The organism is Streptomyces uncialis (genome assembly GCF_036250755.1).
Lineage (GTDB): Bacteria > Actinomycetota > Actinomycetes > Streptomycetales > Streptomycetaceae > Streptomyces > Streptomyces uncialis.
In genome coordinates, this window is sequence record NZ_CP109583.1 from 6672077 (window position 1) to 6729001 (window position 56925).

Annotated in this window: 52 protein-coding genes, 1 other RNA gene and 4 pseudogenes (1 of these 57 running past the window's edge); 31 read left to right on the forward strand and 26 right to left on the reverse strand. The window is 73.0% G+C overall.

Features of this window, described 5'->3' with window-relative positions:
• Together OG711_RS27825 and OG711_RS27830 are read left to right on the forward strand one after the other, a co-directional pair.
• On the forward strand, positions 1 to 1300 hold the 3' portion of the coding sequence (locus OG711_RS27825; RefSeq protein WP_073794178.1) for a hypothetical protein. It extends 263 nt beyond the left edge of the window; the window shows 1300 of its 1563 coding nt (coding positions 264–1563); its start codon lies off the left edge, out of view; it ends in the stop codon at positions 1298 to 1300.
• Between the two features lie 1208 nt (positions 1301 to 2508).
• Entirely contained in the window at positions 2509 to 2904 is a 396-nt protein-coding gene (locus OG711_RS27830) for an FHA domain-containing protein (protein ID WP_073793506.1), read from the forward strand.
• A gap of 56 nt (positions 2905 to 2960) precedes the next feature.
• Here the strand turns inward: OG711_RS27830 and OG711_RS27835 are convergent, their stop codons facing one another.
• A complete protein-coding gene (locus OG711_RS27835) occupies positions 2961 to 3641 on the reverse strand; it encodes an O-methyltransferase (protein ID WP_073794176.1) in 681 nt (226 codons plus the stop codon).
• A gap of 422 nt (positions 3642 to 4063) precedes the next feature.
• Here OG711_RS27835 and OG711_RS27840 point away from each other — a divergent pair, with 422 nt between their 5' ends.
• Positions 4064 to 6106, forward strand: coding sequence for a bifunctional glycosyltransferase 87/phosphatase PAP2 family protein (locus OG711_RS27840; RefSeq protein ID WP_405674128.1), 2043 nt, complete (start codon positions 4064 to 4066; stop codon positions 6104 to 6106).
• A 774-nt stretch (positions 6107 to 6880) separates the two neighbouring features.
• Here the strand turns inward: OG711_RS27840 and OG711_RS27845 are convergent.
• Complete coding sequence (locus OG711_RS27845) at positions 6881 to 7564, reverse strand: TetR family transcriptional regulator (RefSeq protein ID WP_329561154.1); 684 nt, start codon at positions 7562 to 7564, stop codon at positions 6881 to 6883.
• A 284-nt stretch (positions 7565 to 7848) separates the two neighbouring features.
• Between OG711_RS27845 and OG711_RS27850 the strand changes: the two genes are divergently transcribed.
• Genes OG711_RS27850 through OG711_RS27860 form a run of 3 tightly spaced genes read left to right on the forward strand, consistent with a single transcriptional unit; the run spans position 7849 to position 11098 of the window.
• Positions 7849 to 9297 (forward strand): glycosyltransferase family 4 protein, encoded by a 1449-nt coding sequence (locus tag OG711_RS27850; protein ID WP_245876986.1) that lies wholly within the window; start codon positions 7849 to 7851, stop codon positions 9295 to 9297.
• Positions 9297 to 10031 (forward strand): class I SAM-dependent methyltransferase, encoded by a 735-nt coding sequence (locus OG711_RS27855; RefSeq protein WP_073793503.1) that lies wholly within the window; start codon positions 9297 to 9299, stop codon positions 10029 to 10031. Before OG711_RS27850 ends, OG711_RS27855 begins: the two co-directional genes overlap by 1 nt.
• Positions 10028 to 11098, forward strand: a complete 1071-nt coding sequence (locus OG711_RS27860) for a glucosidase family protein (protein WP_329561160.1) — start codon at positions 10028 to 10030, stop codon at positions 11096 to 11098. Before OG711_RS27855 ends, OG711_RS27860 begins: the two co-directional genes overlap by 4 nt.
• A 108-nt stretch (positions 11099 to 11206) precedes the next feature.
• Here OG711_RS27860 and OG711_RS27865 read toward each other — a convergent pair whose 3' ends face one another.
• The 7 genes and pseudogenes from OG711_RS27865 to OG711_RS27895 all read right to left on the reverse strand — a co-directional run bounded on the left by OG711_RS27865 (position 11207) and on the right by OG711_RS27895 (position 18456).
• Positions 11207 to 11491 carry a hypothetical protein gene (locus tag OG711_RS27865; RefSeq protein WP_073793501.1) on the reverse strand — a complete coding sequence of 95 codons (285 nt, stop codon included), beginning with the start codon at positions 11489 to 11491 and terminating at the stop codon, positions 11207 to 11209.
• A 124-nt stretch (positions 11492 to 11615) separates the two neighbouring features.
• A complete protein-coding gene (locus tag OG711_RS27870) occupies positions 11616 to 12470 on the reverse strand; it encodes a DUF5336 domain-containing protein (RefSeq protein WP_266514951.1) in 855 nt (284 codons plus the stop codon).
• 153 nt (positions 12471 to 12623) lie between these two features.
• Positions 12624 to 13694, reverse strand: a complete 1071-nt coding sequence (locus tag OG711_RS27875; protein ID WP_329561163.1) for an N-acetylmuramoyl-L-alanine amidase — start codon at positions 13692 to 13694, stop codon at positions 12624 to 12626.
• A gap of 199 nt (positions 13695 to 13893) precedes the next feature.
• Positions 13894 to 14604 (reverse strand): class I SAM-dependent methyltransferase, encoded by a 711-nt coding sequence (locus OG711_RS27880; protein WP_329561166.1) that lies wholly within the window; start codon positions 14602 to 14604, stop codon positions 13894 to 13896.
• A gap of 155 nt (positions 14605 to 14759) precedes the next feature.
• Positions 14760 to 16205: pseudogene (locus OG711_RS27885) on the reverse strand (MFS transporter); the annotation flags it as partial.
• Positions 16206 to 16540: 335 nt separating this feature from the next.
• Positions 16541 to 17797: a sensor histidine kinase gene (locus tag OG711_RS27890; protein WP_329561168.1), complete on the reverse strand. Its 1257-nt coding sequence runs from the start codon at positions 17795 to 17797 to the stop codon at positions 16541 to 16543.
• A complete protein-coding gene (locus tag OG711_RS27895) occupies positions 17794 to 18456 on the reverse strand; it encodes a response regulator transcription factor (RefSeq protein WP_073793496.1) in 663 nt (220 codons plus the stop codon). Before OG711_RS27895 ends, OG711_RS27890 begins: the two co-directional genes overlap by 4 nt.
• 179 nt (positions 18457 to 18635) lie before the next feature.
• On the opposite strand from OG711_RS27895, the gene OG711_RS27900 reads away from it, so the two are divergent.
• The 4 genes from OG711_RS27900 (at position 18636) to OG711_RS27915 (ending at position 23779) form a co-directional block, all read left to right on the forward strand.
• Complete coding sequence (locus OG711_RS27900) at positions 18636 to 20075, forward strand: ABC transporter permease (protein WP_329561170.1); 1440 nt, start codon at positions 18636 to 18638, stop codon at positions 20073 to 20075.
• Position 20076: 1 nt separating this feature from the next.
• Positions 20077 to 20751: an ABC transporter ATP-binding protein gene (locus OG711_RS27905; RefSeq protein ID WP_329561172.1), complete on the forward strand. Its 675-nt coding sequence runs from the start codon at positions 20077 to 20079 to the stop codon at positions 20749 to 20751.
• Between the two features lie 236 nt (positions 20752 to 20987).
• Positions 20988 to 21875, forward strand: coding sequence for an alpha/beta fold hydrolase (locus OG711_RS27910; RefSeq protein ID WP_329561173.1), 888 nt, complete (start codon positions 20988 to 20990; stop codon positions 21873 to 21875).
• Positions 21876 to 22279: 404 nt separating this feature from the next.
• Complete coding sequence (locus OG711_RS27915) at positions 22280 to 23779, forward strand: MFS transporter (RefSeq protein WP_073793492.1); 1500 nt, start codon at positions 22280 to 22282, stop codon at positions 23777 to 23779.
• Positions 23780 to 23858: 79 nt separating this feature from the next.
• Here OG711_RS27915 and OG711_RS27920 read toward each other — a convergent pair.
• Positions 23859 to 24281, reverse strand: a pseudogene (locus OG711_RS27920) (response regulator); the annotation flags it as partial.
• A 107-nt stretch (positions 24282 to 24388) separates the two neighbouring features.
• A complete protein-coding gene (locus tag OG711_RS27925) occupies positions 24389 to 26701 on the reverse strand; it encodes a protein kinase domain-containing protein (protein WP_329561176.1) in 2313 nt (770 codons plus the stop codon).
• Between the two features lie 333 nt (positions 26702 to 27034).
• Here OG711_RS27925 and OG711_RS27930 point away from each other — a divergent pair, with 333 nt between their 5' ends.
• From OG711_RS27930 to OG711_RS27945, 4 genes are all read left to right on the forward strand, one after another.
• Positions 27035 to 27664, forward strand: a complete 630-nt coding sequence (locus OG711_RS27930) for a hypothetical protein (RefSeq protein WP_079185040.1) — start codon at positions 27035 to 27037, stop codon at positions 27662 to 27664.
• Positions 27661 to 29019: a peptidoglycan-binding domain-containing protein gene (locus tag OG711_RS27935; RefSeq protein WP_266514936.1), complete on the forward strand. Its 1359-nt coding sequence runs from the start codon at positions 27661 to 27663 to the stop codon at positions 29017 to 29019. The genes OG711_RS27930 and OG711_RS27935 overlap by 4 nt, the downstream gene beginning before the upstream one ends.
• Positions 29016 to 29753 carry an ABC transporter ATP-binding protein gene (locus OG711_RS27940; RefSeq protein WP_329561180.1) on the forward strand — a complete coding sequence of 246 codons (738 nt, stop codon included), beginning with the start codon at positions 29016 to 29018 and terminating at the stop codon, positions 29751 to 29753. Before OG711_RS27935 ends, OG711_RS27940 begins: the two co-directional genes overlap by 4 nt.
• Before the next feature lie 89 nt (positions 29754 to 29842).
• On the forward strand, positions 29843 to 31027 hold the full coding sequence (locus tag OG711_RS27945; protein ID WP_329564091.1) for an ABC transporter permease: 1185 nt from the start codon (positions 29843 to 29845) through the stop codon (positions 31025 to 31027).
• Between the two features lie 114 nt (positions 31028 to 31141).
• On the opposite strand, the gene OG711_RS27950 is transcribed toward OG711_RS27945, so the two are convergent.
• From OG711_RS27950 to OG711_RS27965, 4 genes are all read right to left on the reverse strand, one after another.
• A complete protein-coding gene (locus OG711_RS27950; protein ID WP_329561182.1) occupies positions 31142 to 32821 on the reverse strand; it encodes a sensor histidine kinase in 1680 nt (559 codons plus the stop codon).
• Positions 32818 to 33504 carry a response regulator transcription factor gene (locus tag OG711_RS27955; RefSeq protein WP_099282204.1) on the reverse strand — a complete coding sequence of 229 codons (687 nt, stop codon included), beginning with the start codon at positions 33502 to 33504 and terminating at the stop codon, positions 32818 to 32820. Before OG711_RS27955 ends, OG711_RS27950 begins: the two co-directional genes overlap by 4 nt.
• A gap of 194 nt (positions 33505 to 33698) precedes the next feature.
• Positions 33699 to 33971: a helix-turn-helix transcriptional regulator gene (locus OG711_RS27960; RefSeq protein WP_073793486.1), complete on the reverse strand. Its 273-nt coding sequence runs from the start codon at positions 33969 to 33971 to the stop codon at positions 33699 to 33701.
• Between the two features lie 244 nt (positions 33972 to 34215).
• Positions 34216 to 34863, reverse strand: coding sequence for a nitroreductase family protein (locus OG711_RS27965; RefSeq protein ID WP_073793485.1), 648 nt, complete (start codon positions 34861 to 34863; stop codon positions 34216 to 34218).
• A gap of 202 nt (positions 34864 to 35065) precedes the next feature.
• Between OG711_RS27965 and OG711_RS27970 the strand changes: the two genes are divergently transcribed.
• Entirely contained in the window at positions 35066 to 35605 is a 540-nt protein-coding gene (locus OG711_RS27970; protein ID WP_329561185.1) for a MarR family winged helix-turn-helix transcriptional regulator, read from the forward strand.
• Positions 35606 to 35705: 100 nt separating this feature from the next.
• On the opposite strand, the gene OG711_RS27975 is transcribed toward OG711_RS27970, so the two are convergent.
• Both OG711_RS27975 and OG711_RS27980 read right to left on the reverse strand, forming a co-directional pair.
• Positions 35706 to 35864, reverse strand: a complete 159-nt coding sequence (locus tag OG711_RS27975) for a hypothetical protein (protein ID WP_178391160.1) — start codon at positions 35862 to 35864, stop codon at positions 35706 to 35708.
• A 64-nt stretch (positions 35865 to 35928) separates the two neighbouring features.
• A complete protein-coding gene (locus tag OG711_RS27980) occupies positions 35929 to 37245 on the reverse strand; it encodes a hypothetical protein (protein ID WP_329561187.1) in 1317 nt (438 codons plus the stop codon).
• 258 nt (positions 37246 to 37503) lie between these two features.
• Here OG711_RS27980 and OG711_RS27985 point away from each other — a divergent pair, with 258 nt between their 5' ends.
• Genes OG711_RS27985 through OG711_RS27995 form a run of 3 tightly spaced genes read left to right on the forward strand, consistent with a single transcriptional unit; the run spans position 37504 to position 40552 of the window.
• On the forward strand, positions 37504 to 38370 hold the full coding sequence (locus tag OG711_RS27985; RefSeq protein WP_329561189.1) for a Nif3-like dinuclear metal center hexameric protein: 867 nt from the start codon (positions 37504 to 37506) through the stop codon (positions 38368 to 38370).
• Entirely contained in the window at positions 38367 to 39110 is a 744-nt protein-coding gene (locus OG711_RS27990; RefSeq protein ID WP_178391180.1) for a zinc ribbon domain-containing protein, read from the forward strand. Before OG711_RS27985 ends, OG711_RS27990 begins: the two co-directional genes overlap by 4 nt.
• Positions 39111 to 39121: 11 nt before the next feature.
• Positions 39122 to 40552, forward strand: a complete 1431-nt coding sequence (locus tag OG711_RS27995; RefSeq protein ID WP_329561191.1) for a bifunctional RNase H/acid phosphatase — start codon at positions 39122 to 39124, stop codon at positions 40550 to 40552.
• Between the two features lie 129 nt (positions 40553 to 40681).
• On the opposite strand, the gene OG711_RS28000 is transcribed toward OG711_RS27995, so the two are convergent.
• On the reverse strand, positions 40682 to 41380 hold the full coding sequence (locus OG711_RS28000; protein WP_266514917.1) for a 2-oxoglutarate/malate transporter: 699 nt from the start codon (positions 41378 to 41380) through the stop codon (positions 40682 to 40684).
• A gap of 37 nt (positions 41381 to 41417) precedes the next feature.
• On the opposite strand from OG711_RS28000, the gene OG711_RS28005 reads away from it, so the two are divergent.
• Positions 41418 to 42092 (forward strand): TetR/AcrR family transcriptional regulator, encoded by a 675-nt coding sequence (locus tag OG711_RS28005; RefSeq protein WP_329561193.1) that lies wholly within the window; start codon positions 41418 to 41420, stop codon positions 42090 to 42092.
• A gap of 57 nt (positions 42093 to 42149) precedes the next feature.
• Here OG711_RS28005 and OG711_RS28010 read toward each other — a convergent pair whose 3' ends face one another.
• The 5 genes and pseudogenes from OG711_RS28010 to OG711_RS28030 all read right to left on the reverse strand — a co-directional run.
• The gene (locus OG711_RS28010; RefSeq protein ID WP_329561195.1) at positions 42150 to 42635 is read right to left on the reverse strand and encodes a GNAT family N-acetyltransferase; all 486 of its coding nucleotides are present in this window, start codon (positions 42633 to 42635) and stop codon (positions 42150 to 42152) included.
• 77 nt (positions 42636 to 42712) lie between these two features.
• A complete protein-coding gene (gene eda / locus OG711_RS28015; protein WP_329561196.1) occupies positions 42713 to 43360 on the reverse strand; it encodes a bifunctional 4-hydroxy-2-oxoglutarate aldolase/2-dehydro-3-deoxy-phosphogluconate aldolase in 648 nt (215 codons plus the stop codon).
• A gap of 71 nt (positions 43361 to 43431) precedes the next feature.
• Positions 43432 to 44232 carry a peroxide stress protein YaaA gene (gene yaaA, locus OG711_RS28020; protein ID WP_329564093.1) on the reverse strand — a complete coding sequence of 267 codons (801 nt, stop codon included), beginning with the start codon at positions 44230 to 44232 and terminating at the stop codon, positions 43432 to 43434.
• Between the two features lie 107 nt (positions 44233 to 44339).
• Positions 44340 to 44969 (reverse strand): hypothetical protein, encoded by a 630-nt coding sequence (locus tag OG711_RS28025; protein WP_329561198.1) that lies wholly within the window; start codon positions 44967 to 44969, stop codon positions 44340 to 44342.
• 197 nt (positions 44970 to 45166) lie between these two features.
• Positions 45167 to 45949: pseudogene (locus OG711_RS28030) on the reverse strand (MerR family transcriptional regulator); the annotation flags it as partial.
• A 115-nt stretch (positions 45950 to 46064) separates the two neighbouring features.
• On the opposite strand from OG711_RS28030, the gene OG711_RS28035 reads away from it, so the two are divergent.
• The 6 genes and pseudogenes from OG711_RS28035 to OG711_RS28060 all read left to right on the forward strand — a co-directional run bounded on the left by OG711_RS28035 (position 46065) and on the right by OG711_RS28060 (position 49279).
• Positions 46065 to 46673, forward strand: coding sequence for a DUF4260 family protein (locus OG711_RS28035; RefSeq protein ID WP_329561200.1), 609 nt, complete (start codon positions 46065 to 46067; stop codon positions 46671 to 46673).
• Between the two features lie 16 nt (positions 46674 to 46689).
• Entirely contained in the window at positions 46690 to 47286 is a 597-nt protein-coding gene (locus OG711_RS28040) for a TetR/AcrR family transcriptional regulator (RefSeq protein WP_399502627.1), read from the forward strand.
• Positions 47287 to 47339: 53 nt separating this feature from the next.
• An RNA gene (rnpB, locus tag OG711_RS28045) (RNase P RNA component class A) lies at positions 47340 to 47748 on the forward strand.
• A 584-nt stretch (positions 47749 to 48332) separates the two neighbouring features.
• Positions 48333 to 48429 (forward strand): annotated as a pseudogene (locus OG711_RS28050) (hypothetical protein); the annotation flags it as partial.
• Positions 48430 to 48746: 317 nt separating this feature from the next.
• Positions 48747 to 49031, forward strand: a complete 285-nt coding sequence (locus OG711_RS28055; RefSeq protein WP_245876985.1) for a hypothetical protein — start codon at positions 48747 to 48749, stop codon at positions 49029 to 49031.
• Positions 49028 to 49279 carry a type II toxin-antitoxin system RelE family toxin gene (locus OG711_RS28060; protein WP_266514894.1) on the forward strand — a complete coding sequence of 84 codons (252 nt, stop codon included), beginning with the start codon at positions 49028 to 49030 and terminating at the stop codon, positions 49277 to 49279. The genes OG711_RS28055 and OG711_RS28060 overlap by 4 nt, the downstream gene beginning before the upstream one ends.
• Before the next feature lie 337 nt (positions 49280 to 49616).
• On the opposite strand, the gene OG711_RS28065 is transcribed toward OG711_RS28060, so the two are convergent.
• A complete protein-coding gene (locus OG711_RS28065) occupies positions 49617 to 50165 on the reverse strand; it encodes a phosphatase PAP2 family protein (RefSeq protein ID WP_073794148.1) in 549 nt (182 codons plus the stop codon).
• Positions 50166 to 51133: 968 nt separating this feature from the next.
• Between OG711_RS28065 and OG711_RS28070 the strand changes: the two genes are divergently transcribed.
• Complete coding sequence (locus OG711_RS28070) at positions 51134 to 51550, forward strand: hypothetical protein (RefSeq protein WP_266514888.1); 417 nt, start codon at positions 51134 to 51136, stop codon at positions 51548 to 51550.
• Between the two features lie 227 nt (positions 51551 to 51777).
• Here the strand turns inward: OG711_RS28070 and OG711_RS28075 are convergent, their stop codons facing one another.
• The gene (locus OG711_RS28075) at positions 51778 to 52254 is read right to left on the reverse strand and encodes an ATP-binding protein (RefSeq protein WP_178391158.1); all 477 of its coding nucleotides are present in this window, start codon (positions 52252 to 52254) and stop codon (positions 51778 to 51780) included.
• A gap of 106 nt (positions 52255 to 52360) precedes the next feature.
• Here OG711_RS28075 and OG711_RS28080 point away from each other — a divergent pair, with 106 nt between their 5' ends.
• The 3 genes from OG711_RS28080 to OG711_RS28090 all read left to right on the forward strand — a co-directional run bounded on the left by OG711_RS28080 (position 52361) and on the right by OG711_RS28090 (position 53729).
• Positions 52361 to 53188: a helix-turn-helix domain-containing protein gene (locus OG711_RS28080; protein WP_329564098.1), complete on the forward strand. Its 828-nt coding sequence runs from the start codon at positions 52361 to 52363 to the stop codon at positions 53186 to 53188.
• Between the two features lie 2 nt (positions 53189 to 53190).
• Positions 53191 to 53397, forward strand: a complete 207-nt coding sequence (locus OG711_RS28085; protein ID WP_405675010.1) for a DUF397 domain-containing protein — start codon at positions 53191 to 53193, stop codon at positions 53395 to 53397.
• Between the two features lie 122 nt (positions 53398 to 53519).
• Entirely contained in the window at positions 53520 to 53729 is a 210-nt protein-coding gene (locus tag OG711_RS28090) for a DUF397 domain-containing protein (RefSeq protein ID WP_266514879.1), read from the forward strand.
• A gap of 133 nt (positions 53730 to 53862) precedes the next feature.
• Here OG711_RS28090 and OG711_RS28095 read toward each other — a convergent pair whose 3' ends face one another.
• On the reverse strand, positions 53863 to 54297 hold the full coding sequence (locus tag OG711_RS28095) for a hypothetical protein (protein ID WP_329561206.1): 435 nt from the start codon (positions 54295 to 54297) through the stop codon (positions 53863 to 53865).
• A 533-nt stretch (positions 54298 to 54830) separates the two neighbouring features.
• Between OG711_RS28095 and OG711_RS28100 the strand changes: the two genes are divergently transcribed.
• Positions 54831 to 56015 carry a helix-turn-helix domain-containing protein gene (locus OG711_RS28100; protein ID WP_329561208.1) on the forward strand — a complete coding sequence of 395 codons (1185 nt, stop codon included), beginning with the start codon at positions 54831 to 54833 and terminating at the stop codon, positions 56013 to 56015.
• A 291-nt stretch (positions 56016 to 56306) separates the two neighbouring features.
• On the forward strand, positions 56307 to 56888 hold the full coding sequence (locus tag OG711_RS28105) for a toll/interleukin-1 receptor domain-containing protein (protein WP_329561210.1): 582 nt from the start codon (positions 56307 to 56309) through the stop codon (positions 56886 to 56888).
• The last annotated feature ends 37 nt before the right edge of the window (positions 56889 to 56925 follow it).

Sequence of the window (56925 nt, forward strand, 5' to 3'; positions counted from 1 at the left end):
GCTGGTCTCCGCCTGGCTCGCCGCGCTCGTCATCCAGCGCACCGGCATCCGCCGCCCGCTCGGACCCGCCGTCCTCTTCTCGATCGCCCTGTGGTGCAACGTCGCCTCCGGCCGCACCACGTTCGCCCTCGGCCTCGCCTTCGCCCTCGCGGGCATGCTCGCCCTCACGGGACGCCGCCGGGACCTCGGCCGGGCCGGACTGTGGGCGCTGCTGGCGACCATGGCCAGCCCCGTCGCCGGACTGTTCCTCGCCGTCGCGGGCGCCGGCTGGCTGCTGGTCCGCGACTGGGGCCGCGCCGCCGTCCTGCTGATCCCGCCGGCCCTCGTCGTCGCCGCTACCAGCCTGCTCTTCCCGTTCAAGGGCGAACAGCCCATGGCGGCCGACCGGATACTGCCCCCGGTCCTGTTCTCCCTCGTACTGGTCGCCGCCGCGCCCCGCAACTGGCGGGTGCTGCGCTGGGGCGCCCTCGTCTACGCGGTCGGCGTGGTCCTCACGTACTTCGTCTCCTCGCCGATCGGCACCAACGTGGAACGGCTCCTCGGGCTCGCGGTGCCGTCCGCGCTGCTCGCGGCGCTGATGGTGCCGGGACTGGACAAGGTCCGGCGGGTCGCGCTCGCCCTGTCGCTGGTCCTGTCGTCCACCTGGCTGGTCCAGAAGACCGTGGACGACCTGATCGTCTCCACGAAGGTCCCCGCGTGGGCCCAGCACACCGAGGACGTCGTCGCCGAACTGGAGCGGCTGGGCGCCGACCGGACCCGGGTCGAGGTCGTGCCCGCGCGCAACCACCGGGAGGCCACGGCGTTCGCCCGGCACATGAACCTCGCGCGCGGCTGGAACCGTCAGCTCGACGTCGAGCGCGGTCGGCTGTTCTACGACGGCTCGTTCTCCCCGAGCGCGTACCGGGCGTGGCTGGACCGCTGGGCCGTCGGGTACGTGGTGCTGCTGAACGGCAAGCCGGACGGGCCCGCCCAGAAGGAGGCCGCACTGGTCCGGTCCGAGCCGCAGTGGCTGGAGCGGGTGTGGCGCGACGCGAACTGGACCGTGTACCAGGTGCGGGACGCGGTGCCGCTGGCTTCGGCGCCGGCGACCGTCGTCGACTCCACGAGCACGGACATGGAGATCCGGATGAGCGAGAAGGGGTCCGCGACGATACGGATCGCGTACTCGCCGTGGCTCCGGGCGGAGGGGGCGTGTCTGCGGCCCCACGGGGAGTACACGCGGCTCGATGTGCCGGCGGCCGGGGTGTACCGGATCGGCTCCTCCTGGAGCCGTACGGCGGAGCCGGAGTCCTGCGGGTAAGCCTTCGCTTGCGCCTCTGGGTTTCCTGTGCGGGACGCACTCCGTTCCTGTGCCGTCGCTCGGTGGTTTCGCGGTTCCCCGCGGGTCGCCTTCGCTTGCGCTTGTGAGGTCTGTCCGGGTGGACGTGCTTCGTCCCTGTGCGGGTCGGACGGGGGTGCGCAGTTCCCCGCGCCCCTGGGTTTCTTGTGCTGGGCGTACTTCGTTCCTGTGCCGTCGTTCGGTGGGTTTGCGCAGTTCCCCGCGCCCCTTTGGGGCGCGTTCTGCTTGTTCTTCGGGTCGGTGCCGGTCGGGATTCTCCGTCCTCGATCCGACACGCTCGGTACGACGCTTCCTTGCCCGACTGAAGAGCATCGGAGTCTGCGGGCAGAGATTCCCGCCCACCCCCTTACGTGAGTCCGGCGACTGCGCGAGGAGGGTGGTTCCGCAAGCGAAGACCCCGCAGACTGACGACAGCCCCAGGTGGGCGCCCTTTCAGGGGCGCGGGGAACTGCGCGAAGACGAGGGCGGGCCCGCACCCGAGGAACGACGGCAAGGGGGCAGCGCCTCAGGGGCGCGGGGAACTGCGCGAAACCACCGAGCGACGGCGCAGGGACAAGTGCGCCCGGCCGGACAGACCCAGGGGCGCGGGGAACTGCGCGAAGATGAGAGCTGGCCCGCACTCGAAGAGCGACCGTAATGGGGCAGCGCCTCAGGGGCGCGGGGAACTGCGCGAAACCACCGAGCGACGGCGCAGGGACAAGTGGGTCCAGCCGGACAGACCCAGGGGCGCGGGGAACTGCGCGAAGATGAGAGCTGGCCCGCACTCGAAGAGCGACCGTAATGGGGCAGCACCTCAGGGGCGCGGGGAACTGCGCGAAACCACCGAGCGACGGCGCAGGGACAAGTGGGTCCAGCCGGACAGACCCAGGGGCGCGGGGAACTGCGCGAAGACGAGGGCGGACCCGCACTCGAAGAGCGACCGTAATGGGGCAGCACCTCAGGGGCGCGGGGAACTGCGCACCCCACGAACGACGGCACCGGGACAAGTGGGTCCAGCCGGACAGACCCAGGGGCGCGGGGAACTGCGCACCCGCGGACGGCCTGTACGGGGACAAGTGCGCTCGGGCCGGGGAGACCTGAGAAGCGCTAGCGAAGGCGGCCCTCTGCCGTGTGGGCGGGGGCTGTGCGACGCTCGCCGTGGACCACTGCGGACGACAAAGGAGCACAGGGTGCTGGAGCTGACCATGGCGACGCTGTCGGAGGCCGACACGGGGGCCACGGCGGGGATGCTGATGGCCGAGACGGCGAGCACGGCGGGCGCGGTGCTGAGAGTGGGGCGGGACCGGAGCGTGTGCCGGCTCGCGACCCCCGACGACTGGCTCTTCGTGTCACGGACCCATCTGGAGTTCCGCTGCGGCGCGGACGCCGGGTGGACGGTCACCTGGCTGCGCGGCTCGCAGGTGGACCCGTCGTCCGAGGTGCGTCTCACCGTCGGCCGCGGCCCGTCGCAACCGCTCGCGTACGGCGGGACCGTACCGCTGCCCCCGGGCTCGTCCGGGGAGATCGTGGTCCTCGACCGGACGGGACCGCGTTCGGTGAACGTCGGTTTCTACCACGAGACATGACCGGGGCCCGGCCGCACCGGACCACTCCGGGACGGCCGGGCGCGTACGTCACCGGGTCAGGCGGTGACCCGGGCGAGCAGGAAGCCGTCGTACCCCTTGGTGCCGACGGTCTGGACGGCGGTCCCGGACAGCCGGGGATGCTCCGCCACCCGGTCGACCAGGGTGCGGGTGCCGGTGATCGCGGGATCGGAGCTGTCCCCGTCCACCACACCGCCGCCCCGCACGACGTTGTCGACCACGACGACCGAGCCGGGGCGGGTGAGCCGCACCGCCCAGTCCAGGTAGTGGGGGTTGTTGGCCTTGTCCGCGTCGATGAAGACGAAGTCGAACGGTTCGGCCCCCTCCGCCTCCAGCACGGGCAGCGAGTCGAGCGCGGGCCCGACGCGCACCTCGACGAGCCCGTCCAGCCCGGCACGGGCGATATTGCGCCGTGCCACGTCCGCGTGGGCCGCCGCGTACTCCAGGGTGACGAGACGGCCGTCGGCGGGCAGCGCGCGGGCGAGCCAGATGGTGCTGTAGCCGCCGAGCGTGCCGATCTCCAGGATGCGGCGCGCGCCCTGGATCTCCGCGAGGAGCTGGAGCAGCTTGCCCTGGTTCGCGGCGACCGCGATGCTCGGCAGCCCGGCCGCGTCGCTGTCCCGCAGGGCCGCGTCCAGCGCCTCGTCGGCGGGCGCGAGAGCAGCGGTGAAGTAGTCGTCGACTGCGTCCCACCGGTCCTGCGAGGTCGGGTCGGTCATGAACGGCACCCACTTTCGTTAGGGCGGCTAAAGAGTCCGTCGGTCCGAAGATAACCCGGGCCCGCGCGGTTCCTCCGCCGGAGTGGTTCCGGCGCGCGGGGCGGCGCCGGGAGCGCCCGGCGGAGGCCCGCTCACGCGGGGGGCGCGATCCCCGGGACAAAGTGCCATCAATGAGGTCGGAGGAGTTGAATTCGCCTCCTTCGACGGGCAGTCCGAGTGTGATCAATATCGCCCCTGGCGGTCAGGAGTGAGCCGTTTCCCGACTATCGTCATCCGATCAAAAGTGAAGAGGCTGTCAGGTGAAGAGGGGGTTGCCTGCGTCTCCTCGCAAGGACAGTGCGAGCCTTTAGGGTCGGCCCATCGAGACAGGCCGTACATCGATGAGCGAAGTATGCGAAACGGGGCGGGAGGGCCGACGCGGCGTGGCGAAAGCGGAGCACGGGGGACCAGGAGATGTCTTGCTGGCGAGACCGGGAGACACGGTGAACCCTCGGATAGGGGCGATGCGCGTCGGCCTGTGGCTGATGGCGGCACTCCTGGCCGTCCGGCAGATCACGGTGGTGCTGCGGCAGCCGCCGGGCGAACGGCTCACCGATCTGGGGACCTGGACCGGCCCCGGCGGAGTGCTGCACGTCCCCGGGTCGCTCTACGACGCCGCCCAGTTCACGGGTACCCCGTTCAACGGACTCGTACTCAAACCTTTCGCGAGCTCCGCCGAGCAGGCGCTCGGCTGGGGCTGGACCTTCGGCACCCTGCTGCTCGTGGCCGTCCTCGGGCTGATCGTCGCGCGGGCCGTACCCCAGCCCGTGTCCCGGCGCACCGCGCTGCTGGCCGCGCCCGTCGCGATCTGCCTGCTGATGCTGTCCCTGCCGGTCCGCAACACCCTGCACCTCGGCCAGACCAGCATCATCCCCGTCCTGCTCGTCCTCGTCGGCTGCTTCGCCGCCCGTGACGAGCGGGTGAGCGGTGTGCTCATCGGCATCGGCGCCGCTTTCCAGCCGACCGTGCTGCTCTTCGCCCCCCTGCTGTGGTTCACCGGCCGCCGCAAGGCCGCCGTCTCGGCGGGCGCCACCTTCGCCGCGAGCACGGCCCTCGCCTGGGCCGCGATGCCCGACGACTCCTGGACGTACTGGATCGACGAGGCCGCGGGCGCGGGACTCGCCGTGAACCCCGACGGGCTCGCCAACCAGTCGCTGCACGGCGCGCTGCTGCGCTTCGGGCTGAGCGGTCCGCTGGAGTGGGCGCTGTTCCTGGCGCTCGCCGCGGCCGTCGTGTACATCGGACTGCGCCGCGCGGTGCGCTACGCCCGGGACGGTCAGCTGCTGCTCGCCGTCGCCATCACCGGCTGTGTCGCCGTCGCCGTGTCCCCGACCGCCTGGCAGCACCAGCTGCTGTGGGTGCTGCTCGCGGTCGTGGGACGGGTCGGCAAGCGGGCCTCGGACCGGCCCGTGTGGCCCGTCGCCGTGGTCCTGGCGATGACGCTGCCCGCGAAGATGATGCTGCCGAACATGGCGGTGCTGCATCCCATCCGGGACAACGTCATCCTCGTCGCGGCGCTCGCCGCCGCGTGTTTCGTGCCGTTCCTGTCCCGGACGGCGCCCACCTTCGACCGGCCGGTCCCGACGGACTACGCGGCGCCCGTGGCCGCGCGCTGGAAGTGGGTGCCGCTGGTTCCGTTCTGGCGACGGGTGCTGACCCGGCCGAACCTGCTGCTCGAAATGCTGCTGATCCGGGTCGGGTACTCCGCGTACTCGCAGGTGCGGCTCGCGGCGACCGCGGGGCGTTCCACCGCCGAGGAGCACGGGCGCCAGATCCACTCCATCGAGCAGGCGCTGTTCATCGACATCGAGCACTGGGTGAACCATGCCGTCGTCGGAGTGCCCTGGCTGAAGGACTTCTTCAACTTCTACTACACGTCGTTCCACTTCGTGGTGCCGCTGACCGTGCTCGGGGTGCTGTACGTCCGGCGGCCGGTCGACTTCCGCTGGGCGCGGACCGCGCTCGGGTTCGCCACGGTGCTCGCGCTGATCGGGTTCTGGCTGTACCCGCTGGCGCCGCCGCGGCTGATGCCCGGGCTCGGGTTCATCGACACGGTGCACGGTGCGCAGGACTTCTCCAAGCCGGACTACGGGACGCTGACCGCGCTCACCAACCAGTACGCGGCGATGCCGTCGCTGCACTTCGGGTGGTCCCTGTGGTGCGGGGTGGTGATCGTGATCCTCGCGCCCAAGGTGTGGATGAAGGTGCTGGGCGCGCTGCATCCGACGATCACCGTGATGACGATCGTCGGGACGGCGAACCACTGGGTGCTGGACGCGGTGGGGGGTGCGATGGTGGTCGGTGCGGGGTTCGGTATCGGGTACCTGTTGGCCGGTCCCCGGGCCCGGTCCGTGCCCGTGCCGCCCGCGGCGCCCGACGAACCGGAGAAGGCCGCGGTGCGAGAACCGGACCGCTCCCTGACCTGACCGCCCGCCCCCCGAGCGACCTGTGCAGGACGCACTCGTCCCCGCACGGGTCGCTCGTGGGGTGCGCAGTTCCCCCCGCCCCTGGGTTTCCTGTGCTTGGCCCACTTGTTCCAGCTGGGGTGCTCGGTGGTTTTGCGCAGTTCCCCGCGCCCCTGAGATCGCGCCCCTTGCGGTTCCCGTTCGGGTGCGGGTGGTCCTTGGTTGCTCGCGCAGTTCCCCGCAGGTCGCCTTTGCTTGCGCTTCCTAGGTCTGTCCGGCTGGGCGCACTTGTCCCCGTGCGGGTACTCCGGGGGTGCGCAGTTCCCCGCGCCCCTGGGTGGTGCCCCGTTGCCGTCGCTCTTCGGGTGCGGGGCCGTCCTCGTTTTTGCGCAGTTCCCCGCGCCCCTTTGGGGGCGCCCCATCATGTTGTCCGTCGTCTGCGGAACCCCCCTCCTCGTGCAGTCGCGCTGCTGCGGGAGGGGGTGGGCGGGAATCTCTGCCCGCAGACTCCGATGCTCTTCAGTAGCTCCGCTGGGCGTCGTGCCGAGCGTGTCGGATCGAGGACGGAGAATCCCGACCGGCACCGACCCGAAGAACAAGCAGATGGCGCCCCAAAGGGGCGCGGGGAACTGCGCGAAAACGACGAGCGACGGCACAGCAACGAAGTACGCCCAGCCGGACAGACCTCACAAGCGCAAGCGAAGGCGACCCGCGGGGAACTGCGCACCCCACGAGCGACCCGCACAGGAACGAAGTACGCCCAGCCGGACAGACCTCGGAAACGCAAGCGCAAGCTCACGTGTCAATGAGCCGGGACACCGTCACGATGTCCGCCTCGACCTCCGCCACCGAAGCCCGCCCCGACACCCAAGCCACCAGCACGGCATGCCACGCATGCCCGATCACCCGCACCGCGGACCCGCACCCGGCGCCGGGGCCGAGGCCGGACCCGGAGGCGGGGCCGGACCCGGGCACCCGTGCCACCGCGGGTGGCCCCTCGGCCCCGGGGCCCCCTGGCCCCACCGCGTCGAGAACGATCGCCGCGGTCCGCGAGGACACCCGCTCCACCTCCGCGCTCACCGACCGGTCGGCGAACGTCAGCGCCCGCACCACCGCGTCGGCGAGCCGCGGCTCCCCCCGGAACGCGTGGAACGCGCGGATCAGCGTCTCCGCGACCCGCTCCGCGGCCGTCTCCCCCCGGAGCGGCCGCCCCCGCAGGGACTCGTGCACCCGCTCCAGCCGGTCCCGCATGGTCGCCACCAGCAGATGGACCTTGGAGGGGAAGTAGCGGTACAGCGTGCCGAGGGCGACCCCGGACAGCTCGGCGACCTCCCGCATCTGCACCCCGTCGAACCCGCCCCGCGCGGCGAGTTCCGCGCCGGCGCGCAGGATGCGCCGCCGCCGCTCCTCCTGACGTTCCGTGAGGGGTGCCGGGCACGCCCCCGACCCGCCGTCGTCCGGCATGGCTCGTGCTGTCATGTGCCGCGTTCGTCCCGTTCCCTCGCAGTCGTCCGTCACCGGGCAGGATGCCGGACGGCGCGGGGGAGTGCGACCCCGGACGGGCCCCGGCCACCGTGACCGGATTGCCGGTCCGTACACGATCGCGGGCGCCGGGCCGTGGTGCGAATCACCTGGTCCGCCCGGCCGGGCGCGGCTACCGACCGGTAGATTCGGTCTCCTTGGACGCCCGGGTCTGAAACTTGTTCTAGATTGCCGCCCGCACGTAGGGTCGGGCGACGACACCGCCGAGAAGGGGGCCATGAGTGACCGCAGAGGCCATGGAGGCCCGCCCTCAGCCGGGGGACGGAATCCGGCAGCCCGCCGCCCTGACCGGTACCCCGGCGGCGGCGCCACCCGACGGTCACCCCTTGCGGATCGCGCTCCTCACCTACAAGGGGAACCCTTTCTGCGGAGGCCAGGGCGTCTACGTCCGCCATCTCTCCCGTGAGCTCGTCCGCCTCGGCCACCGTGTCGAGGTCATCGGCTCCCAGCCGTACCCTGTCCTCGACGAGGGCGAGGACCTCGCCGGACTGCGCCTGACCGAGCTGCCCAGCCTCGATCTGTACCGCCAGCCGGACCCGTTCCGCACCCCGGGCCGCGGCGAGTACCGCGACTGGATCGACGCGCTGGAGGTCGCGACCATGTGGACCGGCGGCTTCCCGGAGCCGCTGACGTTCTCGCTGCGCGCCCGGCGCCATCTGCGGGCCCGGCGCGGCGAGTTCGACGTCGTCCACGACAACCAGACCCTCGGCTACGGCCAGTTGGGCGGGCTCGGCGCACCGCTGGTGACCACGATCCATCATCCCGTCACCGTCGACCGGCGGCTGGAGCTGGACGCCGCCCCCCACTGGCGGCGCCGGGCGTCGCTGCGCCGCTGGTACGCCTTCACCCGGATGCAGAAGCGCGTCGCCCGTCGGCTGCCGTCGGTCCTCACCGTCTCGGGCACGTCCCGCGGCGAGATCGTCGACCAGCTCGGGGTGCGCCCGGACCGGGTCCATGTGGTCCATATCGGCGCCGACACCGAGCTGTTCGCCCCCGATCCGTCGGTGGCCGAGGTCCCGGGCCGGATCGTCACCACCTCCAGCGCGGACGTGCCCCTCAAGGGCCTGGTCCATCTGGTCGAGGCACTGGCGAAGCTCCGTACCGAGCACCCGTCCGCCCATCTGGTGGTCGTCGGCCGCCGCGCCGAGGACGGCCCCGTCGCCCGCGCCATCGAACGGTACGGGCTCGAAGGCGCCGTCGAGTTCGTGAAGGGCATCAGCGACACCGAGCTGGTGGACCTGGTGCGGTCGGCGCGGATCGCGTGCGTCCCGTCGCTGTACGAGGGCTTCTCGCTGCCCGCCGCCGAGGCGATGGCCACGGGCACCCCGCTGGTCGCCACGACCGGCGGCGCGATCCCGGAGGTCGCGGGCACCGACGGCGAGACCTGTCTCGCGGTGCCGCCCGGTGACGCCGGAGCCCTCGCCGCCGCGCTGGGCAGGCTGCTCGGCGACCCGGAGCTGCGGGCCCGGCTCGGGGCGGCGGGCCGCGCCCGGGTCCTGGCCCGGTTCACCTGGGCCCAGGCCGCCAAGGGCACCGTGGAGCACTACCGGGAGGCCGTCGCCCGCGCGTCGGCCGCCCGGCCGACCGGTACCGGCCGGGGCCCCGCCCCGGCCGCGGACACAGGCAGCGGCCGTACCGCGGCCACACATGTGGTGGGGAGCAACCACTGATGCTGACCGTCGACTTCACCCGGTTCCCGCTGGCGCCGGGCGACCGCGTCCTGGACCTCGGGTGCGGCGGAGGCCGCCATGCCTTCGAGGCGTACCGGCGCGGTGCGCGGGTGGTGGCCCTGGACCGCAACGCCGAGGAGATCCGCGAGGTCGCCTCGTGGTTCGCCGCGATGAAGGAGGCGGGGGAGGCCCCGGCGGGCGCCACCGCCACCGCCATGGAGGGCGACGCGCTCAACCTGCCCTTCCCCGACGGCTCGTTCGACGTCGTGATCATCTCCGAGGTGATGGAGCACATCCCCGACGACAAGGGCGTGCTCGCGGAGATGGTCCGGGTGCTCAGGCCCGGCGGCCGGATCGCCGTCACGGTCCCGCGCTACGGCCCCGAGAAGGTGTGCTGGGCGCTCAGCGACGCCTACCACGAGGTCGAGGGCGGCCATATCCGTATCTACCGCGCCGACGAACTCCTCGACCGGATACGCGAGGCGGGACTGCGGCCCTACGGCTCCCATCACGCGCACGCCCTGCACGCGCCGTACTGGTGGCTCAAGTGCGCGTTCGGCGTCGACAACGACCGCGCCCTGCCCGTGCGCGCCTATCACAAGCTGCTGGTGTGGGACATCATGAAGAAACCTCTCGCCACCCGGGTCACCGAACGGGCGCTCAACCCGCTGATCGGCAAGAGCTTCGTCGCGTACGCGACCAAGCCCCAGCTGCCCGCGGTGGACGCTTCGTGACGACCCCCCGGACGGAACACCTCGTCCTGCCGGGGGTCCTCACCGCCGAGGAGGCCACCGCGACCGTGCGGGGGCTCCTCGCCGTGCAGCGGCCCGACGGCGCCATCCCGTGGTTCCGCGGCCACCATCTGGACCCCTGGGACCACACCGAGTCCGCGATGGCCCTCGACGCGGCCGGGGAGCACGAGGCCGCCGCCCGCGCCTACGCCTGGCTCGCCCGGCACCAGAACCCGGACGGCTCCTGGTACGCGGCCTACGCCGACGGCGACCCCGACGACGTCACCGACCACGCCCGCGAGACCAACTTCTCCGCGTACGTCGCCGTCGGCGTGTGGCACCACTACCTCGCCACCGGCGACGAGGGCTTCCTGGACCGGATGTGGCCCACCGTCTTCGCCGCCGTCGAGTTCGTGCTCGCCCTCCAGCAGCCCGGCGGACAGATCGGCTGGAAGCGCGAGCCGGACGGCACACCCGTCCCCGACGCCCTGCTGACCGGCAGCTCCTCCATCCACCAGGCCCTGCGCTGCGCGCTCGCCCTCGCCGACCAGCGCGACGAGCCCCAGCCCGACTGGGAGCTGGCCGTCGGCGCGCTGCGCCACGCGATACGCCGCCACCCCGAACGGTTCCTCGACAAGAACCGCTACTCCATGGACTGGTACTACCCGGTGCTCGCCGGGGCGGTGTCCGGCGCGGAGGCCGCCCAGCGGATCGCCGGCGGCTGGGACCGGTTCGTCGTCCCCGGGTACGGGGTGCGCTGCGTGGTGCCCAACCCCTGGGTCACCGGCGGGGAGTCCGCCGAACTCGCCCTCGCGCTGTGGACGGTCGGGGAGTCGGACCGGGCCCTGGAGATACTCCAGTCCATCCAGCATCTGCGCGACCCGGACAGCGGTCTGTACTGGACCGGCTACGTCTACGCGGACCGCGCGGTATGGCCCGAGGAACTGACCAGCTGGACGGCCGGCGCGCTGCTGCTCGCCGTCGCCGCCCTCGGCGGGCACGAGGCGACCTGCGCGGTGTTCGCCGGTGACCGGCTGCCCTGGGGCCTGGACGCCCCCTGCTGCGCCTGAGCACCCGTACGACGGGGCGGCCTTGAGCACCCGTACAGCGGGCCCTGAGCACACGTACGGCGGGGCGGGGCCGTCTCCGGCCCCGCCCCGCCCGGACCGCGTGGCCGGTCAGCGGCGTACGCGGTTCGCCACGGTGTGCCCGACGAGGAGATAGACCACGGCGGCGAGGCCGTAGCCCGCGACCACCCGTGCCCAGTCCTGGTCGAACGTGAAGAGGTCGTGCGACCAGCCCGCGAGCCAGTGCGCACTGTCCTGCACGAACTGGACGAGCGCGTTGCCGCGATTCGCGTCCAGCAGGTACATCAGGATCCACAGGACCAGGATGAAGGCCATGACGTCCGCCACGGCCGCGATGATCCTGCCCGCCTGGCCGGTTCTCCGATGTGTGGTCATACCTCCCGCTTGACCCGTCGTGGACACTTCAAACCCGGATACCGGCGGCCCGGTCGGGCGCGGGGAACGCCGATGGCCCCACCCCGGGAGGGGTGGGGCCATCGGTCCGGATCCGTGCGAAGGGTCAGCCCCGCTGGATGCCCGAGGTGTCCTGGAGGACGCCGCGACGGCCGTCCTGCGTCTGGGCGATCAGCCCGGGGCCGCGCTGCTCCACCGCCAGATACCAGGTACCGGGGGCGAGTTCGGCGATCGGGGTCGGCGAGCCGTCCTCCGCGTACAGCGGACGCGGCACCGGCACGGCGAACCAGAACGGCGAGAAGTCCCCGCCGGACGACGGCTGCCCGGGAGCCTGCGGACCGGGCGCCGGGGCGCCGGGCTGCTGGCCCTGCGGGGCGCCGCCCGGGGCACCGAACGGGCCCGGCTGCGGCTGCCCGCCGAAGGAGGGCTGGCCGCCCGGTCCGCCCGGGTAGCCGTACCCGCCCTGCGGCGGCTGCTGCCCGTACGGCTGCGGGGTCTGCGGACGCGGGGCGCCCAGCAGCGGTGCCTTCAGCGCGGGCACCAGCGGGGTCGCCACGGCCGCGCCCGCGAGGAGCACCGCCGCGATCAGCCCGAGGATCAGGCCCGCGCCCGCGTCCGGGGAGAGCGAGCCGCTGCTGTCGAACGCGCCCGCCGGGTCGAAGATGTACCCCAGCGCGCTCCAGGCCGCGAAGATCGCGAAGGCCACACCGAACTGGCCGAGGTCCAGCCCCACGATCTTGCGCGGCTGCGGCTGGGCGTGCGAGACGACGATCAGCGCGGCCGCGATGATGCCCGCGAGGAACACGCTCATCAGGGTCGGCGCGCTGTCCCAGGCGTTCGGGAAGTCGGCTCCGTCACCGGCTCCGTCGATCGAGTACATGTCGAGGAACGAGGCGACGAAGAGCAACACCGCTGCTCCGATCACCACGCCGTCGCCTCTAGTGAGGGAGCGGATATTCACTTCAGGTCCTTCGTCCGTCGTCTGTTCGGTCGCTGGTGAGGGGCGTCGCTGTCGCCGTCGAGGGTGTGCGAAGCGCGGGGGCGGCCCTACATCGTAGGGGTGACCCTATCGTCGGCGCGCCGAAGGTGTCTGCCAGGTCAGGGGCTGTGCGTACTACCCGCGCAGAAAACTCATGATTCCCTCGGAGATCCCCCGCGCCGCCCGTTCCCGCCACGCGCCGCTCGTCAGCAGAGCCGCGTCCTCGGGGTCACGCATGTTGCCGCATTCGATGAACACCTTCGGGACCTGCGAGAGGTTGAGGCCCCCGAGGTCGTCACGGACATCGAGCGCCGTACCGTCGCCGACGTAGTTGGACGGCGCGCTCCCGGTGGCCCGTACGAAGTGCCCCGCGATACGTTCACCCAGGTCACGGGAGCGGCCGACGATCGGCGCCGTGTTCGCCCCGGGGCCCTCCAGCAGCGCGGGAAGGATCATGTGGAAGCCGCGGTTGCCCCGCGCCGAGCCGTCCGCGTGGACCGATACCACGGCGTCCGCGAGCGCCTCGTTGCCGATCCGGGCCCGCTCGTCGACGCAGGGGCCCCAGGGGCGGTCCCCGTCATGGGTGAGGACGACGGTCGCGCCCTGCGCGCGCAGCTGGGAGCGCAGCACCCGTGACACATCGAGGGTGAACTCCGCCTCGGTGTACGCCTTCCCGCCCGCGACGGCGTTGGTCGAGGTGCCGGTGGCGTCGCACGCCTTGCGGCCGGTGCCCATCTCGACCTGCCGCCCGATCTCCTCGGTGTGCCGGAAGTTGCCCGGGTTGTGTCCCGGGTCGATCACGACGACCTTGCCGCTCAGGGGCAGTCGCGCGGGGCTCTCCCCGTCCCGGGGCGTGCCGCCGCCCGGTCCGGCCGTACCGGGGCGGGTGCCGTCGGGGGTGGCCCCCGGGGCGGCGGGGGCGCTCGCGGCGCCGCTCCTCGTGGCACCGTCCCTCGTGGTGCCGTCCGTCGCCGGGCGGGTGGCGGGGGAGCCCGGGCCGTTCGCGGTGGGTGCCTGGCCGCGGGCGTCCTCGGTGCCGGAGCCCGCGGGGGTCCCGCCGGCGGTTGGTGTGCCGTCGTCCGTGAGCTGGACGGCGAGGGCCGCGATCACCACGGCGGACACCACGACGGCCGCCGCGGTGAGCGCCGGACGGCGGGTGCGGCGCGGCGGGCGCGGGGGGTCGAACTCGGGGCCGGCGTAGGACACGCCGCCACCCTACCCGCTGCCCCGGGCGAACCCCCGCAGAACAGAAACCCCAGTTCAAGGCGGTCATACCGGGTAACGCCGGTTCCCGTTACGGTCCGTGGGCTCCGGTGCGTTCCGGTGGGTCCCTGTGCTGACCGGCTGTGGCCCCGCCGTCGGACCTGGGCCGGTCCGGTGTCTGGTCAGGGCAGTTGGCGGCCGGTCAGGGGCGTCCGGCGGGCTGCGAGAGGCTGGTGGGGGCCGGGGTGAGCGGGTCTCCGCCGGTGCGGCGCAGGACGCGCAGCGAACCCGTCGCCCCCGTCTCCTCGAAGGCGCCGGAGGCCAGCGCGCGCAGATGGACGCGGTACGGGGCCTGGCCCGTCATGATGTCCACCGGGTCCGGGAAGACGTCATGGATGACGAGCAGACCGCCCGGGACGAGATGCGGCGCCCAGCCCTCGTAGTCGGCGGTGGCGTGCTCGTCGCTGTGGCCGCCGTCGATGAACACCAGCCCCAGCGGGGTGTTCCACAGCGCGGCGATCTGCGGGGAGCGCCCGACCAGGGCCACCACATGCTCCTCCAGCCCGGCGCGGTACAGGGTCCGGCGGAACACCGGGAGCGTGTCCATCAGGCCCACCTCCGGGTCCACGGTGTCCGGGTCGTGGTACTCCCAGCCGGGCTGCTGCTCCTCGCTGCCCCGGTGGTGGTCGACGGTGAGCGCGGTGAGGCCCGCCGAACGGGCCGCGTCCGCGAGGAGGATCGTGGAACGCCCGCAGTAGGTGCCCACCTCCAGCAGCGGGCGGCCGAGGCGGGCGGCCGTCACGGCCGCCGCGTGCAGGGCGAGCCCCTCGTCCCGGGGCATGAAGCCGGGCGCCGCCCCGAAGGCGGACAACACCTCGGGCGCGGGCGGCGGAACGGGCTGTGACCTGGTCATCTCGGCTCCTGGCGGTACGGCGGACAGGGCGCGGCCGGGCCGCGCCGTCATGCTGGCACAGCCGCCGGACCGGCGGCGGCGGGGGTGCCCGTCCGGCGGGGCGCGCACGGCCGGGCGGGACGCGGGGGAGGCGGGGGCGCGGGTCACCGTCAGGGCGCGCGGCGGGGGTTCGGCAGACAGAGGGCGAGGACGAGGCCCACGGCCACCGCGCCCGTCGCGATCAGGAACGAGAGCCGGAAACCGGTCATGCTGGGGATCTCCGTACCGTCCAGCGGGATCGCCGTACGGGCGATGACCATCCCGATCACCGCGCTGGACACCGAGGTCCCGATGGACCGCATCAGGGTGTTGAGGCCGTTCGCCGCGCCCGTCTGGGACGGGTCCACCGCGTGGGTGATCAGGGTCGGCAGCGACGCGTACGCGAGGCCTATGCCCGCGCCCATCACCACCGAGATCACCACCGTCTGCCAGGCGGCGCTCATCATCCCGAGACCCGCCGCGTACGCGGCTCCGATGACCAGCATCCCGAGGACGAGCGTGAACCGGGCCCCGTACCGCGCGGACAGCCGCGCGTACACCGGGGCGGTGAACATCATGGTGAGGCCGAGCGGGGCCACGCACAGTCCGGCGACCACCATCGACTGTCCGAGGCCGTGGCCGGTGGAGGCCGGGAGCTGGAGCAGCTGCGGCAGGGTCAGGGAGATCACGTAGAAGCTGACACCGAGCATGATCGACGCGAGGTTGGTGAGCAGCACCTCGCGGCGGGCGGAGGTCCGCAGGTCCACCAGCGGCGCCGCGCGCCGCAGTTCCATGTACCCCCAGGCCAGCAGGGTGACGAGGGCCCCGCCGAACATGCCGAGGGTGAGCGGGGAGGCCCAGCCCCAGGCGTCGCCCTTGGTGATCGGCAGCAGGAACAGCACGAGCCCGGCGGTGAGTCCGAGCGCGCCCGGTATGTCGAAGCCGCCGGTGGCGCGTACCCCGGACTCCGGGACGAACAGCAGGGTCAGCACGATCCCGAGGGTGCCGAGCGCGGCCGAGCCGAAGAACAGGGTGTGCCAGTCGAGGTGCTGGGCGGTCAGCGCGGCGGCGGGCAGCGCGAGGCCGCCGCCGACCCCGATCGACGAACTCATCAGCCCCATCGCCCCGCCGAGCCGGTCCGGCGGCAGCACGTCCCGGATCAGCCCGATGCCCAGCGGGATCGCGCCCATCCCGAAGCCCTGGAGCGCCCGCGCCGCGATCATCACCGTCAGATCGCTGGTGAACCCCGCGGCCAGGGACCCCACGACCATCAGGGACAGACTGACGACCAGCATCCGCCGCTTGCCGTGCAGATCGCCGAGGCGGCCCATCACCGGGGTGGCCACCGCGCCCGCGAGCAGGGTGGAGGTCAGGACCCAGGTCGCGTCGGCCACCGAGGTGTTCAGCAGTACGGGCAGGTCCTTGATGACCGGCACCAGCAGGGTCTGCATCACCGCGACGGTGATGCCCGCGAACGCGAGCACCGGGACGACGCCTCGCCCGTCACGCGGGGAGCGGCCGGTGGCGGCGAGCCCGGTCCGGACGGACCGTACGGACGGGTCCCGCTGCGTCGGCTGCGGCATGGGGTGGGGCCTCCGGGGTGTGGGCGGTGCGCGACGGGGTGGCGTGCGGGGGTGGTGCCGTGGTGGTGCGTGGTGGTCCGGGTGCGGTGCGGGGTGGTGCGTACGGGGTCGCCGTGGTGCGTCCGGGCGGGGACCGTTGCGGACTCAACCATCGGACGGTTCCCACGGTAGGTCCCGGCGCGGCCGTCCGACATGGTGCCCCCGGTACGGGGCCGGGGGCGCGCGGAAGTGCTCGGGCGCCGGGGTCGTACCCCGGGCGTGAGGGCCGGGACCGGGAGGCGGCCCCTCGGCGGGGCCTGCCCTCGGCCACGGCGGGCCCTGCCGGCCGCGGAGAGCTACCGGCCGCCACCCGGGGCGGGGCCCTCCTCATGGGCGGGCGACACCGGGAGGCCGACCCGGAGGGTGAGTCCGCCGGTGGGGTTCGCGGTCGCGGTGGCCGTACCGCGGTGGGAGGCGGCGATGGAGCGGACGATCGCCAGGCCCAGACCATGGCCCGAGCGGTCGCTGCCGACCCGTGAACGCACTCGGTAGAACGGCTCGAAGAGCCGGTCCACCACGGCCCCGTCGACATACGGACCGGTGTTGTCCACCTCCAGCACCACCGTCGTCCCGTCCTGGACGACGGAGAGATGGACCGAGCCCGCCTCGGTGACGTTGTGGGTGAGCGCGTTGTCGAGGAGGTTGAGGACCAGCTGCCGCAGGAGGGCGGCGTTGCCCATGACCTCGCAGTCGGCCTCGGCGTCCACGGTGAGGCGGACCCCGCGCTCCGCCGCTCGCCCGGCCCGGTCGGCGGCGGCCCCTTCCGCGAGGTCGGCCAGGTCCACGGGGTCGGGGTCGAAGGGGGCGTGGTCCGCGGCGGCCAGGTCGAGCAGGGCCCGTACGACGCTGATGTTGCGTTCGTTGGTCTCCTGGAGCAGCCGGGTGAGCTCGGTGAGCTCCTCGCCGGCCGGGGCGCCGGCGGCGACCTGGAGGGCGGCCCGGGTGGTGGCCAGGGGGGTGAGCAGTTCATGGGAGGCGTTGGCGGCGAACCGCTGGTGCGCGGCGAAGGACCGCTCCAGACGGGCCAGCATGGTGTCGAAGGTGTCGGCCAGCCGCTTCAGCTCGTCCTCGGGACCCCGGGCGTGGATGCGTCCGGTCAGATTGCCGTCCGCCGCCCTGGCCGCGGCCTCACCGATGGTGTGCAGGGGGGCGAGCAGCCGCCGGGAGAGCAGCCAGCCGGCGCCGAGGCCGAGCGCCATCACCAGCAGCACCCCGCCGGCGGACACCAGCAGGACCGTGTTCCAGACGTCCTCCTCACTGGAGATGCTGTCCGCCCGCTCCATCGTCCGGCTCCGCGGCGAGGCGGGGTCGAGCGGGAAATGGGACGCCACGGCCGGGCCGGGCGACGCGTGGGGGAAGGGGCCGTCCGGGACGATGACGGTCGTGCTGAAGTCGTACGTGGGCAGGAAGCGCATCCCGACGTAGATGATCGCGACCATCAGCGTGGCGCACACCCCGAGGGCGCCGCCGAAGCCGAGGAAGAGGCGGCCGTGGATGCTCAGGGCCCGCCGCCGCTGCGCCCGCCCGCGCCGCCGCGGTCCCGGCCGTGTCACCCGGTGCCCAGGTAGTAGCCCGCGCCGATCGCGGTGTGCACCAGCCGGGGTTCGCCGAGTTTTCTGCGCAGGGTGTGCACCACCAGGCGGACCGCGTTGGTGAAGGGGTCGGTGTGCACGTCCCACGCCTTGTCGAGGAGGTACTCGGCGCTCAGCACCCCGCCGTCGGCGCGCATCAGCAGCTCCAGCACGGCGAGTTCCTTCGGGGCGAGGCGGATGCCGGTGCCCGCGCGGCTGACCTGGCGGCGATGGGTGTCCAGCCGTACATCGGCGAAGGTCAGGACCGGGGAGTGGGCCATGGGGCTGCGGCGGTACAGCGCCCGCAGCCGGGCGACCAGTTCGGGGAAGTCGAAGGGCTTCGCGAGATAGTCGTCGGCGCCCAGCCCGAGGCCCTCGACCTTGTCGCCGAGCCGGGAGGCGGCGGTCAGCATCAGCACGCGGCAGTCCAGACGCAGCGCGACGATCCGGCGGCACACCTCGTCGCCGTGGATCTCCGGCAGGTCCCGGTCGAGGACGACCGCGTCGTAGTCGTGGACGGTGAGCTGCTCCAGGGCCCGCGCCCCGTCGTGCACCACATCGACCGCCATCGCCTCCCTGCGCAGCCCGATCGCCAGGACCCGCGCCATGAACTGCTCGTCCTCGACCACCAGCACCCGCACGCGCGACACCCTCTGCTCTTCATCGGTCCGACGGTTCGTTCCCGGTGGGCGGCCGGCCCCGCCGGACGCCCACCGGGTCCGTCCTACCAAACGGCGCCTTTGATCCGTGTATGAGATCCCCGCCGCGACGGCCCGCGGGCAAACCTCCGCCGAAACACCGTCCTCCTAGCGTGAGCGCCATGAATCTGTTCAAGCGGGCCTGGTGGCGCCTCTGGTGCCATCCGGGCAAGACGGTGATGCTCGTCGGGCTGTTCTTCGTCATCTGCACCCTGGTCCTGTCCGGGTTCCTGATCCGGTCCGCCGCGGCCCGTGCCGCGGTGGACGCCAAGAGCAGCGTGGGCGCGGTGGCCACCATGCAACTGGACCTGAACGCCTATCTGGAAGCGGGCAAGGGCAGCAAGAGCGGCGGACCCGGCGCGGCCGGGCACCTCGGGGCCGACGCCGATATGCGGCGCGTCCTCGTGGACAAGCTCTGCGGGTCGCCGGTCGTCGCCGGGTGCAACTACACCAAGGACGGTGTGGCGGGCCCCACGGACCAGGTCAAGGTCCATCAGCCGGTGCCGCCGCCGCCCGGCCAGAGCGATGAACTCGACTTCTTCAAGGCGGACGGGGTCCGTGATCTGCGAGCGGCCAAGGACTTCCGCAACGGCGACTCGAAGATGGTCTCCGGCTCCGGGATCACCCCGGCCAGCCGGAGCGACATGGTCGTCATCGAGGAACGGGTGGCCAAGGCCAACCGCCTCAAGGTCGGTGACCGGGTCCAGCTCAACGCCAACATCCAGAAGCCCGACGGCAGACTCACCACCAGGAAGACCGGCTTCGTCGTCGCCGGCGTCTACCGGAACAGCACGGCCGACCCCCGGACCTATGTGTCCCCGATGCAGGCGCCGTCGAACCAGATCTATGTCAGCGCCGACGGGGCGACCCGTCTCGACGGCAGGAAGGTGGGCGCCGACGGCGGATACGTCCGGTCGGCCACCTTCACCCTGCGCGACCCCGGTGATCTGGACCGGCTCAGGGACGACGCCGAGGCGGCCGGACTCGACCCGAAGATCTACCCGCTGAGCGTCAACGACAAGCAGTACAAGACCCTGGTCGGCCCGATCGGCAGGACGGCGGACTTCGCCTCCCTCACGGTGTGGCTGGTCGCCGTCGCGGGCACCGTCATCCTCGCCCTGATCATCGCCTCGAACCTGCGTGAACGCCGTAAGGAGATGGGCATTCTGCTCTCCCTCGGCGAGAAGAAGCCCAAGCTGCTCGGCCAGCATCTGGCGGAGGTGGGCGCCTGCGCGGTCCTGGCGATCGGCTTCGCCGCCGCCGGAAGCCAGTTCATCGCCCAGGGTGTCGGTGACCGGCTGCTCTCCGGTGAGGTCTCCTCCGCCAGGAACTCCGCCGCCGACGAGGCCCCCGGGCAGCTCCTCACCGACCCCACCGGCGGTGGCCTCAAGGAGGGCACCGAGGAGGTCGAGCCGATCGACGCCATCGAGATCGAGCTCGGCGCGGGGGACATCGGCGCTGTCGGCGCCACCGGCCTCGGTATCGCGGCCCTGGCCACCATCGTCCCCGGCATCCGGGTCCTGCGGCTCCACCCGCGCGACATCCTCACGAAGGGCGACTGACATGACGACCCCGATCCTGGAGCTCAGCGGTCTGAGCCGGACCTACCAGTCCGGCAACAGCCGCCGCACCGTCCTCAAGGACGTCGACTACTCCTTCGAGCAGGGCCGGATGTACTCCGTCATCGGCCCCTCCGGCAGCGGCAAGACCACGCTCCTCTCCCTCGCCAGCGGACTCGACTCACCCACCCGGGGCACCGTCCGGTTCAAGGGCGAGGACGTCGCCGGGATCGGACTGGGCCGCTACCGCAACCGCCATGTGGCCACGGTCTTCCAGTCGCTGAACCTGCTCACCTATCTGACGGCCGTCCAGAACATCACCTCCGCCATGGAGATCACCGGCGTGAAGGGCGTCAACAGGAAGAAGCGCGCCACCGAACTCCTCGGTCTGCTCGGGGTGGAGGAGTCCGACCGGCACCGCCGCACACCGGAGCTCTCCGGCGGTCAGCAGCAGCGCGTCGCCATCGCCCGCGCCCTCGCCTGCGAAGTGGACATCCTCTTCGCCGACGAACCCACCGGCAGCCTCGACCAGGACACCGCCGACGGGATCATCGAGGTGTTCCGGAAGCTGGCGCACGACGAGGGCAAGAGCGTGATCCTGGTGACCCATTCGCGGGAGGTGGCCGACGCCTCCGACGAGGTGATCCGCCTCAAACGCGGCAAGCTCATCAGTGGGTGAGTGGGTGAGTGGGTGAGTGGGTGAGTGGGTGAGTGGGTGAGTGGTGCGCGGTGCGGGTGCGTGCGTGGGGCGGCGGGTGCGCGGGTCGGCGGGTGAGCGGGCCGGTGCGCGTTCCACCGCAGGGGTGACAGGGTGCCCGGACGGCCCAGAACGTGACAGGACGGCCTCCGGCGGCGAAGTAGGGTCATCGCGCCTCAAACGCCCCGACCGGCCCGCCCCCGCCCAGGAGTCCCGTCATGCTCGCAGCCGCCGCCCGTACCGCGCCCGTCCGGACCGTCCGGGCGGGCGCGGTCGATCTCGCCACCCGGGCCTGCGGTGACCCGGCCGGTCCGCCGGTCCTGCTCGTCAACGGCGCGGGGGACACCATGGACTGGTGGCACGACGATCTCGTCGACGCGCTGGCCGCCGCCGGGCGCCATGTGATCCGCTACGACACCCGGGACACCGGCGGCTCCACCACCTTCCCGGTCGGCCCGCCCCCCTACGACGGTGACGACCTCCTCGCGGACGCCCTCGGGGTGCTCGACGCGTACGGGGTCCGTGCCGCGCACGTCGTCGGGGTGTCGATGGGCGGCGGACTGGCCCAGCGGATGGCCGTGCTGTGCCCCGGGCGGACGCTCGGCATCACCCTGCTGTCCACCAGTCCCGGTGGGCCGGGTGCGCCGGGGAACACCGACCTGCCGCCGATGAGCGCCCCGCTCGCCCGCTGGTTCGCCGCGCCGGGGGACGGCCCCGACTGGGGCGACCGGGAGTCCGTGACCGGTCATCTGCTTGCCCTGGAACGGGCCTTCGCCGGGACCATCCCGCTGGACGAGCCACTGCTGCGGGCCACCGCCGGGCGGGCCTGGGACCGCAGTCCCGTACCGGCGGCGGCCACGAACCACTGGCGGTTGCGGGGCGGGGTTCCGGTGCGGGGGCGGCTCGGTGAGGTCGCCGTACCGGCGCTGGTGCTGCACGGCACCGCCGATCCGCTCGTCCCGTACGGGCACGGGGAGGCGCTCGCCGCGGAGATTCCCGGCGCGCGGCTCGTTCCGTTGCGGGGGATGGGGCATCAGATGCCGCCCGTCGAGGTCTGGGGGGTTCTGGTGCCCGCGTTGATCCGGCATACGTCCGGCGGTCGCTGATCGCCTTCGCTTGCGCTTGTGGGGTTTCCCGCGCTTGTTCCGGTGCGGTCGTTCGTGGGGTGCGGGTTCCTCGCGGCCCTGGGGTTTGTCCGGGTGGGCGTGCTTGTTCCTGTGCGGGTCGCTCGGTGGGTGCGCAGTTCCTCGCGCCCCTGGGTTTCGTGTGCTGGGCGTACCTGGTCCTGTGCGGGTTGTCCGTGGGTGCGCAGTTCCCCGCGCCCCTTGGGTCTGTCCGGGTGGACGCACTTGTCCCCGCACAGGTCGCTCGGTGGGTGCGCGGTTCCTCGCGCCCCTGGGTTTCGTGTGCTCGGCGTACCTGGTCCTGTGCGGGTGTGGTTCCTCGTGGCCCTGGGGGTCTCGTACCGGGTGGTGATGTACATCGGGTGGGGGCGCTGTCAGCATGGGGCATGCTCAGGAACGCCATCGGGGACGGACGCGCCCATGCCGACGACCGGGTCCCGTCGGCCGGACGGGGGCGCGGGAGCGGGGGGCGTGCGCCGCTGTGGCTGCTGGTGGCCACCGCCTGTGCCGGGCAGTTCCTCGTGGTACTCGACGTGTCCGTCGTGAACGTCGCGCTGCCGTCGATGCGGACCGCGCTCGACATGAGCCCCGCCGCGCTCGGCTGGGTGGTCAGCGCGTACTCCATCGCCTTCGCCGGGTTCATGCTCCTCGGCGGACGCGCCGGTGATCTGTGGGGACGGCGGCGGATGTTCCTCGTCGGACTCGCGCTGTTCACCGTCGCCTCGCTCGCCGGGGGCCTCGCCCAGGAGGGCTGGCATCTGCTCGCCGCGCGCGCCGCGCAGGGCCTCGGCGCGGCCGTTCTCGCCCCCGCCACCCTCACCATCGTCACCGCCGCAGTCCCCGAAGGGCCCGCCCGCGCCCGCGCGCTCGCCACCTGGACCGCCGTCGGCGCGGGCGGTGGCGCGGCGGGCGGCTTCGTCGGCGGGGCGCTCACCGACGGGCTGTCCTGGCGCTGGGTCCTGCTCGTCAACGTCCCCGTCGGTGTGCTCGTCCTCGCCGCGGCCGTCCGCTGGATACCCGGCGGCCGCACCGCCACCGGCCCCCGGCGGCTCGACCTGCCCGGGGCGCTCCTCGTCACCGCCGGGGCCACCGCCCTCGCCTACGGGATCGCGCGGACCGAGACCGCCGGCTGGTCCGCGCCCTCGACCCTGCTGCCGTTCACCGCCGGACTCGCGCTGCTCGGGGTGTTCCTCCTGGTGGAGGCGCGGACCAGGGAGCCCCTGATGCCGCTCGGACTCTTCCGGTCCCGCGCGGTCGCCTCCGCCAACGCGGCGATCCTGCTGTGCGGTTCCGGGATGTTCGGCATGTGGTTCTTCATGACCCAGTACGCGCAGAACGTCCTCGGCTACTCCCCGCTGGACGCCGGGCTGGCCCTGATACCCAGTTCCCTGAGCGTCGTCGTCGGCGCGCAGACCGCGCCGTTTCTGATGCGCAGGTTCGGGGCCCGCGCCGTCGCCGTCGGCGGCACCCTCCTCGGGGCGGCGGGCTTCGGCTGGCAGTCCACCATGGGCACCGACGGCACCTATACGACGGCGATCCTGCTGCCCGGGATACTGATGTCGCTGGGCGGCGGACTGTGGACCACCCCGCTGGCGTCCCTCGCCACCTCCGGCGCCGCGCCGGGCGACGCGGGTGTCGTCTCCGGGCTGATGAACACCTCCCGCACCCTCGGCGGCGCCCTCGGCCTCTCGGTGCTCACCGCCGTCGCGACCGCCACCACCGCGGGCCGCGCCGGTCCCGAGGCGCTCACCGACGGCTACGCCGCCGCGCTGCGGCTCTCCGGGGGCCTCCTGCTGGCGGGCGCCGCCCTGATGATCGTGTGGCTGCCGCGCGGCGGCGGGACGAAGCCGGTGGCCGTACCCCCCGCCGACTCCCCGGCCCCCTGAGGAAGTCAGGGTCCGTCCGCGTGACCGGGCCCGGACACCTCCGCCCGGCCCGTACCTCCTACAGAGCGGGGCCGGGCTCCGCGGCGGCCAGCGCCGGGTCCACCACGGTCTCCCCGGTGAGGACGCCGCGGATCGCGCGGGCCAGCTCCTCGACGGGGGAGTCCTTCACCAGGAAGCCCACCGCACCCGTCGCCAGCACCCGGCGCAGATGCCCGGGACGGCCGGACGTCGTGAGCACCAGGACGCGGCACTCCGGGACCTCGTCGCGCAGCGCGGCGGCGGCGTCCAGCCCGCCGAGCCCCGGCATCCCGAGGTCCAGCAGCGCCACATCGGGACGGCACTCCAGCGCCCGCGCCACGACCGTGTCCCCCGTGCCGACCTGCGCGACGACGTCGAAGTCCGGCTCCAGCCCGAGCAGCAGCGCCAGCCCGCCGTGCGTCACGTCCTCGTCCTCGGCGAGCAGCAGCCGCACGGAGCGGGCCGGACGGTGGTCACGCGGCATCTCGTCCACGGCGTCAGGATAGGGCGGACCGCCGTCCGCCGCCCCTCGCCGTACTCCGCGCCGACCGGTCGGACCCGCCGGCGGCGTGGCCAGGGAACTCGTCGCTGTCAGACGTCCGGCAGCCGCCGGGCGACGGCCGTCGCGAGGGCCCTGGCCCGGGTGCACAGCTCCTCGGCGGGCCAGGGGGCCGCGACCGTCAGTTCCACCAGCTCGATGGTCTCCTCGCCCCGGACCCCGGGATAGACGCGGTGCTGGGCGCGCGCCACGCAGGAGTCCTCGCCCGCCCCGCCCGCCGTCACCGCGCCCGGCCGTCCGCCGAACCGGGCCGGGGTGCCGTCGTCGGTGAGGGAGTTGTCCCGGCTGAAGACGAGGTCGACCCGGACGTCCTGGGTGCCGCCGGTCCAGTCGCATCCCCAGTTCGCGAAGTCGGGTTCCCCGTCCGCCGGGTCGATCCCAGGGACCACCGCGAGCGCCGCCTCGTCCATCAGCGCGCACGCGTCGACCCCGGCCAGCGATTCGGCGGGGAAGCCGGGCCGCTCCGGGACGGGACCCTGGTTGAGGACCTTCACCGCGTGGTCGGTGGCGATCCGTACGAGGGCGCACGGATCGGGTGCGTCGGTGTGCTCGCTCCCGGCCGCGAGCCAGACCTGGTTGCCGTCCGGGAGCATCACATTGCGCTCGCACCCGTCGGACGACCGGGGGAGTTCGGCCACCGTCACCGCGCCGCGCGTCGTCCTCGGGACGGAGCCCAGCTCGGCGGGGTCACTGGCGAAGTCGACCTGGACACCCGCGAGGAAGTCCCCCTTCCGCGCCCCCTTCGGACCGTCGCCGTCCTCCCGGGCGTACAGGAGGACGTCACAGCGGTCGAACGCCCCGTACGCCGTGTGCAGGGACGCCCTGCCGTACGAGGTGAACCCCGTCGGGTCCAGCAGCGCGCACGGGTCGGCCGCCCGGACGTCCCCGAGGACTGCCCGCGTACCCGCCCGGGTGTCAGGGGAGTCGCTGCTCCCGCCGTCCCCCGGCCACAGCCACCAGCCCGCCCCGGCCGTGCCCGCGAGCAGTACGCCGGTGAGCGCGACGAGGACGGCGGTACGTCGCGGGAAGCCGGGCCCCGGACCATCGGGGCCATCCGGATCGTCGGGGGCGCCGGGGCTCTCGGGATCGTCGGGGGTGCCGGGAACCTCGGGCCGCTCGGGCCTTTCGGACGCCGGGGGCGGGGCCGGGGCGGCTTCCGTGGGCGGTCGCGGGGCCGGGGCGGCTTCCGCGAGCGGTGGGTGTGCCGGGGTTTCCTCGCCGGGGGCGGCGTCCGGCGGGGCGGACGGGACGGTCCGGCCGTCGTGTCGCGGGGCCTTGACGGTGGTCACGTCGGCCGTCGCCCGTTCCCCCGCACCGGACCCCCGCTCGCCGTCCGGCGTCCGCAGCTCCGCCGCCCGCTGGGCCACCCCGGCGCCCGGGACGGGCCCGGTGGTCGGGGCGGGCCACGAACGCGCCCCGGCGACCGCCGCCGCACCGGGCTCCGGCGGGTTCCCGGGTGCCGCGCCGTCCCGCCGCCGTTCACGCGGGGACGGCACCCCGGGCGAACCCCCGGCTCCGGCATGAGCCCCACCCCCGGCCCCGGTCCCGATCGCGCCGAGCATCCCGTACGCCTCCCGGGCGTCGGGGCGGTCGTCGGGGTCCCGGGCCAGCAGCGCGGCCAGCACCCGGGCGAACGGACGGGTGGCCCGCCGCGCCGGTTCCGTCTCCCCGCCGCACGCGCGGGCCAGATACACCGCCGGGTGGTTCGCCTCGCCCCACGGGGAACGCCCCTCGACGGCCGCGTACAGACTGGCGCCCAGCCCGAACACGTCCGCCGCAGGTCCGGCGGCCCCGCCCCGGGCGACCTCCGGCGGCAGATACGGCGGCTTGCCCCGGACCGACAGGGTCAGGGCCCGCGCCGGGTCCTGCCACAGCGCGCTGGAGATGCCGAAGTCGGTGAGGGTGGCCAGGCCCGTCGCGGTCACCAGCATGTTCTCCGGGGTGACATCGCGGTGCACCACGCCCTCGGTGTGCGCGGCGGCCAGCGCGTCGGCCGTCTGGCGCCCGATCGCGGCGACCGCCGCCGAGTCCAGCGGGCCCTCGTCGCGCAGCACCTTGGCCAGGGTGCGGGACGGGACGTACTGCATCACGATCCAGCAGGCGGGCTCCTCCACGAAGAAGTCGAAGACGGAGACGATGTGCGGATGGTCCTGGCAGCGGGCGATGTTGCGGGCCTCGTCCATCAGCCGCGCGCGGGCCCGTTCGTCGTCCACGAGGGTGCTCTTGAGCGCCACCGAACGGTCCAGCACCTCGTCGTGCGCCAGCCAGACCTCGCCCATCCCGCCTCTGCCGAGAAGCCTGAGCAGGTGGTACCGGCCCCCGACCGGCTCCCCGGTCCCTGTCATACGGCACTCCCCTCGTCCCTTACGCTCCCGTGGCGCGCGCCACGGGAGCGTAAGGGAGGCGGACGGCGGCCGGTGGCGGGTTCCCGGGACCGCCACGGCACAGGGGAAGTGTTCGGGGGGCGTGCGTTCCCGGGCGCGCGCCGGTGCGGCGGAGGAGCGGGCGCCGGGACAGCGCATGATCACGGGACAGGTTCTTCAACAGTTCTTCATGGGTCCCGCCCTACGGTCGCGTTGTCCGGAGCGGGCGGCCCGTCCGCCGGACGGCTCAGGGCGGTAGCCGGGACATGACCGGTCCCGGCTACCGCCCGTGAACCCGGAGGGGAACCGAACACGGTGAAGGACACGACGAGCAGGCACGGGACGTCCGGCGCGATCAGGACGGCGCGTCGGCGGCCGGGGCGCGGGGAGCCCGGCTGGACGCGGTGGGCCGTCGCGGTCCCCGTGCTGCTGGTGACGCTGGCCGCCTGCGGAGCCGAACCGGAGCGCAGCGAGGTCCCGTCGGCGGGCGGCGGCAAGAAGGCCTCGGCGGAGGTGGAGAACGAGATCGACCAGTACATCGAGTCGGTCGGTGTGTGGGCGAAGTGCATGAGGAAGGAGGGCTTCCCGTACACGGACCCGGACTCCAAGGGGCGGACCGAGTTCGAGGGGGACGGCCGGAAGGCGAAGACGGACCCCAAGTTCACCGCTGCCCATAAGGCTTGTGAGAAGCACAGCAAGCCGGTGCCCGAGGAACTGGAGCGCCGTAACGCCCCGAAGCTGAGCGCCAAGGAGATCAAGAAGAGGCAGGAGTACTCCAGGTGCATGCAGGAGCAGGGCTCGCCGGACTTCCCCGAGATCGACGCCGAGGGGACCGAGGTGTCACAGGAGTGGGATCAGAACACCTCGGGCGCCAAGCGGGCGTCCCGGATCTGTGAACCGATCCTCGGCAACCCGACGATACCGCCCAGCGAGCGCAAGGGATGAGCGCGACGGACACAGGCGGGGGCACCCACGGCCGTCAACCGGGCCCGGACCCCGAACCGGGGTCGGACCTCCGCACGGACTCCGTATCCCGGCGCAGAAGGGTCGTCCCGCGCGGGCGGCGCGGCCCGCTGCTGATCGGGGTGGCCGTCGCCGTCGCCGCGGTCGCGGTCGGCGGCGCCATCGGTCTCGACCCGGGCGGCGACGAGGACCCACCCTCGGGGGGCCGGGGCGGGACCTCGGTGGAGGTCACCCGCCGCACCCTGGTCGACCAGACCGCCGTGGACGGGACGCTGGGGCACGGGCCGGAGATCCCCCTCCCGGTCAAGGCGACCGGCACCGTGACCTGGCTCCCGCAACAGGGCGACCGGATCACGCGCGGCGCGACCGTGCTGCGCGTCGACGACCGCCCGGTGACGCTGCTGTACGGCGCGCTGCCGATGTACCGGGATCTCGGCCCCGGGGGCCCGCTGACCCCGGACACGTCGCCCGGTCCCTCCACCGCGAAGGGCGCGGACGACGCGAACGACGCGGAGAAGGGGACGGACGGCCCGGCCCAGACCTCAGGACCGGACACCGCCGACGCGCCGCAGGGAACCGCCGGGACGGACACCACGGGAAGTACAGGCGGCACGGGCAGCACGGGTATGGACGTCCGGCAGTTCGAGACCAATCTCGCTGCCCTCGGATACATCGACTTCACGGTCGACGACCGCTACACCGCGAAGACCGCCGCCGCGGTGAAACGCTGGCAGAAACACCTGGGCGTCCCCGAGACGGGCCGGATCGCGGTGGGCGATGTCGTCTACACCTCCGGACGGATCACGGTCGGCCGGGTGGCCGTCCGGGTCGGCGCCCAGGCGTCCCCCGAGGCCCTCGGCTACACCGGCGGCGAACGCCGGGTCACCGTCGAGGCGTCCGCGCAGGACGGCGCCTGGGCCGTCCGGGGCACCCGGGTCACGGTGGAGGTGCCCGGCGGCGAACCGGTCGAGGGCCGGGTGCGGTCGGTGAGCCGTGAGATGCGGTCCGCCGAGGGCGCGGACCCCGAAGGCGGCGGGAAGGCGGAAGGCGCGCAGGACGCGACCTTCACCGTCACCATCCGGCTGCTGGACCAGAGCGCGATCGGCCGGACCGAGAGCGCGCCGGTCACCGTGCGCTATGTGAGCGACCGGAAGGCGGGTGTGCTGGCTGTCCCCGTGGCCGCGCTGGTCGCCCTCGCGGAGGGCGGCCACGGGCTGGAACGCGCGGGCGCGGAGGGCGGGTTCGTCGCCGTGCGCACCGGGCTGTTCGCCGAGGGCATGGTCGAGGTCAGCGGCCGGGGGGTCCGCGCGGGTATGAAGGTGAGGGTCCCCGAGTGACGGCCGTCGTACGGTTCGACCATGTCTCGAAGACGTATCCCGGCGGGGTACGCGCCGTCGAGGACGTCGATCTGACCCTGGGACGGGGTGAACTGGTCGCCGTCGTCGGCCCCTCGGGCTCCGGCAAGTCCAGTCTGCTGAATCTGATGGGCACCCTGGACCGGCCCACCACGGGCCGCGTCCTCGTCGACGGCCATGACACGGCCGCGCTGTCCGACCGGGAGGTCTCCGCGCTGCGGGCCCGCCGGATCGGCTTCGTCTTCCAGCAGTTCCATCTGGCGGTCGGCGTCCCGGTCCTGGACGCCGTCGCGGACGGGCTGCTGTACGCGGGGGTGCCGCTGCGCCGCCGCCGTGACGAGGCCGAGGAGGTACTGACCCGGGTGGGGCTGGCCGCGCGCATCGGCCATCTCCCGCATCAGCTGTCCGGCGGTGAACGCCAGCGGGCGGCGGTCGCCCGCGCGGTGGTCGGCGGTCCGGCGCTGCTGCTCGCCGACGAGCCCACCGGCAACCTCGACTCGGCGTCGGGCACGGCCGTACTGGAACTGCTGCGGGAACTGCACGCGTCGGGCACCACGGTGGTCGTCATCACCCATGACCGCGAGATCGCCGCGTCGCTGCCCCGGCGGATCGAGATGAAGGACGGCCGGATGACCACCGACACGGGCCCACCACCTCCACCGGGACCGGCGTCGGCCGGGGTACCCACCGGGGCGCGCGCGGAGGCCGGACGGTGAGCGGCCGGCGCGGAGGCCGGGGCGGACCCGGGAACAGCGGCGGGGACAAGGACAGGGACAAGGACAGGGACAGGGGGAAGGGCGGGACGCTGCGGCCCGCCCGGCTCGGGCCGCGGGACCTCGTCCGGCTCGGCGGCACCGGGCTGCGGACCCGCCCCCTGCGGGTCTTCCTGTCCGCGCTGGGCGTCGCGATCGGGGTCGCCGCGATGATCGCCGTCGTCGGGATCTCGGCATCGGGCCAGGCCGAGGTGGACCGCAGGCTCGACCGGCTCGGCACCAATCTGCTGCGCGTCGAACCGGCCCCGCCGCAGGGCGGTGAGCAGAGGACCCCGCTGCCCGAGGAGGCCGTCGCCATGGTGCGCCGACTCCCTCCGGTGCTGCGGGCCGAGTCGACGGGTCTGACCGAGGCCCGGGTGTACCGCAACCAGGACATCCCGGTCGGCCGCACCGGTGGCATCGACGTCGTCGCCGCGTCCCCCGGGCTGCTCCCGGCGGTCGGCGCGTCCGTACGGGGCGGCCGGTGGCTGGACGAGGCGACCGAGGGCGCCCCGGCGGTGGTGCTCGGGGCACAGGCCGCCCGGCGGCTCGACGTGGAAGCACCCGGCACCCGGCTGTGGCTGGGCGGCCGGTGGTTCTCGCTGATCGGGGTGCTGGACCCGGTGCCGCTGGCCCCCGAACTCGACCGGTCCGCCCTCGTCGGCGTCCCGGCCGCCGAGAAGGTCCTGGACCATGACGGCAGACCCACGACCGTCTACATCCGGGCCGACGACCGTCAGGTGGCCGGGGTCCGCGCGGTGGTCGCCGCCGCCGCCAACCCCGCGAAGCCGTCCGGGGTGCTGATCTCCCGGCCCTCCGACGCGCTCGCCGCCCGGGACGCCACCGAATCCGCGCTGAACGGGCTGCTGCTGGGCCTCGGCGGGGTCGCCCTGCTGGTGGGCGGGGTCGGGGTGGGCAACACCATGGTCATCTCGGTACTGGAACGCCGGTCCGAGATCGGGCTGCGGCGGGCGCTCGGGGCGACCCGGGGCCAGATCCGCACCCAGTTCGTGACGGAGTCGCTGCTGCTGTCCGTGCTCGGCGGGATCGCCGGGACGGTGCTCGGGACCCTGATCACCGGCGGGTACGCGGTGCTGCGGGAATGGCCGGTGGTGGTGCCGCCCTGGGCATCGGCGGCGGGCACCGGTTCGACGCTGCTCATCGGGGCGCTGGCCGGGCTCTACCCGGCGGTCCGCGCCAGCCGCCTGGCCCCCACGGACGCCCTCGCGGGCACCTGAGACGGCGGGACCTGGGACGGCGGCCGACCGGGGGCAGGGCGGGCCGGCGCGCGTCGCCGTGGTGCGTTCCCGGCGTCACGTCGGGTGGCGGCCGGACACCGGCCGGTGGCGGCATCAAGTGCCCCCGCCCGTAAGGCCCTTCGGTACGGGCAGCGTCACCGTGAACACCGTCCCCGTACCCACCTCGCTGCTCACCTCGACGCGTCCCCCGTGGTCGTCGACGATCTGCCGGGCGATCGGCAGCCCGAGCCCGCTGCCGCCGGTGGCCCGGCCCCGGGCGCCGTCCGCCCGCCAGAAGCGGTCGAACAGATACGGGAGCTGGTCGGCCGGGATGCCGCTGCCGGTGTCCCGGACCGTCAGCGCGGCCTCGGCGGTACGGGCGGTCCGGCCCGTGCCCCGGTCGGCCACCGCCAGGGTGACGCGGCCCCCGGCCTCCGTGTGCCGTACGGCGTTGCCGACCAGGTTCGACAGCGCCTGCCGCAGCCGTGCGGGGTCGCCGTGCACCAGGACGGGCAGTGGATGGGGGACGACGGCCAGGGCGACGCCCGCCCCGTCGGCGAGGGCGCGGTGCGCGGTGGCGCAGGCGTCGAGGAGATCGCGGGCGTCGAGTTCCGTCCGGTGGTACGTCAGCGCGCCCGCCTCGGCGAGCGCCAGGTCCTGGAGGTCGTCCACGATGCGCTGTTGCAGCATCGCCTCCTCGTGCAGCGAGGCCAGCAGCTCCGGGGTCGGCTCGACGTACCCGTCCTGCATCGCCTCCAGATAGCCCCGCAGATTGCCCAGCGGGGTGCGCAGTTCATGGGCGATGTCCCCGATGAGCCGCCGCTGGCGCTCCTCACCGGCGGCCAGCGCGTCGGCCATCCGGTTGAACGACCGGCCCAGTTCCCCGATCTCGTCGCCGCCCGACGCGGGCACCCGGCGGGCCAGATCCCCCTCGGCGAGCCCGCTCGAGGCCGCCGTCAGATCCTTGACCGGCCGCAGCACGGCCCGGCTCAGCAGCAGCGCCCCGAGCACCGCCGCACCACCGACCCCCAGCGCGACCAGCACCGCCGGGCGGCTCGCCACGGTGAGCCCCGTGTCGTCCAGCGCCCCGAGGCTCGCCCGCAGGGGCTGCGGCCCCACATCCACCGTCTGGAGGGCGAAGGCCCGGCTGGCGCAGGCCATGGCGAGGTCGTGGGAGACGGCCGCGCAGTCCTGGGCCCCGGCCACGGCACGCTCGTGCTCGGCGTCCGTCACCCTCGGCAGCGCACAGCCCCCGGCCCGGGTCCGGCCGCCGGGCCCCCGGTACACCGGGACGTTCATCCGGTCACGGTGGACGGACGGGGTGATCCCGGCCAGTGCCAGGCACTCGGCGAACCGCACCGAGGCGCGGTAGTCGACGATCGACAGGAGGGTGGCCTTCGTCAGCGGCGTGGGCACCGTCCCGGGCCCCGGGAACACACCCGCCTGCGGCCGGGGGTCGATCAGGAACGGCGGGGCCGCGCCCACCGGCCGGGGTGTGCGCCCGCCCAGGGCGTCCGAGTCGATGGTGAACTCGCCGGTCTCGTCCTGGACGCGGATGCGCTGACCGGTGCTCTCCGTCAGCGACCGGACGACCTTCTCCACACCGTGCCAGGTGCCGTGCCGGTCGGCGTGCTCGCGCAGCCGCCGGTCGACGGTCACCACGTCCTGGCGGTCGGACACCGTGGACTCCGATATCTGACGTGTGACCTGGCGGAGCGTCAGCCACGCGGTGGCCGCCGTCGCCGCGACCGCGACGAGCATCAGCAGCGCGAGCACCCGCACCCGGAAGCTCATAGGTCGGTGAGCCGGTAGCCCCGGCCGTACACGGTCTCCAGCCGGCTGGGCCGTGCCGGGTCGTGCTCCAGCTTCCTCCGCAGGTTCATCACATGGGCGTCGACGGTGCGTTCGAGGACGTCGTGGTCGAAGCCGAAGGCCCGCTCGATGATCTGCCCCCGGGTGAAGACCCTGCCCGGTTCGCGGGCGAGCGCTTCGAGGATGCCGAACTCCTTGGACGTGAGAGTGACCGTCCGGCCCTCGACGCGCACCTCGAACCGCGCGGTGTCCACCTCCATCCCGCCGACCCTGAGCACGGCCGGGGCCGCCTCGCCGGTGGATCTGGACCGGCGCAGCAACGCCCTGACCCGGGCGGCCAGTTCACGCGGACTGCACGGCTTGGTGAGATAGTCGTCGGCGCCCAGGTCCAGGCCGAGCAGGATGTCCTCCTCGGTGGTCCGCGCGGTGACCAGCAGGATCGGCACCTCGGACTCGGTGCGCAGGATGCGGCACACGTCGAGGCCGTCGACCAGCGGCAGCATCACGTCGAGGACCACGAGGTCGGGCCGGGCCGTCCGGGCCTTGTCGAGGGCGGCCCGGCCGTCCCCCACCACATGGACGGCATGACCGTCCTGTTCCAGATAGACCCGGAACAGCCGGGCCTGCTTCACGTCGTCCTCGGCGACAAGGATGCGCGCGCCCAAGGATGCCTCCCGCCCCCGGTGATGCATTGCGGCAACGGTAGTGCACGGACAGACGCCGCTCCGGGCCGTCTCACACCAGCAGGACGTCCGTGCCGCCGTACCGGTCCTGGACGATCGCCCTCATGAGCTGTCCCCTGACGCGCCGTCGCGCCATGTATCGGTGCGAATGTGTCGGTGCGTCAAAGGTCGGTGCGTCAAAGGCCGGCGGGCCACGCGTCGTCGGGGTTCATGTCCGGGTTCGTGTCGGGGTTCGTGTCGGCGTACTGGAAGAGATCCTCCAGGGGAACGCCGAGGACGCGGGAGATCTGGAAGGCCATCTCCAGGGAGGGGGAGTGCCGGCCCTGCTCGATGGCGATGACGGTCTGCCGGGTGACCCCGAGGCGGCGGGCGAGTTCCGCCTGGGTCATCAGTCCGTGTTCGAGCCGCCGGAGCCGGACGATGTTGGTGACCCTGGTCGGCCTCACCATGCCGACAACCCCCTGCGGCGAGCGGCGCTTTGGGTGACCGGGCCGAGGACCGCCGACAGGGCGCACGCGAGGTGCGTCGCGTGCGCGAGGGCGGCGACCCCCGCCATGATCCAGGCCCGATTCTCCTCGTGCGCCACCCCTGCTCCCTTCTTCGTTCCAACGATGTCAAGGAAACCTGACATCGCCGAAAGTAGAACAGCCCGTCCAGGGTGTCAAAGTTCCTTTACAGAGCCGCCGCGCTCACTCACCAGCGGTCCCAGTGCAGAACCTGCTCGCGGGGAACCCGCCGCGCGGGCCGGAACTCCGTACCGATGGTGAACGCCAGCGGAACGAACGCGGCCAGCATCACCTCCTCGTACGGCACCCCGAGCACCCCCGCCAACTCCCGCTCCAGCGGCCCCTGCGCGGTCGTCCACACCGTGCCCAGCCCCCGCGCCCGCGCGGCCAGCATGAAACTCCAGGTCGCGGGGAGGATCGACCCCCAGGTCATCGACTGGTCCAGCACCGAGGCGCGGTCGGTGCGCCCCTCGACGGCGGGCACCACGAACGCCGGCACCCGGTGGATGTTGTCGTAGAGGTGCCGGAACCCGTCGGAGATGCGCTCCATGCTCCCGGGGTGGGCGTACATCCGCCGCAGATCCCGTTCCGTGGGCGGGGCCCCGCCGCCGGTTGTCAGGGCCCGCCGGAAGAGATCGGCCACGAGCCGCCGCCGCGCGGGGTCGGTGACCACGATGAAGTGCCAGCGCTGCCGGTTGCGTCCGGTCGGCGCCTGGGTCGCGAGATCCACGCACTCCTCGATGAGCCGCCGGGGGACCGGCCGGTCCAGGTCGAGCCGCTTGCGGACCGCCCGGGTGGTGGACAGCAGTTCGTCGGGGGTCAGATCCAGGGTCATGGAAGTTCCACACTCCGTCTGCGCGCCAATGATTTCCTTGCGGATGATCGGTGAGCATATGAGTGGGGATGGTTGGCGGTCAAACAATCTGTGCGCAGACGGTTCTTGGTAGGGTCGGCCCTCGCAACGCACGCAACCCGCAGCACGCACACCCCGCAGCACGCACCCCGTAAGGCGCGCCCCGCGAAGGAGACCGGCCCGTATGGCACCCAGCACCACGCCCCACCCGGCCCCCGGCCCTGACAGCCCCGACAGCCCCGACAGCCCCGACCGCTCGGACGGCTCGGACGGCTCCCCCGGGCAGACCCCGTATTTCGCACGGCTCGCCGCCGAGCGCCCGGACATCGCGCTGTGCCGCGCCTCGTCGGCCGTCGCGCGCGCCGCCGAGGCGCACGCGGCCGGTGTGGGCCTGGGAGTGGGACCCCATCTCGTACTGAAGATGCTCACGGAGGCCGGACCCGGCTCCCAGCGGGTCCTCAGCGATCAGCTCCGGATCGACCGCACGGTCATGGTCGGGATCTGCGACGGTCTCGAACGCGCCGGACATGTCCGCCGTGAGCGCGCGGCGGGCGACCGCCGGGCCTACGCCGTCACGGTCACCGACGCGGGCCGCGCGGAACTGGCACGCGCCGAACGCGCGGTCCCGGGCTTCCTCGACGACAGCTTCCAGCGACTCACCCCCGGCGAACGGCGCCAACTCACCCGTCTGCTAGGCAAATTGCTCGGCACGGCGGACGGCTGAGAGCGGTCACCGCGCCGCCGGACGGCACAGAAGGCCGGGGCAAACAGAAGTGGGGGGTGCCCCGAGGCACCCCCCACTCCCTGGACCGGTCCCGGCCTGCCTACCGCTGCCCCTCCGGCGAGGACTCCTGCCTGCGGTGGCGACCGTGCGGCGCGGCCTCCTCGTCATGGGCGGCCACCGGCCCCCGGTGCTTGCCGTGCCCGGCGTTCTCCATGGCCTCCTGCGGCTCAGCGGTCGGGTCCGTCTGCGTCTCGGTCATCGGCTAAGTCACCCCGTCGAAAAGATCTTCACAACAGCCGGAAGATTCTAACGGGTGGCCGATTTCACCTCCCGAGGGGCACCCGCCCGCCCAGCGGCGCCTCCTGCAACGGCACAGGCCGGGCCGCCCGGCCCCCGGCCGCACCGACCACCGCAGCGCCCCCGGCCCCGTCGGCCACCCTGGGGGCCCTCCGCACCTCCGGCGCCCCCGGGCCACCGCTTCCCGCCGCCCGGTAGCCGTTCACCGCCGGGGGGCAGTGGCCGCCGCCGGGTTGCGGGGACGGCGGAGCCGGGTCCAGCCGGGCCACCCCGCAGGGCACCGCTGCCGTCGCGTACGGCAGCCGCAGTCCGCCCGACCGGGTCCACAGTCCGGCACCCGCCAGCCAGCCCTCGGGCGGCACGAGCCGGTGGACCGTACGGCCGGCCGGATGCCACACGGCCGGCCAGCTGCCTCCCGCGTCGTCGATCCGCAGCGCGACCCCGCTGCGCTCCGGGGTCAGCGCCTGCCCCGGCTGGACGGCGAACGGCGTCACCGCGCAGTCCGGCAGCCGCAGGCACTCCGGGAAGCGGACCGGCCGGTCGCTGCCCAGGACCCCCCAGCCCAGCCGTTCATGACCGGGCGTCGGGGCGTCGGAGCGGACCAGCAGCAGCCCGCTGTCCGGATCGGCGAGCAGCACCCGGTCGTTGCTGTCCTCCGTGATCTGGAGCAGCGGCGACATCTCGCCGCCCCGCCCCAGATCCATCACGACGGCCTTGACCCGCCCGCCCTGTTCCCGGTCGAGGGCGAGCAGCCGCCCCGCCCGGTCCAGCCACACGCCCCCCGAGCAGCGCCCCGGGACCTCCGTGACCAGTTGCGGGCCGAACGCGCCGCCCGCGACCAGCCACAGCCTGCTGACGCGCGGCCCCGAGGCCAGTACATAGGCGCGGGTGCCGCCCGGCGCGGGCGGCATCAGCCGTACCTCCTCGTACGCCCCGGCGTCGAGCGCGCCCAGCGGGACCTCGCCCGTCACCGGACCCGTCGGGTACAGCAGGGCGAAGTGGTGGCGGCCCGCGGCCGTCCGGCGCACCAGTACCCGTCCGTCGGCCAGCGGCTGCACTTCGGTGTCCGACTCCTCCGGCTGGCGTCCGGGCAGCGGCACCGCGTACGGCTCGGGGCCGTCCAGGGTCCAGCGCTCCGGGAACCAGCGGTCGGCCGGTCCGCCGGGGCCGTCCGCGAGGGCCAGCCGCGCCGCGTACCCGCCGTCCGCCGCGACGACCAGCCCGCCCGCCGCCGGAGCGGGCCGGGGCCGCTGCGGATGCCGCGGGGCACCGGCGCCCCCGGCCGCGCGCGGGGCACCCTGGTCGCCGTTCCCGGCGGTGGTCTCGATGGCACAGACCGTCATGGTTCGGTCACCTCCGGCGACGAAGGTAGTTTTCGTACGCACGGCCGTGGCACGCGGCGCCCGCCTTTCACCCCAAAGGGTGTCCCTTGGGCGGTTCGCCCGTGAGAACCGTTTCTTCTGTGCTGCGCGGCCCGCCCCGGGTCCGGCGGGGCACCCGGGCGGGTGCGACCGGGGCGGGCCGCGGCCGCCGCTGGGCCGTCGCGGGAGCCCCGGTCGTCGGCCGTCCGGCGGAGTGCCTGGGCCAGGTAGCCTTGCCCCGTGCCCCGCCTGTCTGAAGTCATCGCCGCGCTCGACGCCCTCTGGCCCCCCGAGCGGGCCGAGGGATGGGACGCGGTCGGTCCCGTGTGCGGCGACCCCGACGCCGAGGTCCGCCGGGTGCTGTTCGCCGTGGACCCCGTCCAGGAGATCGCCGACGAGGCCGTACGGCTCGGCGCCGACCTCCTCGTCACCCACCATCCGCTGTATCTGCGCGGGACGACGACCGTCGCGGCCTCGCACTTCAAGGGCCGGGTCGTCCACACCCTGATCAAGAACGACGTGGCGCTGCTCGTCGCCCACACCAACGCCGACCGCGCCGACCCCGGGGTCTCCGACGCCCTCGCCGGAGCCCTGGACCTGCGGGTCACCGGTCCGCTGGTGCCCGACCCCACCGACCCGGCGGGCCGCCGCGGCATCGGCCGGATCTGCGCGCTGGACCACCCGCTGACCGTCCGCGAGTTCGCCGCCCGCGCCGCGGAGCGGCTGCCCGCCACCGCGCAGGGCGTCCGGGTCGCGGGCGACCCCGACGCGCTCGTCCGCACGGTCGCCGTCAGCGGCGGTTCCGGCGACAGCCTCTTCGACGACGTCCGCGCCGCGGGCGTCGACGCGTTCCTCACCGCGGACCTCCGCCACCACCCGGTGTCCGAGGCCCGCGAGCACAGTCCCCTCGCGCTGCTCGACGCCGCGCACTGGGCCACCGAGTGGCCCTGGTGCGAGCTGGCCGCCGCCCAGCTCGACGCCCTCTCGGAACGGCACGGCTGGGGACTGCGTACCCACGTGTCCCGGACCGTCACCGACCCCTGGACCATCCACGCGGCGTCCGTACCGCAACTGGCCACCATCAACGACCTTGGAGCCCCCAACTGAACGCCGCGCCCGCCGACCAGCTCCGCCTCCTCGACGTCCAGGCACTGGACGTGAAGCTCCAGCAGCTCGCCCACAAGCACCGGTCGCTGCCCGAGCACGCCGAGATCGAGTCGCTGGCCAAGGACCTCGCCCAGCTCCGTGATCTGCTGGTCGCCGCGCAGACCGAGGAGAGCGACTGCGCCCGCGAGCAGACCAAGGCCGAACAGGACGTCGACCAGGTGCGCCAGCGCGCCACCCGCGACCAGCAGCGCCTCGACTCCGGGTCCGTGTCCAGCTCCAGGGACCTGGAGAACCTCCAGCGCGAGCTCACCTCGCTCGCCAAGCGCCAGGGCGACCTGGAGGACATCGTCCTGGAGGTCATGGAGCGCCGGGAGTCCGCGCAGGAGCGGGTCGGCGAGCTGACCGGCCGGGTCACCTCCGTGCAGACCCGTACCGACGAGGCGGTCGCGCGCCGGGACAAGGCCGCCGGTGAACTCGACGCCGAGGCCGCCTCGGCCACCAAGGACCGCGGGCTGATCGCCGCGACGATCCCCGAGGACCTCCTCAAGCTGTACGACAAGCTTCGCGCGCAGCAGGGCGGTATCGGCGCGGCCCGGCTCTTCCAGCGCCGCTGCGAGGGCTGCCGGCTGGAGCTGAACATCACCGAGGTGAACGAGGTACGGGCCGCCGCGCCGGGTACCGTCATCCGCTGCGAGAACTGCCGCCGCATCCTGGTGCGCACCTCCGAGTCCGGCCTGTAGGGGAAGCGTCCGTGCCGTCCTCCGTACGGGAGTTCGTGGTCGAGGCCGACGGCGGTTCCCGGGGCAACCCGGGCCCCGCGGGGTACGGTGCCGTCGTGCTCGACGCCGCCACCGGCGGGACCCTCGCCGAGGCCGCCGAGTACATCGGTGTCGCGACGAACAACGTCGCCGAGTACCGGGGTCTGATCGCTGGGCTGCGGGCCGCCCACGCCCTCGACCCCGGCGTGCCGGTGCGGGTCCGGATGGACTCCAAGCTGGTCGTCGAGCAGATGTCGGGCCGCTGGAAGATCAAGCACCCGGACATGAAGCCCCTCGCCGCTCAGGCCGCGGCGGTCTACCCGCCGGGCCGGGTGACGTACCAGTGGATCCCGCGTGAGCGGAACAAGCACGCCGACCGCCTCGCGAACGAGGCGATGGACGCGGGCAAGCGGGGCGAGCAGTGGTCGGCCGCGGATTCGACGGCCGACCTGGACGGGCGCTCCTCGCCGGGCCCCGTGGGCGAGTACGGGGAACCCGGAGAGCTCAGGGAGCCCGGGGACGCGGCGGCCGGTGCGGCGAAGGCCCGTGCGGCCCTCGCCTCCGCCGGTGGCCGCCGTACCACCGGTACCGCGCCGGAGCCGTCGGAGTCCGGCGGCTCCGCCGATCCGGGGGCCTCGCCCGACTCCGGTGTCCCGGCCGCCGACTCCGGTGTCCCGGCCGCCGGTTCCGGGGCCTCGGCCGCCGAGACCAAGGCGCGGGCCGATCTGCGGGCCGCCCGGAACCTCGCGGTGTCCGCCGCGAAGGCGCCCGCCGCCGGATGGGGCGCGTCCGCCGACATGGGGCCGCCCACGACGTTCGTGCTGCTGCGGCACGGTGAGACGCCGCTGACCCCGTCCAAGGCGTTCTCCGGCAGCGGGGGCACCGACCCGTCGCTGTCGGAGGTGGGGCGGGCGCAGGCGGTGCTCACCGCGGGCGCGCTCGCCGCGCGGGGCACGGTCCAGGCGATCGTGTCCTCGCCCCTGAAGCGCTGCCGCGAGACCGCGCAGGCCGTCGCGGACCGGCTCGGGCTCGATGTGCGCGTGGACGACGAGCTGCGCGAGACCCACTTCGGCGCCTGGGAGGGGCTGACCTTCGGCCAGGTACGGGAGCGGTATCCCGACGACCTGACCGCGTGGCTCGACTCCGAGGACGCGCGGCCCACCGGGGGCGGCGAGAGCTTCACCGAGGTCACGGAGCGCGTCGCGCGGGCCCGGGACCGGCTCGTCGAGGAGTACGCGGGTCGTACGGTGCTGCTGGTCACCCATGTCACGCCGGTCAAGACGCTGGTGCGGCTCGCCCTCGGGGCGCCCGCCAAGTCGATGTTCCGGATGGAGCTGTCCGCGGCGGCGCTGTCGGCCGTCGCGTACTTCAAGGACGGCAACGCGAGTGTCCGGCTGTTCAACGAGACGGCACACCTGCGCTAGGCACTGGGCCTTCACCCGGGGACCCGTGCGGCCCGCCCCCGCTCGCGCCCCCGGGTTCTCACCCCTTCGCGTACGGGAGCGCGCACCCTGTGCGGGCAGGCCGGGCAGCCCGCACAGGGACAAGTGCCCCTAGGGGCGCGCGGGGAGGCGGGTCGACCGGAGGAGGGCGAAGCCGTACGTGACGGTCCACAGGACCCAGATCAGCCAGCCGCCCAGCCCCAGCAGCCCCAGCGGCCCGGGGCCGTCCGTGACCACCGCCGCCAGGCTCGCCGAGCCGAACAGCAGAACGGCCGCGAGCCCGCCCGCCGCCCCGTGCCACCGCCGGATCAGCCCGGCCCGCCGCCCGGCGACGGACATCCCGGTCAGGGCGAGCGCCAGAAACGCCCCGTTGAGGGTGAACAACGCGTCGTGCAGCGCCCAGAGGGCCTCCGTGGCGGGCCCGCTCTCCGCCCCGGTCGACGCGAGCGCCAACCGGATCGCGACGACCCCCGAGAACGCGCCGTTCTGGAGCAGCAGCCCCGCGAACCCGGCCGCCGCCCACATCCGCGCGTCCTCCCGTCCGGAACGCCGCAGCACGGCGAGGGCCCCCGCACCGAACACCGTGGCCAGCACCCACGCGGCCGGAGCCACCGCGGAACCGACGCCGACGGCACCGGACTCCGTACCGAAGAACGCGGTGACCTCACCCGGCGGGGAGCCGGTGGACGGCAGCCCCGCCGGGACCATGATCACATTGCCCAGGACGATCGCGACGGCGAACCCGATCGCGGCGAAGCCCCCGATCCGGGCCGGGTCGGGGGACGTGTGCGTTAAATCCTTGTGCGTCATGTATTCAATATAAGCACCGTAAAGCGAAAGAGGGACCGTGCATCCGGACACGAACCCGGCCAGGCGTCCGTACGACTCGCTGCGGCGGGCGGCCCAGGCGCGGGAGACCCGGGCCGACATCGCCCACGCCGCCCGGCGGCTCTTCCTCGCCCAGGGGTGGGCGGCGACGACGGTGCGGGAGGTGGCGCGCGAGGCGGGGGTGTCCGTACCGACCGTCTACGCGACGTACGGGAACAAGGCGGGGCTGACCCGCGCGCTGGCCGACGCGGCCGATCTGTCGGCGGACGCGGCCCCGCTGCTCGCGGAACTGACCGCGCCGGGCGCCACGCCCGCGCGGCAGCTCGCGGCGATGGCGGGGTACGACCGGCGGCTGTTCGAGCGGGCCGGTGATGTGATCGCGCTGCTGCGGGAGGCGGGCCGCACCGAGCCGGAGCTGGCAGCGGCCTACCGCGAGGGCCGCGAGGGAGGCGACGGGACCCGGGTACGGGTCTTCTCGACCTGGGCCCCGGCGGTCCTGCGGGCCGGACTGGACATCCCGGCCGCCGTCGACGTCTACGCGGCGATCTGCAACATCGACGTCTACGGCACCCTCACCGCCGAACGCGGCTGGAGCCCCGGGCGGGTGGAGGAGTGGTGGGCCGGTGCCCTCGGCCGGGAACTGCTGTCGCCCGGGGCGCTGTCGCCCGGGGCGACGCCGCCCGGTGCGGTCTAGGGCCCGCCCGTACGGATCGATCAGGCTGGGTGCCGGGGCGGTGGCGCCCGGTGCGGTTCAGGTGTCGTCCCCCGGCCTCGGGTGGCCCGAGGGGCGCCAGGTGTACCGGACGTCCGGTTCGCGTTCCTCGTTGCGCCGTCCGTCGGTGAGCTCGGCCGCGTGGAAGCCGTGGCGTTCGTAGAAGCGCCGGGCCGGTTCGTTGACCTGGAACGTCCACAGGTCCAGGCCGCCGGGCCGCCGTTCCTTGGCCAGCGCCACCAGCCGGTCGCCCACGCCCCGGCCGCGCCACGGCGGATCGAGGTACAGCTGGTCGATCTCCGTGTCACCGAGCACCAGCAGCCCGACGACGCCGTCACCCGCGAGCGCGGCCCAGGTCTCGTGCCCCGGCACGAGAACGTACGTGAACCACTCCCGCACCGCGTCGTCGCTGTGCGCGCGGCGCACGGTCGGCAGCGCGGCGGCGAAGGAGCGCAGCCACAGCTCGGCGAGGGCGGTCGCGTCGGAGGGTTCCGCGCGGCGCAGGACGAGGTCATCGGTGTTCACGAGGTGCGACTTTCGCAGATCGGTGATCTTCGCGCACCTGGATTCGGGGCCGCCCTCAGGACGGCGCCGCGCCGGGGTCAGCCGAGGGCGGCGGCCTCGGCCGCGAGGGAGCGGACCCGCTCCCAGTCGCGGGCGGCGATCGCGGACGCGGGGAGCATCCAGGAGCCGCCCACGCAGGTGACGTTCGGCAGCGCCAGGTACGAGGGCGCGGAGGCGGCCGTGACACCGCCGGTCGGGCAGAACCGGGCCTGGGGGAGCGGTCCGGCCAGGGACTTGAGGTACGGCGTACCGCCCGCGGCCTCGGCCGGGAAGAACTTCATGTCGGTGACACCCTGTTCCAGCAGGGCCACGACCTCCGAGGTCGTGGAGACCCCCGGCAGGAACGGCACCCCCGACCCGCGCATCGCGTCCAGCAGCCGCCCGGTCCACCCGGGGCTCACCAGGAACCGCGCCCCCGCGTCCACGACCTGTCCGACCTGGTCCGCCGAGATCACGGTGCCCGCGCCGACCACGGCCCCGGGCACCTCCGCGGCGATCGCGCGGATCGCGTCCAGGGCGGCGGGCGTCCGCAGGGTCACCTCGATCGCGGGCAGTCCGCCCGCCACCAGGGCCCGCGCGAGCGGCACCGCGTCGGCCGCGTCCTGGACGACGACCACCGGGACGACCGGGGCGAGGTCCAGGACGGAGGTGGCGGGGTGCGGCGCGGCGGGCTGCGAGGAAGTCATACGGTCATCCTGCCGTCAGCTCGGCAGCATGCGCAAAGCGTGTTGCGGAGTGTGCAACGCGAGAGGGGTGGTCAGTGGATCTCGGTGACGATCACGTCCAGCGACCAGGGTGTCCCGGCGCGGGCGGGCGGCTGCGCCTCGACCGTGTACCCGAGGTCCCGCAGCGCGTCGGCCAGCTCGGCGGGGCCCTTCGGCTCCGCCCCCGCCGACAGCAGGCTCCGGACGATCCGGCCCTTCGTCGCCTTGTTGAAGTGGCTGACCACGGACCGCTTCTCGACCCCGTCGACCAGCTGCGCGTGCAGCACCCGCACGGTCGCCGTCCGGGTGGCCACCTCACCCTTCGGTTTCCACGCCGCCGCGTACGCCGACGACCGCAGATCGAGGACGAGGCCCCGGCCGGCCACCTCCGGCAGGACCTCCGCCATCACCGGCCGCCAGTACGCGCCCAGCGCACCGAGCCCCGGGAGCCTGACGCCCATGGAGCAGCGGTACGGGGGGATGCGGTCGTTGACGCGGACGGCTCCCCACAGACCCGAGAACACCAGCAGGGAACGGGTCGCGCGGCGCTTGGCCGCGGGGTCCAGGGACGCGAGGTCCAGCGCGTCGTACAGCACGCCCGTGTACAGCTCGCCCGCCGGACGGGCGCCCGCGGTGCGCAGCGCGGTGTTCTTCGTGACCTCCGCGCGCTGGCCCTCGCTGAGGCCGAGGACGGTCCGTGCGGCGTCCTCGTCGGTGAGGCACAGCTCGACGAGTTCGTCGAGGACGGCGGTCCGGGCCGCGGCGAGGCCCGGCAGGGACAGGCCCTCGGGCTTCAGGGGGGCGGCGCGACCCGCGGGGGCCTTGCCTTCGGACGGCGGCAGCAACACGAGCACGAGGTTCTCCAGCATCACGTGGGAGGGGCTCCGGCCCCCGCCCCAGGGTAGGGGGTCCGGCCCGGCCGTTCATGTCCCGGCCGGGTCCGCCACCGCGTGCGGTCACGTCACCGCGCGACCGTGTCACCGTCCTTTCGCCCGGCCGCCTGCCGTGAGCGGAGTTCGCGGGCCAGGGCGTCGGGGTCCTCCGCGTACAGCCGGACGGTGGTGATCCGTTCCGTCCGGCCGAGGAGGGTGGTCCGGGTGATTGGGACGGCGAGTTCCACGGTGACGTTGGTGAGCGCCCCGATGTCCAGGGTCAGTTCGCCCGGCCGGCGGACCGGTGAGGTACGCAGTTCCCGGCGGACGGCGGTGAGGTCCGCGAGGGGGACGAGGAGGTCGACGGTGACGCCCCTGCGGATACGGAGCGACCGCCCGGTCAGGACGTGGGGGTGGGTGACGGCCGCGGACTGGAGGGCCAGGATCGTCAGCAGGGTGTACACGTCGAGCACCAGCATCACGGCGTGGGCCACCGGCAGATCGCGCAGCAGATAGGAGATACCCACCGTCTCGACGAGGCACGCGAAGGCGATGCCGTACACCATCGCGGCCTGGCCCCGCGCGTAGCCGAACGCCTGCCCGTCCACGCCGACGCCGTGCGTACGCCGGGCCGCCCACAGGGAGAGGCTCCGCATCGCCCGTGCCTCATGGCGGACGATCCGGCCCAGGGTCCCGGCCGCCGCCCCGTGCCCGGTCATCCCCCGTCCGCCTTCCGGGGCCCTGGACGGGTACGGGGTCCCGGACGGGTACGGGGTCCCGGACGGGTACGGGGTCCGTCGCCGGTCGCGGGGGCCTGTTGTTCCGCCTCCGTTTCCGGGCCGGTGAGGGTCCGCTGTACCGCTCCCGTCCCCGGGCCGGTGAGGGTTCCCCGTACCGCTCCCGCCCCCGGCCCGGCGAGGGCTCGTCGTACCGCCTCCGACTGCGCGGGCGCGAGGTCCGCGAACAGCGCCGACACGAACGACCTCGGCGCGTCCGGCGGCGTACCGGCGGAGCCACCCGTCACATCCGGGAGCCCCATGGCCGCCTCCGTCAGCTCCTGCGGCAGCAGGGCGGCCAGGGCCCGGGCCGCCTCGTCCACCCGGGGGTCGGCGGGGTCGGCGTCCGCCAGGGCGTCCAGCAGCGCGTACACCTCGTGGGCCCGCGCCGCCTGCTCCGGCGACCCGACCGTGCTGCCGAGCGCGGACAGCAGCCGTTCCCGGTCGGCGGGATCGACCGTCGCGTCCAGCAGCGCCAGCGTCTCGCGGTCCTTCGCGGCCATCGGTGACCCGGGATCGGCGGGCGCGCTCCGTTCCAGTTCGGCCAGTAGCGCGGTGAGTTCCGGGGAGACGGGGCCCTCGGCGGGCACCCGGCCCGCACGGGCCTCGGCCAGCAGCGCCCCCACCCGTTCCCTCCGCAGCCGCAGCGCGGTCTCCTGCCGGGCCAGGTCCTCGTCGAGTTCGGCCAGTACCTCGACCAGCTCCCGGCCCGCGTCGTCCGCGAGCACGTCCCGTACCTCGGGCAGCCCGAGACCCAGCTCGGTGAGCCGCCGGACGCGGGCGAGGACGACGGCGTGCCGCAGCTCGTACGCGCGGTACCCGTTGGCCCGGCGGCCGGGTTCCGGGAGCAGTCCCAGCTGGTGGTAGTGGCGGATGGCGCGTGTGGTGACCCCCACGACGGAGGCGAGTTCCCCGATTCGCATGCCCCCAGTAGAAACGTTGACGCTGCGGCGGGGTCAAGCATGCTCCTTGACGGCTAACGGCGTTAGCCGTACCGTCGAGCTAACGCTGTTAGCCGTAGATCGCCGGGAGTCAGCCATGTCCCTCACCACCCCCGTCACCCCCGCCACCTCCACCGAACCCACCTGGTCCCGTCCGGCCACCTCCGTGGTCCCCGCCGCCCCCTCGACCGGCGCCACCGGGGACGTCACGGACAGTGGGGCCGAGGACGCCACGGGAAGCGCGGCCGACGACGCCGCGGGAAGCAGGGCCGAGGACGCCACGGGAAGCGCGGCCGGGCACCGCACCCGGCCCCGCCGGCGACCCCGTCCCGTCGCCCTGCGCGCCGCCTGGTTCGCCGCCGCCCTCTTCTGGACCGCCTTCGCCGTCCTGGAAGGCGTCAACCACGGCTGGCTCGCGGGCGGGATGGCCCTGCTCTTCGCCGTCGCCCCCGATCTGACGATGCTCGCCGCCATCGGCGACCCGACCCCGACCGTCCGCGGCCAGCTCCCGCCCCGCGCGGTCCCGTACTACAACCTCGCCCACCGCGCGGCGGTCCCGCTCGGCCTCGCCGTGCTGTACACGTTCACCGCGCCCAAGGAATGGGCCCCGCTCTTCGCGGCCCTGTGCGGCTGGCTCGCCCACATCTCGTACGATCGCGCCTTCGGGTACGGACTGCGGACCAAGGAGGGCTTCCAGCGTGACTGAACGGCGCACGGGTGTGATCACGGACCTTCCCCCGGGCACGCCGGAACTGCTGGCCCACCTCACCCCCCGGGCCAGGGAGATCGTCGTCGCCGCCCGTGCCCTCGTGGAGGAGTCCGGCCCCGCCGCCCTCACCATGCGCGCCCTCGCCGACAGCCTCGGCATCAAGGCCCCGTCCCTGTACAAGCACTTCCCCGACAAGTCGGCCGTCGAGGCCGAGGTGATCGCCATCGGCCTGCTGGAGACCGCGCAGGCGCTGGAAGCGGCCGAGGAGCGCCACGCGCACCGCCGCGACACGGACGCCGTCGTGGACGGCCCCGAACCCCCCACCCTGCTCGCCGCCCTCGGCGCCGCGTACCGCGCCGACGCCCTCGCCCACCCGTACGTCTACATGCTGGTCACCGAGGGCCCCCTGCCCCGCCACGCCCTGCCAGAGGGGCTGGAGTACCGGGCCGCCGCGCCCCTGCTGCGGGCCTGCGGCCACGACATGGACCGGGCCCGCGCGGTATGGGCCTTCGCGCACGGCATGGTCACCCTGGAGATCCACGGCAGGTTCCCGCCGGGCGCCGATCTCGCGGCGGCCTGGCGTACGGGCGTACGCGCGCTGGAACCCTGACCCGCCGGGGCCGGACGGGCCGCCGTCCCGGGTAGCATGTCCGGTACGGCAGACGAGCCGGGCGGGCGGCCGCGTGGGCATCCTTCGGATGCTCCCGAGGAACGTCCGGGCTCCACAGGGCAGGGTGGTGGCTAACGGCCACCCGGGGTGACCCGCGGGACAGTGCCACAGAAAACAGACCGCCGGGGACCGTATCCGTACGGACCCAGGTAAGGGTGAAACGGTGGTGTAAGAGACCACCAGTGCCCAGGGTGACCTGGGCAGCTAGGTAAACCCCACCCGGAGCAAGGTCAAGAGGGAGCACCCAGGTGCTCCTGCGCGGACGTTCGAGGGCTGCTCGCCCGAGTCCGCGGGTAGACCGCACGAGGCCGGTGGCAACACCGGTCCTAGATGGATGGCCGCCAGCCCGGCGACCGCGAGGTCCCGGGGCCACAGAACCCGGCGTACGACCCGGCTCGTCTGCCACCAAGGGCTTCTGACCAGCAAGTTTGCAGGTCAGGGGCCCTTTTTCGCGAGTCGGACGGCATGCCCCGTTCCCGGTTCGTACCGGCCCCGACGGGACCGCCCGGGTGTGAACGTAGCCACGAAGGCGGCCACGTTTCGCGAGACCGGAGACGGGTGCGGCAGCGGGCTGCCGCCGATTCAGTGCAGGTGTGATCCATCGGTGACGCGGGGCTGGTCCTCTGCGGTGTCCTCGCGCGAGCAGTTCAGCCACGGCAGCGGATGAAGGAGATCTTCGTCCGCCGGTACGACCAGAAGATCCCCCCGGTCCCTCTCCTCGACGAGGCCCGCGCCCTCCTGGTGATCGGCCTGCACGCCGACCGGCGCTCCGTCCAGGCCCGCGCCCGCGCAAAGGGCATGAAGATCTTCTTCATCGACCCCGAGGGCCTGATGGAGAACGGCACCTTCAAGGAGTACCCGATCGAGGGAGCGCGCGAAGGCGACACCATCGTCCGCTCCGAGGCGACTCCCGCCCCTCCAGCGCCTGTGCAAGCTCCTGGACGTCACCCTCTGACCGTCAACCGGCCAGAAGCCAAACCCCCTGATACTTGCGGCCCGGCATCGGCTACGGCGGCGGCTGCCTCCCCAAAGACGTCGCCGCTTTCACCCACCGCGTCGGCGAACTCGGCGCCACCGGCGCCTCCGCACTCCTGACCGCCGTCGAGCACGCGCGTGCTCGGGACGAAGACCAGCAAGCCCGGCGACAACTGATACCTATGCCAGAAACTCGCCCAACATCCAGGTGACCAGGCCCTCCAGCTCCTCCCCTCGCGTATCAGCCCCGACGGGCCGCTCCACCAGAAGCGGCCCGTCCCGCGAACACCTGGGGGCTCGGCAGTCGCCGTCAGTATGCTTGTCGTGCTCCCGCGCGCCGGGTGTCGCTCCGTGAGTGTCCCGGCTCCCTGGGGAAAGCTGGCCGCGTTGCTGTCGTGGGTAGTGGTGAGCGAGAGGGGCGCACGGTGCACAACGGGCCTGTGATGCGGACCAACATCGGAGATCGGGCGGTCGACCTGCCCGCCAGCCTGGACGGGATTCGGGCCTCCCTGTCAGAGGAGCTGCGGGAGGAGTTCGACCGCGAGATCGGCTCCGCGCTGATCACCGACGTACCCTTCATCGCCGCGCGGTGGTCACTGCCGCGCGAGGCCAGGGACGAGGACGAAGCCATGCTCCAGCAACTGCGGAACGGCGACTTCAGCGGCTTCACCGGCCTGGACGAGCCCTTCCCGGCTGGAGCCGGAGAGTGAGCGGGCGCGCGTACCGGGTGCAGTTCTCCAACGTGGCACGCGCCACTGTGGCCGCGCTGCCCCCGGACGTCCGCAGCCGTTTCGACACGGGTATCAAGAAGCTCGCGGCTGATCCGTACGGCGCGGGATCAAAGCCCATCAAGGAACCGGACTACCGCCAGGCCCTGGTGGGCGGCTGCATCACTTCGTACTACGTCTCCACCACGGTGGAGGTCGTTTCAGTGACCAGGGTCCAGGGTCCGCCCTGACCGGAAGTCGACCCCCGCGCGCGGCTGCCTCAGCAAGCCCTGCCATTCCAACGTAACCACGAAAGTAGCCACAGAAGCCCCCTCCCCGCACGTTTGTGCAGGTCATAGCGGTGTGGAGGCTGTCCCCGGCGTACGACCCGGCTCGTCTGCCGCTCAGGGCTTCCGGCCAGCGAATTCGCAGGCCGGAAGCCCTTTTGCGTGAGCGTGGACGTGAGCGTGTGCGGACGGGCTTCGCTGAACCCCGTCGCGTACCGGTTCGAACGGGGCCCGCCCAGGGCGAAGCCGGTCAGGTCAGGTCTGGTCCGGGTCCGGTCTCGTCTCGTCAGTTCAGGTCTGCTCAGGTCAGCAGGAACGCCGACGCCGTCGCCGCGCCGAGGGAAGCGCCGGCCACCGTCTGGGCGACGGTGTGGTAGGCCAGCGCCACCCGGGACCAGCAGACCGCGACGGTCAGCGGATACGCGAGCAGCCACCACGGCGAGTGCACGACGCCGAGCAACGCGGGGACCGCGGACGCGACCGCCGAGTCGACGCTGATCTTCCAGAACACGTTCACGGCCAGCAGGACGACGGTCATGGCCCACAGGGCGGTCATGGCGACGAGGATGCCCGTCGGCGCGTGGCCGAGGACCATGGCGAGCGCTCCGAGACCGACGGACGCCAGGATCACCAGGAATATCGGGCCGCGCCTCGTACGGTCCACCACATGCCGGTCGCCCCAACTGCCCCGCGCGCGTTCCCATTCGATGTACCACGCCGGGACGATCCCGGCGCACAGCGCACCGAGCAGACCCCACGGAATCCCGGTCCAGTCACCCGAGGCCGCGAGTCCGATGCCCAACATGCCGACGACGAGGACGTTCCGGGGCTGGAGGACATCGGTGACCATCCGGGCCGCCGTGGTGACCCCGGCCGTCACGCGGCGGATTCCACAACGGCGACGGCGGCCTGTGTCCAGTACGGCGGAGGGGTCGAAAACACGTTCATAGGTTCATCGTTGCAGCTCTTCGAACGACGACGAACCGGAGGGCACGGCCGTCATCGCCGTGCGGAGAGTTCCCGCGCTTCCCGTACGCCTTCTCCTCCCCTCCCCGGACCGGGTGGGCACCGGGTGCGTGAACCGTTCCGGGCCGAACGGGCAACAGGGGGTGTGCGCAGCAGAACCCGCCCGTCATCGGAGGCGGGTTTCACCGGCCCCGGGGTCGGCGTCATGGACAGCCGGATGCGCTACGAGCTGATGCTCGACCCGACGACGTACGAGCAGCTGGGGGCCGCTGGGTCGCAGCCGAGTCGTTCTCGTCGGAGCGGACCGCCAGCATCGAGGTCCAGACGGGCGACGCGCTGAGCGACGAGACGAGCATCGGCAAGATCGTGGACAAGCCCGGTCAGACCTCCTGAACCCCTCCTGAACCTGTCCGGCTCCGGTGTTCGCCGGGGCGCTGGGCGCGCGGCCGGGGGGTCGCGCGCCCACCGCGGATGGGGCTCAAGGCGCGTTTGACGTCCCTTTGGCTAACCGCTGTCTATCGGGGGTCGCAGAGGAGGGTGCCCCGTGCGGGATGTGGTGCTGACGCTGCCGGCCAGGGAGCCGTCGCACGGAGACGACCTGCGCCGGAGACTGGTGGCGCTCGGCCCGTTGGGGCGGACGCTGACGCGCTGTCATGGCAGCTCCCTGTGGAAGCCCCCCCTCGCGCCTGACTCGCGGCCGTGGGAACCGGGGTGGGCTGAGGTTCAACCGGTTTGTGCTGGCGGCATTGCGCCGACACTCCTGCCCGCACCTCTCTGTACCGGGCGGGAGGCGCGGTGCTTACCTCTAACGGACAGACGTCCGGTTCGCTACAGGGATCACAGGGAGAAGCCATGTCCATAAGCACGCCCGCCAAGCTCGGTACTTTCCTCGCCGCCTCCTGTCTCTTGGCATGGGGGGCGCCCTCTGCGGGCGCCCAGGAGTCGGCCCCGCCACCATCCGAACTCACCTACCTCCGTCACAACGGGACAGTCGTCGGCTCCTTGACCTGGAACCAGGACCCGGCCGGCACCGTCCCCGGTGATGCGCTACAGCTCTGTGACCTGGAAGCTGACGGCTGGGGGCTCGAAGTGGAGCTGGTCAACGGCGGGTTGGTGGAGATCGAGGCCAGCACCCGCGGTCACAGCTCTCCCTGGTGCTCGCCCTGGAAGACCAGGAACCTGCCCGAGAACAGGACGTGGCCTGTCGACGTCTACATGGTCCAAGGCTCCAACTTCCGGAAACTGGACACCGTGTACGTCAACTCCTGACCTGTTGGAGCGCTCGGGTCCCCCGGGCCTTCGTCAGCTCTCCGGGTGTGACCGGGTGGGGGCGTCCCCCCGCTGACCCAGGACGCGAAGCCGGTCGAGCTGCCGGTGCAGCCTCCGTTGGGTGATGTGGCGGGCCGAGAACTTCTCGGCCCGCCATACGAGGTTCGCGAGACGTTCGCGGAACGGCGGAGTCGGGCGGTCGCGGGGAAGTCGCCGGGTTCGCCGTCTCATGGCGAGGTCTCGCGCGTGGGCATGAGTTCGGCCCAGACGACCTTGCCCCTGCGCCGTTGTTCGCAGCCCCAGCGGAAGCTCAGTGCCTCGACCATGAGGAGACCCCGACCGGATTCCGAGCAGGCGCCGGGACGCTGAGGTTCGGGGATGACACGTGACCTGTCGCCCACTTCGACACGCACCACGCCGCTCGTTCCGCGTCGGACCTCAAGGCGAAAGGTCGCACAGTTGGTATGGGTGACGACGTTCGCGACCAGTTCGCTGACGATCTGCTGAGCGTCGGCGCACAGTTCCGCCATGCCCCAAGCGCCCAGTGCGGCGGAGACCAGCCGACGGGCCTGCCGGGCCGCCGACGGCCGGCACACCATTCTTTCCGCGACCGACTCGAAGGCGCCCGGACGGGCCCCGAACGCAATTGCATCGAGCCCGAGTTGGGGTTCACGCCGATCCGTGGCTACGTTCTTCCCGGACATGTCCACTCCTCTCCGTAGTGGCTTCACTACTGACGGGATTGAGCGTGGCCTGCCGCTGGGCACCATTCAACTTGGCCAACGGGACGGAAAGGTCGGTGTTCGTGGGTTGAATCGCAAGGAGCTGAACCCGGACGAGTCACCCCAAGCGGCTTTCGGTGCGCAAGTGCGCAGCTTGCGGGAGCGGCACGGGTGGACTCAGGAGGATCTGGCCGACCGGATGGGATATTCCAGCACGCATATTTCGTCGGTTGAAACTGGCCGCAAGTCCCCGACCTTGCGCCTGTCGCGCAGGGCTGACCTGGCACTGAGAACCGGTGGCATGTTCGAGCGCATGTGGCGCGAGATCCGTCACGGCAGTCTGCTGGAGGGGTTCCCTGAGTTCGTCGGGCATGAAGGCCGGGCAGTGGAGATCCGGCTGTACGAAGTGGGCGTCATCCCAGGCTTGTTGCAGACGCCGGACTACACGTCTGTGCTGGCGGAAAGTGCCGTCAAGCGGGGTGCCATCACGCCAGACCAGGCAGCCGAAAGGATCTCGCTGGTCAGGGAGCGGCAAGCGGCGGTGAAGCGTACGCCCCCACCGCTGATCCTGGCGGTGCTGGATGAAAGCAGCATCCGTAGGCCTGTCGGCGACCCCGCCGTGATGGAGGCGCAATTGACGAGCTTGATCGAGTTCGCCGACTTGCCGAACACGGTCTTCCAGGTGGCGGAGTTCAGCATGGGGCACCGCCGTCCGTTCGATCTGCCGGTCACCGTGCTGACCCTCCCGGACCGGTCCCTGATGTCTTACGCGGAGTCCGCGCAGCGTGGCCATCTTGAGCGGGACACCAAGTTCGTGCTGCCCATACTCACGGCCTACCATCAGCTACAGGCCGGAGCGCTGTCCCAGGATGTATCCATTGCCATGATCGACCGGCTACGAAAGGGCACCCCGTGACGATCGAAGAGACCCCCCGCTGGTTCAAATCCTCCTACAGCAACAACGGCGGCCAGTGCATCGAAGTTGCCGCCGACACGGCAGCCGTGCGCGGCACGGTCCCCGTCCGTGACTCCAAGAACCCGTGCGGTCCTGTGCTGGACATACCGGCCTACGCGTTCGCGTCCTTCGTGACGGGCGTCAAGGCGGGAGAGTTCGGCACGGTCTGAGCGGGACGGCGCGGGGCGTTCGGCGCGGCACCGCGCAGTACCCGCCGGCGTCGAAGCCGCTGCGCGCCGGATGTGAGCGAGAGGGACCAGCTCACCATCAAGCAGGCACGAAAGGGCATCCCGTGACAACTGAAGCTCGCAACTGGACGAAGTCCTCGTACAGCGGTAGCGGCGGTTCCTGTGTCGAGTGGGCTCCGGCCTCCGCGTCTGCCACCGGCCTGGTCCCTGTCCGTGACTCCAAGAGCCCGTGCGGTCCTGTGCTGGACATACCGGCCTACGCGTTCGCGTCCTTCGTGACGGGCGTCAAGGCGGGAGAGTTCGGCACGGTCTGAGCGGGACGGTGTGGCACGCGACGGGCAACACGTACAGCGCCGCACCCCGTACGAATGAGGCCGCTGCGCGTCCGGGGTGAGCGAATGGCACCAGCTCATCCCGGACGCGCAGCGGCCTCTTCAGCTCACGAGGTCACGCGGGCCTGGCGATGAGCTTGCACTTGAGGTCCTTGTAAGCCCCGTCATCGAGGCAGACCCTGACGTACGCGGCGCCGCCCCGAACGTCCGCCGGGACGGTGAAGTCGTGGGACTTGATGTTGCCGCAGGCGTGCGAGCGGGAACCGTCCGAACCGAGCACGCCTCGGTTCGCCTTCAAGGTGTAGGCCCATGTGGTCCGGCAGGTGGTGGCGGCACTGCCGGCCACCGCGGACCGGTGCTGCCCGACCACCCGGACCGACCGGTTGGCCCAGGTGATCTTGCCCTTGGTCCAGGTGGCGCCGTACTTGATGTGGAAGGTGCTGGTGGGAAGGGCGGCCGCGGTGGTCTCGGCGGCCGCCGCGCCCGGAGCGAGCACGGCCCCGGCGGCCAGGGTCAGGGCGGCCAGGCAGCCGGACATGGATGTGCGCATGAAGTCCCCCAGATGTCGGGACGGCGGGAGGAAGAAGCCATCCCTTCGCGTACATGACGTGCGGAATGCCGTGCCCGTCCCCGGGCAGGCGATCCCGCTGACACAGTGTTACTGAGCGGCAGCACGATGTCGTCACTCGGACGTGTACAACCTCGGGCCCGGTACAGCACAACCTTTCGCGGGGCGACGCGACTCTGCGGCTCGGCGCTGTCGCGGGCGGCGTCATCGTCGAGACACTCACCCTCCGGAGTGTGCTGTGGCTCGGCGGCGCCTGCGCCCTGCTCGCCGCCCTCACGATCCGGACCGCCCGCACCGACGAGGCCCTGCGGTGAGGGCGCTTCTCGCGAGGTCCACCTCCGCCGCCCCCGCTCATCGGGAACCGATACGGAGGCCGCGTGCGCTGCGGGCTGGGGCGGATGCGGTGGCGGAGCCGTCATGGCCGGTGAAGGGATTCCGACGCAGGAAGGTGCAACATCCTTTGCATGCAGGTGAGTTGATGGCCCAGCCACGGTACGACATGGAACAGTAGGTGCATGGAGAGCACCCCCGCACCCGGCGAGAACATCGCCGTCCTGCGCAAGGCGCGTGGCCTCGGCCAGGCCAGGCTGGCCCGGCTCGCCGGTATCTCCGTGTCCTACCTCAGCAAGATCGAGGTGGGCACACGGCCGGTGACGCCTCCTGTGGCGGCGGCCCTGGCCAAGGCGATACACGTCCCCACCCAACGCATCTACGGACAGCCGTTCCTGGGCGTGTCCGAGCAGGCCGACCTTCTCCATGACCTCCGCGGCGCGGTGCGGAGGTACACCCTTCCGAAGGAGGACGTGCCCGCCCCGGCGCGGTTGGCGGCGGATGTGGCGCGGGCCATGGAGCTGCGGGCGGAGACGAACTACCTCGCACTCCTCGGGATGCTCCCGAAGCTCCTGGGCCAGGTCACCGCGACCGCGTTGTCCTCCGCCGCCGGGGAGGCCGGGGCCTGGACCCAGGTCGTCGACGTCTACGGCTGCGCCTACGCGGCGGCGCACCGGCTGGCGCGGCCCGACCTCGCGGACATGATCGTGTCCCGCCAGACGTGGGCGGCGCGGCAGACATGGAACCCGGAGGCCGAGGTGGCCGCCGCGTGGAACGAGGCAGGTACCTACCAGTCGGCCGGACAGTACGACGATGGCTTGGCCATAGTGGACAGGGCCGTCGTCGCGTACGAGAACGCGTCGGGAGGCAGTTCACCCGCCCGGGCGGTCTCCCTGGGCTCCCTGCACCTTCGGGGGATCGTCCTGGCCTCCCGGTACAAGGACAAGCAGGCCACCGCGGCGCATCTCCAGCGGGCCAAGCGGCACGCCGAGGGCATCCCGGACGACGTGCTGTGGCACAACCTGACCTTCGGCCCGGAGAACACCGCCTTGTACGAGCTCGCCGCGCACATCGAACTGGGGAAGCCGAACCAGGCAGCGGACATGGCCGGCCCCTTGCTGGACCGTCCGCCCGCGACACTGACCCCGAACCGCCTGGGACGCATGTTCATCGACATCGCCCGGGCCCGGCTCGACACGAAGGACTACGCCGGAACCGAGGAAGCGCTGGAAAGGGCATTCCTGGTCGCCCCGCAAATGACCGAGGTGCACCCGATGGCCCGCGAGGTGATCCGGGTGCTCTTCGTGCTCCATCAGAGGGCGCGTCCGAAGCTGATGGTCATGGCCAGGAGGACGGGCCTCCCTACGTGAGCCACGGTTCAGATCGAGTGCACGGGCGCCACCCCACGACCCGCGCCTTGTGAACGGGGGCCCACGCGCAGTGGACCGGAGCCACATGCCGGAGGGTCTGACCAGGCAGGCGAGACGCAGTGGTTCGGCCGGTGTTCGACTTCGGCAGGGTGCCCGCCGCAGCATCCGTTCCGCTGGGCACCTTGAGACGCGGGACTCCATCGTGGGCGACGCCGAGACCGGCCAACGCCGAGTGGAACTCGTACGGGATCTCCCGCCGGACCACCGGCCCGGGACATTAACCTGATGCTCGTGGACACGACAGGCTTGCTCCTGAGCGCGGTCGGCGCGGTCGCCGGTGTCGTCAGCGCCTACTTCGCCTATGTGGCGGTCCGCCACCAGCTGTCGAGGCGTCGGCGCCGCCCCGTACCGTCGGTCGCACCGCCCGAACCGGTGCCGTCCGCCGAAGGCGTCGCGCGCTACGACGTGTTCGTCTCGTACGGCCGCGAAGACGCCGACTGGGTCGGCGCGTTCGCGGCGCGGCTCCGTGAGACGGGGCTGAACGTCGCGTACGACGAGGTCGTGAGCAGGCCGGGGGAGATCCGCGTGCACACGGTCGAGGCCGCGATCCGTGAGGCGGCGCACGGGCTGCTCGTGTTCAGCGCGGCTTCGATGAGCAGCGGGTGGGTCCGGCAGGAGTACGCCGCCTTGATGCAGTCCTCGATCGAGTCCGGCCGGCTGTTCATCCCCGTCGTGGTGGGGGACGTGGAGTTGCCGGAGTTCGCCGCCACCCGGTACTTCGCGGACTTCCGCGGCCTGGACGACCGTTCCGGGCACGACGGTGTGTACGAGCGACGTGTCGACGAGATCGCTCGGGCCCTGCACGGCCGCTGACGCGGCTCAACGGTCGGCCGAGAGCCCCCAGCCGGGC

Bases quoted from the DNA above. Each gene is read 5' to 3' on its own strand.
- OG711_RS27835 (WP_073794176.1), bottom strand. From the start codon at position 3,641: ATGACCGACCCGACCTCGCAGGACCGGTGGGACGCAGTCGACGACTAC.
- OG711_RS27845 (WP_329561154.1), bottom strand. From the start codon at position 7,564: ATGACAGCACGAGCCATGCCGGACGACGGCGGGTCGGGGGCGTGCCCG.
- OG711_RS27855 (WP_073793503.1), top strand. From the start codon at position 9,297: ATGCTGACCGTCGACTTCACCCGGTTCCCGCTGGCGCCGGGCGACCGC.
- OG711_RS27865 (WP_073793501.1), bottom strand. From the start codon at position 11,491: ATGACCACACATCGGAGAACCGGCCAGGCGGGCAGGATCATCGCGGCC.
- OG711_RS27880 (WP_329561166.1), bottom strand. From the start codon at position 14,604: ATGACCAGGTCACAGCCCGTTCCGCCGCCCGCGCCCGAGGTGTTGTCC.
- OG711_RS27900 (WP_329561170.1), top strand. From the start codon at position 18,636: ATGAATCTGTTCAAGCGGGCCTGGTGGCGCCTCTGGTGCCATCCGGGC.
- OG711_RS27905 (WP_329561172.1), top strand. From the start codon at position 20,077: ATGACGACCCCGATCCTGGAGCTCAGCGGTCTGAGCCGGACCTACCAG.
- OG711_RS27910 (WP_329561173.1), top strand. From the start codon at position 20,988: ATGCTCGCAGCCGCCGCCCGTACCGCGCCCGTCCGGACCGTCCGGGCG.
- OG711_RS27915 (WP_073793492.1), top strand. From the start codon at position 22,280: ATGCTCAGGAACGCCATCGGGGACGGACGCGCCCATGCCGACGACCGG.
- OG711_RS27925 (WP_329561176.1), bottom strand. From the start codon at position 26,701: ATGACAGGGACCGGGGAGCCGGTCGGGGGCCGGTACCACCTGCTCAGG.
- OG711_RS27935 (WP_266514936.1), top strand. From the start codon at position 27,661: ATGAGCGCGACGGACACAGGCGGGGGCACCCACGGCCGTCAACCGGGC.
- OG711_RS27950 (WP_329561182.1), bottom strand. From the start codon at position 32,821: ATGAGCTTCCGGGTGCGGGTGCTCGCGCTGCTGATGCTCGTCGCGGTC.
- OG711_RS27960 (WP_073793486.1), bottom strand. From the start codon at position 33,971: ATGGTGAGGCCGACCAGGGTCACCAACATCGTCCGGCTCCGGCGGCTC.
- OG711_RS27965 (WP_073793485.1), bottom strand. From the start codon at position 34,863: ATGACCCTGGATCTGACCCCCGACGAACTGCTGTCCACCACCCGGGCG.
- OG711_RS27970 (WP_329561185.1), top strand. From the start codon at position 35,066: ATGGCACCCAGCACCACGCCCCACCCGGCCCCCGGCCCTGACAGCCCC.
- OG711_RS27975 (WP_178391160.1), bottom strand. From the start codon at position 35,864: ATGACCGAGACGCAGACGGACCCGACCGCTGAGCCGCAGGAGGCCATG.
- OG711_RS27980 (WP_329561187.1), bottom strand. From the start codon at position 37,245: ATGACGGTCTGTGCCATCGAGACCACCGCCGGGAACGGCGACCAGGGT.
- OG711_RS28000 (WP_266514917.1), bottom strand. From the start codon at position 41,380: ATGACGCACAAGGATTTAACGCACACGTCCCCCGACCCGGCCCGGATC.
- eda (WP_329561196.1), bottom strand. From the start codon at position 43,360: ATGACTTCCTCGCAGCCCGCCGCGCCGCACCCCGCCACCTCCGTCCTG.
- OG711_RS28025 (WP_329561198.1), bottom strand. From the start codon at position 44,969: ATGACCGGGCACGGGGCGGCGGCCGGGACCCTGGGCCGGATCGTCCGC.
- OG711_RS28035 (WP_329561200.1), top strand. From the start codon at position 46,065: ATGTCCCTCACCACCCCCGTCACCCCCGCCACCTCCACCGAACCCACC.
- OG711_RS28065 (WP_073794148.1), bottom strand. From the start codon at position 50,165: ATGGTCACCGATGTCCTCCAGCCCCGGAACGTCCTCGTCGTCGGCATG.
- OG711_RS28070 (WP_266514888.1), top strand. From the start codon at position 51,134: ATGTCCATAAGCACGCCCGCCAAGCTCGGTACTTTCCTCGCCGCCTCC.
- OG711_RS28075 (WP_178391158.1), bottom strand. From the start codon at position 52,254: ATGTCCGGGAAGAACGTAGCCACGGATCGGCGTGAACCCCAACTCGGG.
- OG711_RS28095 (WP_329561206.1), bottom strand. From the start codon at position 54,297: ATGCGCACATCCATGTCCGGCTGCCTGGCCGCCCTGACCCTGGCCGCC.
- OG711_RS28100 (WP_329561208.1), top strand. From the start codon at position 54,831: ATGGAGAGCACCCCCGCACCCGGCGAGAACATCGCCGTCCTGCGCAAG.